Origin of the sequence: Blastomonas sp. AAP53 (assembly GCF_000331245.1) — a bacterium.
GTDB lineage: Bacteria > Pseudomonadota > Alphaproteobacteria > Sphingomonadales > Sphingomonadaceae > Blastomonas.
In genome coordinates this window covers 170,174-225,816 of the sequence record NZ_ANFZ01000018.1, presented here as the reverse complement: position 1 = coordinate 225,816, position 55,643 = coordinate 170,174, and the positions used below count along the sequence as shown (strand labels likewise).

The following is a 55,643-nucleotide window of genomic DNA, read 5'->3' as shown; positions in this document are numbered from 1 at the left end:
GCAAAGGCCGGTTCGGATCGCAATTCCGGCGTCATCGGGCGTCCGGGTGCGCTGGCGGGGGGATTTGGTGCTTGATCGTTCATGGTGGTTGCGCCTATCGGCGGTCACCAGACCGGGCAAGCCCCAATAGGTCAAGAAGGAATTGCTTTTCATGTCATGGACCGACGAGCGTATCGATCAGCTCAAAACCATGTGGGAAAAAGGCCTCACCGCCAGCCAGATCGCCGAAGAACTTGGCGGGGTCAGCCGTAACGCGGTGATCGGCAAGGCCCACCGCCTTGGCCTGAAGTCGCGCCCGTCTCCGGTGAAGCCCGGTGAAGCCAAGCCCAAGCCCGCCGCGAAAAAGGCCGAGGCGAGTCCCAAGCCCGCCAAGAAGGCGGAAGCCGTGGTCGAGGCAGAGGCCGAGGCCGACACACCCCCGTTCAAGCCGGATGCCCCGGCGGTCGCCAAGCCGGTTCGCGCGGCACCTGCGCCTGCACCGACTCCCGCGCCGCGCCCTGTCGAAGCTGCAGCGCCTAAGGACGAAGACGAAGACGACGGCGAAGAAAACGCCGAAGTCATCGCTGCGCCCAAGCCGCAGCCGCGCATCGTGTCTGTCGGTCCGGGCGGCTTCCTGCGCCAGGGCCCTGGCGACCAGCAGGCGCCAATTCCTCCCGCGCCGCCGCGCCGCCTGGTGCCTGCGCGCCCCAGCCCGGAAATCGCCGACAAGACAACCCTGCTTGATCTCACCGACCGCATCTGCCGCTGGCCGATGGGCCATCCCGGTGAGCCCGATTTCCACTTCTGCGGTCAGCAGGTGAACCCCGGCTTCCCGTATTGCGTCGAGCATTGCGGCCGGGCCTATCAGGCGCAGCTGCCCCGCGGCACGCGTCGCCCTCCCCCGCCGATGCCTTTCGGTGGCCCCAGGGTCCGATAAGCCCAAATCCCGTGCGATAATGGCGGATAAATCGGGCGCGCTGCTTGCGGGCGCGCGGCATTGCGCCCTATAGATTGCGGCATGGCTGAAGATCTTTTCGCGAAATCGCAATCTCCGGTGGAAACCTATGACGCCTCGGCGATCGAGGTGCTCGAGGGGCTCGAGCCGGTCCGCCGCCGGCCCGGCATGTACATCGGCGGCACCGATGAGCGCGCGCTGCACCATCTGGCGGCAGAAGTGCTCGACAACAGCATGGACGAGGCGGTCGCGGGCCACGCGACTCGGATCGAGGTAACGCTGCGGGCGGGCAACCACCTGTCGATCAGCGACAATGGTCGCGGCATCCCGGTCGACCCGCACCCCAAGTTCCCGGGCAAATCCGCGCTCGAGGTCATCCTCACCACCCTGCATTCGGGCGGCAAGTTCTCTGACAAGGCCTATGCCACCAGCGGCGGCCTGCACGGCGTGGGCGTCTCGGTCGTCAACGCGCTCTCCACCGAGCTGCTGGTCGAGGTGGCACGGAACAAGGAATTGTACGCGCAACGCTATTCGCGCGGTGCGCCGCTGGGACCGCTGGAAAAGGTGGGCGCTGCCCCCAATCGGCGTGGTACGACGATCAGCTTTGTCCCCGACGAGGAGATTTTCGGCGCAGGCGCAAAGTTCAAGCCCGCCCGGCTGTTCGCGCTCGCGCGGTCAAAGGCGTATCTCTACGCCGGGGTCGAAATCCGCTGGAAGTGCGACGCAGAGCTGTCCGACGACAAGGTGCCGCAGGAGGCAACCTTCCAGTTCCCCGGAGGCTTGGCCGATCACCTGCGCGAGCAGTTGGGCAGCCGCGAATGCGCGACGGCCGATTTCTTCGCCGGGCGGCAGGATTTTCCCGAGGGCAAGGGCCGCGTCGAATGGGCGGTGGCCTGGCCTTTGTGGAGCGACGGCAGCTACAGCTATTATTGCAACACCATCCCCACACCCGATGGCGGCACGCACGAGGCGGGGCTGCGCGCGGCGATCCTCAAGGGACTGCGCGGCTTTGGCGAGCTGATCGGCAACAAGAAGGCGGCGACGCTCACGGCGGAAGACGTGATGACCGGCAGCGAGCTGATGCTCTCGGTGTTCATCCGCGATCCGCAGTTCCAGAGCCAGACCAAGGATCGCCTCACCTCACCCGAGGCCGCGCGGCTGGTGGAACTCGCGGTGCGCGACCATGTCGACCATTTCCTCACCGGCAATATGGAGCGCGGCAAGGCGCTGCTGGGGCTGGTGCTCGAGCGGATGGACGAGCGCCTCAAGCGCAAGGCCGAGCGCGAGGTCAAGCGCAAGACCGCGACCAGCGCGCGCAAGCTGCGGCTGCCCGGCAAGCTGACCGATTGCAGCAACGACGGCACCGGAGTCGAAGGCGCGGAGACCGAGATCTTCATCGTCGAGGGCGACAGCGCAGGCGGTTCGGCCAAGCAGGCGCGCGACCGCAAGACGCAGGCGATCCTGCCGATTCGCGGCAAGATCCTGAACGTCGCCTCGGCCAACACCGCCAAGATCGGCGCGAATCAGGAAATCGCCGACCTGTCTCTCGCCCTGGGCTGCGGCACGGGCAAGCACTGCGACCCTGGCCAGCTGCGCTATGACCGCATCATCATCATGACCGACGCAGATGTCGACGGCGCGCATATCGCCACGTTGCTGATGACCTTCTTCTTCCAGGAGATGACCGAAATCGTGAAGGCGGGGCATCTGTACCTGGCGCAGCCGCCGCTCTACCGGCTCGTGGTCGGCGCCAAGAGCTGGTACGCGCGCGACGATGCGCACCGCGCCGAGCTGGAAGCGACGATCCTCAAGGGCAAGAAGGTCGAGGTCAGCCGGTTCAAGGGACTGGGCGAGATGAACCCCGGTCAGCTGCGTGAAACGACGATGAACCGCCAGAGCCGATCACTGCTCCGCGTGACGCTGCCGCCCAATTACGAGCAATATTCGGCGGTGAAGGAGCTGGTCGGCGAGCTGATGGGCAAGAACCCCGAGCACCGGTTCAACTTCATCCAGAACCACGCCGCGCAGGTCGACCGTGAAGCGATCGACGCCTGAGGCCGATGGCTCGAACGCGCGGCTAGCGCAACGTCCCTCGACTTCCCGGCAACGCCGGGAAGTCGAGGGACGTCCGCGCAGCATCTCGGCCAAACGGATGGTGACCTTGGCCACCGCCATTCTGGCCATGTCGTTTTGCCCGCTTCCGGTGTACGCGCAGGCGATGCCGCCCCCGCCCACCAACGCGCAAACCGCCTTTGATCAAGCCGCGGCCAATGTCCTCGCGCTGCTGCAGGGTCAGGCCAAGGGCGAAGATGTCTTCACCCCCGCTTTCCTCACCGCTGTTCCGCCCGACCAGCTGGCCACGGTGCTATCCTCGCTGAAGACGCAATTCGGAGAGGCGCAGACGGTCGAAGCCGTGCGCCCGATGGACGCGCGCTCCGCCAGCATCGACATCCGCTTCGACAAGGCGGTGGTGACCTTCACCATTGGCATGCTCGACGGCAGGCTCTCGGGTCTCTTCATCACCGGAACCCGGACCGAAGACGATAGCCTGGCGAAGATCACCGCAGATATCGCCGCGCTGCCGGGGCGTACCGGGCTGGTCGTGCAGAGACTGACCGAGGCCGGCACAGAGACGATCGCCAGCCGTCATGCCGACGACCGCTTCGCGATCGCATCGGTGTTCAAGCTCTATGTGCTCGCCGAGATCGACCGCGCAGTGCGCGCAGGCGAGCGCAAGTGGAGCGATGTGCTGCCGCTCACGCAGAAATCGCATCCGTCGGGGATCACGCAGGACTGGCCCGACAATGCCCCGATGACGCTGCAGACGCTGGCGACATTGATGATCTCGATCAGCGACAACAGCGCCACCGACACGCTGATTGCCGCGATCGGCCAGAAGAAACTCGCTGCGATCGTCCGCGCGAGCGGCCATGCGCAGCCACCAGACCTCACCCCCCTGCTCTCGACGCAAGCCGTGACGGGCCTCAAGATGCCCGCCAATGCGCCGTTGCGCGACCGCTTCCTCGCCGCCGATGATGCCGGGCAAGCGCGGTTACTGGAGCAGGCAGGCGAGACGCTGCGGCTCAAGAACCTAGACCTGTCAGTCTATACCGGCGGGCCGAACCAGATCGATACCGTCGAGTGGTTCGCCAGCCCCGCCGATATCGCGCGGCTGCTGACGATGCTGGAGCGCGATGCAGACCCGGTGACGCGCGCGATCCTCAAGATCAACCCCGGCATTCCCCCGGTCAGCGCCGGTCGCTGGGCGTATCTGGGGTACAAGGGCGGGTCAGAGCCCGGCATCATGGGGATGAGCTTCGTGGCGGAAGGCAAGCAGGGCGACCGCTACATCGTCAGCGCGCTGATCAACAACCCCGCCGCCGAGATCGACCAGCCCGGCTTCGTCACGCTGATGACGCGCCTGCTCGATCAGCTGGCTGGGCCTTCTGCGCCAGCCACTCGTCCCTGAGCAGCCCGAACAGCACGGTATCGCGCACGCCGATATGCGTTTCCCATTCGGCGCGCAGATGGCCTTCCTGTTGAAAGCCCATGGAGGTCAGCAGGCCGATCGACGCCGAGTTGTCCGGATCGGTATCGGCGAAGACGCGGCGCTGACCTTCGGTGATCAGCAACTGGTCGATGACCATGGTCACGGCTTCGCGCGCGATCCCTTGCCCCCAGGCTGAACGCGCGAGGATATAGCCGATCTCGCTCACATTGGCGCGCTTCTCGTGCGCGTTGACCCAGCCCAGCGCGACATCCTCGCCTGCGCGCGTGATCGCCCAGCTGCGCCATTCGCCCACCGCCGCCGGTTCCAGATAGGCCCGCGTCTCCTCCACCGATTGGTGCGGGCCCGATGACCACCAGGTCATGAGATCGGCATCGGACAGCACTTCGAACAGCGCCTCGGCGTCGCTCATGCGCACCTGACGCAGAACGAGTCGCTCGCTCGACAGAACGGGAAGTCCGCTCATGCCGCGGTCAGCGCCTCGACCAGCGCCTTGACCTTTTTCTGCCGCCATTGCGGGGTCGGCGCGACAACCCAATAGGCGCGCCGCGACACCTGTGCCTCGCCCACCGCCACCAGCCGGCCCTCGGTCAGGTCGCGTTCGGCGAGCATCCAGGGGACGGTGACGCTGCCGAAACCGGCGATCGCGGCATCAAGCCCCAGCCCGGCATCGGCGACCTGCATGACGGTTGAACTGGTGTCATCCCCTTCAACCTCGCCGCGCTGGCAACCCGGCCATTCGATCCGCCGGTCGCCGGCATAGCCAGGGGACGCGACGGTGACGAACTGCGCGGGGCCGATCTGCGCGCCTTCGAGGTCCGCCGGACCATCGGCGAGGCGGATTGCGCAATCGAGGTTTGCCTCGGTAAAGTCGATGTCGCTGTCGCCGGACACCAATGTGTAGCGGATTTCGGGATTGGCGGCGGCATAGCCGATCAGCCGGTGGTGCAGCCATTTGGCGGCAAAGTCGCGCGGCACCGCAATGGTCAGGCGAAAGCTCGACTGGCCTTGCTGCATCGCGCGCACGGCTTCCTCGAACTGCAGAAAGCCGCTGCGCAGCGCATCGAGCCCGGCGCCTGCCTCGTCGGTCAGCTCCAGCCCCTTGGGCGTGCGGCGGAACAGCACGACGCCCAGCATCTCCTCGAGCGCACGAATCTGCTGGCCGACGGCAGCAGGTGTCACCGCAAGCTCATCGGCTGCGCGGGTGAAGCTCAGGTGCCGGGCTGCGGCATCGAGCACGCGCAGGCCGTTGAGCGGAAGATGGGTACGCTTCATGGGACGAACGGATTAGTCGGCAACCGCAGGCGCCACCAGCGGAAAACGCGGAATCTCCACGGCGATCAACTGTCCGTCATCGCGCAGCATGCGGTACATGCCCTCCATCCGCCCGGTGGGGGTGTTGAGCGGGCAGCCCGAGACATAATCATGCGCCTTGCCCGGCTGGATCAGCGGCTGTTCGCCGACCACACCCTCGCCATCGACCTGATGCACGCCGCCGCGCCCGTCGGTGATGACCCAGTGCCGGGTGAGCAATTGCACCGGGCCGTCAGAGTGGTTCTCGATGCGGATATGATACGACCAGAACCAGCGGGCGCTGTCTGCACGCGAACGGTCTGGCAGAAAGCTCACCGCGACCCGCACGGTCACGCCATGGCTGGTTGCCGAATGGCCGAAGAACTTGTCCATGCTGTCTGAAAATCGGTCCATGCCGATAATATGCCTCTTAACGCTGGCAGGCGAAAGGGGGCGGGCGGGATTATTTGCCCCGCAGGCCCGCGCAGACTATTTGCCGCTTTCCTGCTTGAGATAGGAAATCACGTCAGCGCGGGCCTGCGCATTGGACAAGCGAAAGCCCATCTTGGCGCCCGGGACAAAGGCCTGCGGGTTGGTCAGCCACTTGTCCAGCCTGGGCGCATCCCAGGCGAACTTGGCGGCCTTGAGCCCCGGCGAATAGGCGAAATCCTTCACGCTACCGGCCTTGCGACCAAACACCCCGCGATGCGCCGGGCCGACGATATTGGCATCGAGCGAATGGCAACCCGAGCAGTTGGTCTGATAGACCTTCGCCCCGCGCGCGGCATCGCCCGCTGCCGGCGCGGTCTGTGCCTGCGCCTGGGTCACCGGGCTGGTCGTGACCAGCAGTGCCACCGCCAGCGAGGCAAGAGCAAGCATGAGGGAAAGCGACTTCAGGGATATCATCAACTGCAAGCTCCGCAGGCCATAAGGGAGCGCGGGATATGGGGACCGCCCAGCCCAGTTCCAAGCCGCAGGCGCCCGATCACTCCGCCGGTGCGGGCATTGCCTCGGGCTTGGTACGCCGTCCGGTCATCCAGCCGATGAGGCGCGGAACCGGGCCATGGCGGTCCATCCACGCGGCGTACGCGGCATAATCGGGGTCGGCCATCAGATGCCGCTCCTCGGTGCGCGCCCGCCAGTAATACACGGCCGACACGCACGCCAGCAACGCCGTGTTGCGCAACGCATCGCTCCACGACCCGCTGGTCACCAGGAACGGCATGGTGGCAAACCACCAATAGGCGTTCTTGGAAAGGTACGCCGGATGCTTGGTCCAGCGGTAGGGCCCATGGGTCAGGATGCCGCGATGGGTGAGGTTGGAAAAGCGGATGCCGAACGCGACCGTGGCCCAGGCGTAGATTGCCGTCAGCACGACCAGCCAGATGCCCCACACCGCCAGCAACGCCGTCTGCCCTTCGAACCAATAGGCCCAGTCGGCGGTGTTGACGTGATAGTTGAGCGGGCCGTTGTCGCCCATCATGATGAACGGCGGATAGCAGATCAGCGCCGCTGCCCAGCCGGCCATGAACGGATTGGCGGTGCGGATGTGCGAATCGAGCGGCTTTAAGGTCAGCACATAGCCGACGGTGGCGAACTGCACATCGACCAGGAACATCGCGATGATCAGCCAGTTGGCGATCCACACCGGGTTGGTTGCGATTTCCGCGACGTTTGCGTTGACGATATCGGCATAGCCACCGGGCACGATCGACAGCATGAAGGCGAGAAAAAAGCCCTTCACCGCCCAGGCACGAAGATGGTGATGGATCGCCTCGCGCTCCCAGCCGAGCTGGCCAGAGATCATCGCGCCGAAATGCCACGCACCGTCGTGCGGATCCTTCAGATAGCGGTCGATCCAGATCACGTAAGGGATCGAGAGGAAGAACAGGAAAGGCGATGCATAGATGAACACGTTCATCGAAAACTGGTAGTTGCCGGTCCAGTACCAGCGCGCCACCGCATAGATCGCGGCAATACCGGCCCAGGTCATCCACAGCCCGATCAGCTTGATCTGGCTGGTGTCGATGACGTCACGCACCGCGCGCGGATGCGCCCAGTCGATGCCGGTGCTGGGCCGCCGGTGAACCTTGTCGACAATGAGGGACCACAACACCATGGGAAGCCCGGTCGCCACGCAGCACACCAGCGCCGCATTGGGTCCGTTCCAGCCATATTGCCGCGCCAGCAGGATCCAGCCGAACAGGCCGACCAGCCCGATCAGGCCTGCGCCGTGGCTGACGGCACTGGGCGGGCACGGGTCGTGCGGTGAAGATATGGCCTGGGACATTGCGCGCCCCTCTTAACCCAGATTGGTAAGGATTGGGTGAAGGAAAGTCGCCCCCCATCACCCCGTGCATTCTGTCGCAAATTGCGGCGCGTTTCGCAAAGCTGCTCGACACGGGAACATGATCGTGGCCTAATCTCACCGCTGGCATGGGGTCCGAGCCTGAGAAAGGGGACGGACACCAGGGGGAGATGCCGGTACAGGGGTTGCAAAGGGTCGTATGATGGTTCTGGGGCGGTTGCGTTTGGCGCATTTCACATGGGCAGGGCTTGGCCTTGCAATGACAGGCCTTGGCAGCGTGGCTGCACACGCTCAGACGATCCACGGCACCTGGGAAAACCCCACCGGCGATGTACGCGTCGTCACCCATCCTTGCGGCGAGGAACTGTGCGGAAAGGTCAGCTGGGCCAGCGATCTGGCCAAGCGCGACGCCAGCGCCGGGGGCACGCCCAACCTGATCGGTACCAGCCTGCTGCGCAATTATCGCCTGACCAAGCCGGGCCACTGGCGCGGCAACGTATTCGTGCCCGATCTGGGCGACACATATTATTCGACGATCAAGCAGCTGGACGCAGACCGCATCAAGATCAGCGGCTGCATCCTGGGCGGGCTGCTGTGCAAGTCGCAGATATGGCGCAAGATCTGACGGTCAGTCGCGCGGACGCTCGCCGGCTGCGGTCTCGGCGGCAAATCCATGCATTTTCCAATGGTATTGCAGCGCGATGACCGCCCCCTTGGCAGGCTGCAGCAGCGCAATGGTCAACACCAGCGCGCCGACGATAGCGATCAACGCCAGCACCCCCATCGGAAGGAGTTCACGACTTCCCACCGCGATCAGCAGCGGGGCCAGCAGGTGGCCGCTGATGAAGATGGCGATATAGGCGGGGAAATCATCGGCCTGATGCAGCGTCCAGTCCTGCCCGCAGCCTGCGCATCGTTCCACCGGCTTAAGATAGCGCCGAAACAGCGGCTTGGTATCGCAACGCGGACAATGGTTGCGCATGCCGCGCAGCGCCAGCTGGGTGGCACTGATGGCAGCCCTGTCAGGCGCAATCGGGGTGTTGCGAGCGGAATCGGGCATGCGACATCTTTCATGAACGGGGGCATCAACGCCCCTTCACTCTAGATAGGCGCGCGCGGCGACAATGTCATAGCTTAGTCGCCGCATTGATTGTTCAGATCCGCACCCCATCATGAAGGATCAACGTTCAGGGGCGCAGCATGACCATCCTTATCCCGATTCTGGGCGACCAGCTCAGCGGCAACCTTTCCGCGCTCAATGGGGCAGACCGGGATGACACGGTCATCCTGATGATGGAGGTGGACGCCGAGACCACCTATGTCCGCCACCACAAGGCCAAGATCGCCTTCATCCTGTCTGCCATGCGCCACCATGCCGAGGCGCTGCGCGCGGCGGGCTGGACGGTCGATTATGTGAAGCTCGACGATCCCGATAATAGCGGATCCTTCACCGGAGAGGTTGCGCGCGCGATCGAGCGCCACGCACCAGACCGCATCGTCGCGACGCGCCCGGGCGAATGGCGCGTGCTCGCCGCAATGCAGGAATGGCCCGACCGATTCGACGTTCCGGTCGAGCTGCGCGAGGACAGCCGCTTTGTCTGCACCCATGCCGAGTTCGATGCCTGGGCCGAAGGGCGCAAGCAGCTGCGCATGGAGTTCTTCTATCGCGAGATGCGGCGCAAGACCGGGCTGCTGCTCGACGGGAATGGCAAGCCCGAGGGCGGCGAATGGAACTACGACAGCGAAAACCGCAAGCCGCCGCCGAACGAGCCGCTGCTGATCCCGCAACCGAAGCGCTTTGCACCCGATGCGATCACACAGCAGGTGCTGGATCTAGTCGCCGGGCGCTTCCGCAACCACCCCGGCAGTCTCGATCATTTCGTCTTCGCCACGACGCGCGACGATGCGCTGGCGCAGCAGACGCATTTCATCCAGCACGCGCTCGCCCGCTTCGGCGATTATCAGGATGCGATGCTGACCGGCCAGCCATTCCTGTGGCACTCGATCCTGTCACCCTATCTCAACTGTGGCCTGCTCGACCCGCTGGCGCTGTGCCAGGCCGTGGAAGAAGCGTACCGCAACGGCAAGGTGCCGCTCAACGCCACCGAAGGCTTCATCCGCCAGATCATCGGCTGGCGCGAATATGTGCGCGGCATCTACTGGCGCGAAGGGCCCGACTATGCCCAGCGCAATGCACTCAATGCCACGCGGCCCCTGCCCGGCTTCTATTATGACGGCCAGACAGACATGCACTGCATGCGCCAGGCGATCGGCCAGACGATGGACCATGCCTATGCGCACCATATCCAGCGGCTGATGATCACCGGCAATTTCGCGCTGGTCGCAGGGATAGATCCGCACGCGGTGCACCAATGGTATCTTGAGGTGTACGCCGACGCGTATGAATGGGTCGAATTGCCCAACACCCTCGGCATGAGCCAGTTTGCCGATGGCGGGCTGCTGGCCAGCAAGCCCTATGCCTCGAGCGGCAACTACATCAACACCATGTCGGATTACTGCAGCCATTGCCGCTATGACGTGAAGGCCAAGACGGGCGCAAAGGCCTGTCCGTTCAACCTGCTCTACTGGGATTTCCTCGATCGCAACGAGGACGTTCTGGGCAAGAACCAGCGGCTGTCGATGGTCTATCGCAACTGGGCCAAGCGCGCGGACAAGGACAAGCAGGCCATCCGGGCCGATGCGAAACGCTTCCTCGATTCGCTCACCAGATGAACGAGGTGATCGCGACGAAGAACGCGGTGAAGCTCAACAGGAACAGGCGGACATCCTCGTTGCGCTGCGCCCGCTTGCGCCGCGCCAGCACCTCGGGCTCGTCGACCGGCGTCACGTTGAGGATGCTGGGCGCAAGATTGGCCCTGAACCCATGGGGCTGAGAGGGTGTCCGCAAGAATTGAAGTCGCTGCATGTGTCCTGAGTTAACGCAATTTTAACCAATGCCTATGGCAATTGATGGTTAACGCTATCGCTGTGCCGAAAGCGGACACCGGTTCGCCGCAGGCGCTTTACGTAGACGTCAACCTGGCCGCGTAAAATGCGGTTGGATCGCGGGCCAAGCTGCGCTAGACCCTGACCCCATGAAGCATGACAGCATCCGCAAGGCCGAAACCATTCCCTTCACCTGGGACGATCCCTTTCTGCTCGACGAGCAGCTGACCGAAGAGGAGCGGCTGATCCAGGCGAGTGCGCGCGGCTTTGCGCAAGATGTGCTGCAACCGCGCGTGATCGACGCCTTCCGCGAGGAAATCGACGCGCCAGAGCTGTTCCCGATGATGGGCGATGCGGGCCTGTTGGGCGCGACATTGCCTGAGGATTTTGGCGGCGCGGAAGCGAGCTATGTTGCCTATGGCCTGATCGCGCGCGAAGTCGAGCGGGTGGACAGTGGCTATCGTTCGATGATGTCGGTGCAAAGCTCGCTCGTGATCCACCCGATCAACACCTATGGCAGCGAGGAACAGCGCCGCAAATACCTGCCCGGCCTGTGCGCAGGCACGCTGATCGGCTGCTTCGGCCTGACCGAACCCGATGCAGGCTCTGACCCCGCAGGCATGAAGACGCGCGCGAAGAAGATCGACGGCGGCTATGTCATCTCGGGCGCGAAGACATGGATATCGAACAGCCCGTTCGCCGATGTGTTCGTGATCTGGGCCAAGTCCGATGCGCATGGGGGCGCGATCCGCGGCTTCATCCTCGAAAAGGGAATGAAGGGGCTGAATGCCCCCAAGATCAAGGGCAAGCTGAGCCTGCGCGCGTCCACCACCGGCATGATCCAGATGGATGAGGTCGAGGTGGGCGAAGATGCGCTTCTGCCCAATGTCGACGGTCTCAAGGGGCCGTTCGGCTGTCTCAACCGTGCACGCTACGGCATTTCCTGGGGTGCGATGGGCGCGGCGGAATTCTGCTGGCATGCCGCGCGCCAATATGGCCTTGACCGGGTGCAGTTCGGCAAGCCGCTGGCTGCGACGCAATTGTTCCAGAAGAAGCTTGCCGACATGCAGACCGAGATCGCACTGGGGCTGCAGGCCAGCTTGCGCGTCGGACGGCTGATGGACGAAGGCCGGTTCGCGCCCGAGATGATCTCGATCGTCAAGCGCAACAACTGCGGCAAGGCGCTCGACATCGCCCGCGCTGCGCGCGACATGCATGGCGGCAACGGCATCAGCGAAGAATATCAGGTGATGCGTCACATGGTGAATCTGGAAACGGTAAACACCTATGAAGGTGCGCATGATGTTCATGCCCTCATCCTGGGTCGCGCGCAGACCGGAATTCAGGCGTTTTTCTGACTTTCTGACCAGTTTTTCCAAAAGTAACCGGTAGTTAACAGCCTTCACCTAGCGTCCTTACTCGACTACGGAGGGTCGCACGCACTGCTATGGACGGATATCGCAAGCATTTCGGGGACACCGGTGCCGACGCCTGGGACGACGCCGCCAATGGTGATCCCGCCTGCGCCGTCATTCCTCGCCCGAGCGCTGCGCGGATAGTGTCAAGCCTGGAGCGCGCCGGCATCGGGGTGTTCGAATGCGACCTGAAGACCGAACGGCTCGCATGGACGCGCAGCGTTTACGACATCTTCGGTGTCGTTCCCAAGGCTGACATTCACCGCGGTGAGATCGTGGAATTGTACGACGAGGAATCGCTGGAAGCGCTTGAACGCCTGCGCTCGCGAGCGATCGAGCGAGCATCCGGGTTTACCCTCGATGCGCGGATTACCCGGCCCGATGGCGCGGCGCGCTGGATCCAGATCGTGGCGCAGGTCGAATGCGAAGGCGACGCCCCCGTCCGGCTGTCCGGCACCAAGCAGGATATTACCCGCCAAAAGCTGGAGCGCGATCTGCTGCAGCAGTCGGCGGAGATCGACAGCCTGACGGGCCTCGCCAACCGGGCCGTGTTTCAGTCGCGTTTTCTTGATTCTGCGCGCACCGCTTTGGGCTTCCGTCCGCTGGGCGCACTCGTGCTGTTCGATGTCGACGGCTTCAAGCAGATCAACGATCGCTTCGGCCATGTCGCGGGCGATGCCTGTCTGGCGCAGTTCGGCCAGCGCATCCGCCAGGCCTTCCCTGATGCATTGATGGTCGCGCGGATCGGAGGCGATGAATTTGCGGTGCTGCTGCCCAGCCATCGCAACCTGCAACGCCTGGGACGCCGGGTCGAAGGCGCGGTCGCGCTGCTCAAAACGCCGATACTGTGGAATGGCTTACTGCTGGAAGCAGGCGCAAGCCATGGCATCGCGATGGCCGAAAATGCCATCTCCTATGATGCAGAAGCGATGTTCGTGCGCGCAGATCAGGCGCTGTATGCTGCCAAGCGCGCCCGCAAGCGACAGCCCGTGCGCTAGGTGCCAATCAGGTTAGGCGCGAAGACCCGCCAGCTCGTCGAGCCCGGCCATGATGTTGAGGTTCTGCACCGCAGCGCCGCTCGCTCCCTTGCCCAGATTGTCGAGCATCGCGATCAGCCGCACCTGCGACCCATCGGCGCTGGGCAGCACATGCAGCGACAGCCGATCGGTGGGAGCATCGCCCTCGCTCAGCAGCAACTCGCCCGGAGCAGAGCCCATCGGGGCAACACTGACCAAAGGTTCGCCCGCATAATGATCGGCCAGCGCCGCGTGCAGCGTTGATGCGTCGGCAAAGCCCATTTCCGGATCGAGAAACAACGGCACATCGACCAGCATGCCGCGAAACGCCCGCACAACGGCGGGCGCGAACAGCGGCGCGCGGCTGAGCCCGGCATGCACCTGCATCTCGGCCAGATGCTTGTGCTCCAGCCCCAAGGCATAGGCGCGGAAACCGATCTCGGGCGCATCGACCTGCATCCGCGCGATCAGATCCTTGCCGCCGCCCGAATAGCCGCTGACCGCATTGATGATGAAGCCATGGTCGGCAGGCAGCAGATTGTCTGCCACCAGGGGCGCAACCAGCGCCAGAAAGCCGGTGGGATAGCAGCCGGGGTTGCTCACCAGCCGCGCCTGCGCAATCGCTTCACGCTGGCCGGCGCGCAGCTCGGCAAAACCATAGGTCCAGCCATCGGCGACACGGTGCGCGCTCGATGCATCGATGAAGCGCGTGGGCGCGCCCTCGCCCAGCGCCACCGCCTCGCGCGAGGCGGCATCGGGCAGGCACAGGATCACGAAATCGGCGTTCTGGATGGCGGCGGCGCGCGCGGACACGCTCTTGCGGTCGGCATCGCTCAGTGTGATCAGGCGAAACTCGTCACGCCCGGCCATCCGCTCGGCGATTTCCAGGCCGGTTGTTCCGGCGGCTCCATCAATGAACAGGCTGGGCATCAACCAATCCTCTTGCGCGCCAATACGGGCTGCGGGGTGGTTTCGGGGAAGCGCGCGATCACATCGGCGAGCGGTTCTGCCACCACCTGCATCCAATGCGCGTTGGCGTGAATGAGCATTTCGGCATCCATCATGATTCCGACATGGCCGGGGAAGAACACCAGGTCGCCCCGCTCAAACGGCTCGTCGTCCGCCAGCGCGCGGCCGAGCGCGGCCATCTGCTGGTCACTGTCGCGCGGCGCATTGTGCCCTGCCAGCGCCAGCACAAGCTGCACCAGGCCCGAACAATCCAGCGCTTCACCGCCGCGGCCGCCCCACAGATAGGGCGCGCCAACCAGTTGCAGCGCGCGATCGACAGGGTCGCAACCCAATCCCTCCAGCGCGATGGCGTGGCGCACCGACATCCAGCCTTCGGCCAGCTGCCAGAACTTGCCGCATTCGCTTGTGCCCAGCACCGTCACTCTGGCGCCCATCGGATAGGCCGCCAGCATCGGCGTCTTGATCGAGGGTTCGGCGAACACCAGCGCGCGGCGGGCATGCACGACATGCGTTGGCGCGGGCGCATCGCCGGTCAGCGCATCCAGCGGCAGATAGCCGCAATAGCCGTCATGGCCGCCATAGCCCCAGGCCCAGTCCCCGGCGCTGTCGAGCAGCGCGAAGGCCTCGCCCGGCAGCAACTGGCTCACCGCCTCGGCATCGCTTGCGCCTGCATTGCGCAGCATGGCACCATCACCCAGCACGCGGTGGATCTGCGGTGCGACATAATGCGGCGCAAAGAAACGCCCAGCGAGCGCGATATCGGCCAGATCGCCGCGGATCGCGGTGACGCGCGGGTCATAATCGGCCGCGGGGCCGCTCAACACGAACTGCCGGATGGGCGCAGCAGGGCTGTCGGACGCGTCCGGCAGAACCGTTCCGGCATCGACCGGCGCCGCTTTCGCCGAAATGCGTGTCGAATGTGTCAAGAACCCCGGTCCCCTGCGCGATGCTGCGTCGTCAATGTCACTTGCGCCCGTGGCTGGCAGCGGGCTGGCGGGCCAGATAGACGAGTTGCGCGCATTTGTCCAAGCCCCGTCACGCGGGCCCCTGTCCCGCATCGCCATAGCGTCCGCGCAGATAATGCCAGCTGGCGCGCAGACCCATCGCCTCTCCGCCCTTGGGCTGGCCGGGACGCGGCGTCGGGCGCCACGCATAGGTATCGAAATGCGCCCAGGGCACGCCCTCGCCGACAAAGCGCTGCAGGAACAATGCCGCCGTGATCGCGCCCGCGAACGACCCACCGCTGTTGCCGATGTCGGCAATATCGCTGGTGTACATGTCCTCATAGCCCGCCCAGAGCGGCAACCGCCAGCTGGGGTCGCCCACTGCGCTGCCGCTGGCGACAAGGCCCTCGGCCAGCGGATCGCTATTGGCGAACAGCGCGGGCAGATCGGGGCCCACCGCCACCCGCGCCGCGCCGGTGAGCGTCGCGAAGTTGATCATCAGATCGGGTGCGCCTTCGCTGGCCCTGGTCAGGCAATCGCCCAGCACCAGCCGTCCCTCGGCATCGGTGTTGCCAATCTCGACGGTGATGCCCTTGCGGCTCTTCAACACATCCCCGGGGCGGAAGGCGTTGCCGGAAATCGCGTTTTCTACCGCACCGACCAGCATGTGCAGCCGCACCGGCAGCTTGCCGCGCATGATCAGCTGCGCCAGCGCCAGCGCATGCGCTGCGCCGCCCATGTCCTTCTTCATCAACAGCATGCCGGCGGCCGACTTGATGTCCAGCCCGCCGCTGTCGAAGCACACGCCCTTGCCGATGATCGCCACGCGGGGGTGGTCTTCGCGGCCCCAGTGCAGTTCGATCAGACGCGGGGCATGGCTGCGCGCCGCGGCGCGGCCGACCGCATGGATCATCGGATATTGTGTCGCCAGCGCATCGCCGCGCGTCACCTCCAGCACGGCATTGTGCGCCCGCGCCAGCTCCTCGGCAGCAGCCTCCAGCGCAGCAGGCCCCATGTCCTCGGCGGGCGTGTTGACCAGATCGCGGACCCAGGCGGTCGCCTCGGCCTCGGCCAGCGCATCCGACTGGCGCGCCGGATCGTTGGTCAGCAGCACACGCGGACCTTGGGGGGATTCTTCGGGCTTCTTGTAAGCGGTGAGCCGATGCTGGGCGAGCGCCCATCCGATCAGCGCCTGGCCGGGACGGACATCACCCGCAAGGCGATAATGGCCACCTGCCAGCACCTCGGGCACCTTGGCAAGGCACCAGGGGCGAAGATTGCGAACGTCGGCAACGCCCAGCACCACCGCCCAGTCATCGGCATGGTCACCCGGCACCACCACGAGCTCGTGCGGACGCGCGGTAAAGCGCATTGCGGCCAGATGATTGCGGATGCGCGGCGGCGCGGCGGCCAGCCAATCGGCAAGCCCAGCCTTGTCGATCACATGGATGGAGCGCGCGGATTGGCCAAGGTCCGGGTGGACGAGGTGTGACAAATCGATCATTGTCGGGGTCTTACAGCATTATGACACCAAACGGCGAGAGAGAATCATGGCGCTCGGGAAACCTGCACATCTGGCGCTGGCTGCGCTTCTGGGCCTTGCACTGCCGGCGGTGGCGGCATGCGGCGAAGACGCACCCCAGGCCACCAAGGCAGAGCCTGCAAGGCCCGCCAAGGCAGCTGCCAAGCCCGTTTCCTTCGAGCGCGAAACACCGCTGTTCAGCTTCAGCCATGGCTATCCAGCAGACGCTGCCGCGCTGCCGGAACTCGCAGCGATGCTGGATACCGAGCGCGCGCAAGCCATGGCGGAACTGAAAAAACAGACTGCAGAGGCGCAAAAGGACGCAGCCGCCAACGATTATCCCTATAATCCGCACATGATGGGGATCAATTGGACCACCACCGGCAACACCGAGCCGTTGCTGGCGCTGCTGGCCGAGATCAGCACGTTTTCCGGCGGTGCGCACGGCAACACCGGCTATGAAGCGCTGCTGTGGGACAAGGTGGCTTCGAAGCGGATGCCGATCGAGGGTTTGTTCGCCGATATGAAGGCCGCGCTGGGGTCGATGCGCGATCGCTATTGCGATGCGCTGAACGCCGAACGGCTTGCACGACGCGGCGAATATGCCGGCGAGTCCGACGACATGTTCAACGCCTGCCCGCCGTTCGACGAACTGGTCATCATCCCCTCTGCTGTGGGCAATGACGGTTTCGACCGGATGATGTTCATCGCCGCGCCCTATGTCGCCGGGCCCTATGTCGAAGGCGTGTACGAGATCAGTCTGCCCATCGATCAGGCAACGGCTGCGGGGATCAAGCCTGAATACCGCGGAGCGTTCAGCCCCGCCGAATAAAGCCTATTCCGCCGCGATGGCCGCCGGTGCGTCAGCCTGGGCGCTGGCGTGGCGGAATGCCAGAACGCCATCATCCACCGCCTCCTCGCGCAGCACCTTGCGGTCGAACAGATAATCCTGGTTGAGTCGCCACGGCATGCGATCCCCCTGTTTGGGCAGGATATGCAGCGCACGCTGCACATAGCCCGACGAGAAATCGAAGATATCCTCCTCGTTCACCGGGCCGTCGCTGCCAAGCGCAGGCACCGCGATCTCGGTACCGGTCGCGGCCATGTGATTGAGCGTGCGGCAGACGAAATCGGCGACGATATCGACCTTGAGCGTCCAAGAGGCATTCAGATAGCCGAAGACGATCGCCATGTTCGGCACATCGCTGAACATGCAGCCCTTGTAATAGAAGTGCTGGGTGAAATCGACCGGCTTGCCGTCCACAGTGAAATCGACCTTGCCCGCCATCGCGAGCTTGAGCCCCGTTGCGGTGATGACCACGTCCGCATCGAGGTGCCGGCCCGACTTGAGCTGGATGCCGGTGGGGGTGAAGCGGTCGACATGATCGGTGACGATATCCGCCTTGCCATCGCGCATCGCCTTGAACATGTCGCCATCGGGGACCAGACACAGCCGCTGTTCCCAGGGGCCGTAGGGCGGCTGGAAATCGGGCTCATGCATCTTGTTGCCCATGATCTTGCGGATGCGCTTGAGCAGATAGTCGCCGACCTTCTTGGGGTTCTCGCGTGCCCGCTTGAACGCGATCTGCTGCATCCGCACGTTCTTGAAGCGGATGAAGCGATAGGCCCATTCGTCGGGCATGATGGCGCGCAGGCTGTTCGCCAGCCAGTCCTTGGCCGGGCGGCTCCAGTACCAGGTGGGCGTCCGCTGCAGCATGGTGACGTGGCTGGCCTTGCCGGTCATGGACGGCACGATGGTCACGGCGGTCGCGCCCGAACCGATCACCACGACGCGCTTGCCGGTGTAATCGAAGCCCTTGGGCCAGAACTGCGGATGGATGATCTGGCCGCCAAAGCTGTCCCGGCCCTCGAAAGCCGGGTCATAGCCCTCGTCATAATCGTAATAGCCGGTGCCCATGAACAGATAGCCGCAGGTCATGTGCTGGACGCCCTGCCCTTCGACCTCTGCGGCGATCGTCCAGCGCGCCTCGCTGCTCGACCAGCTGGCAGACAGCACCTTGCAGCCCAGCCGGATGTGATCGTTCAGCCCGCGCTCGTCCTTGATGCGGCGCAGATAGCTCAGGATCGAAGGGCCGTCGGCAATCGCCTTCTGCTCGCGCCAGGGTTCGAATTCGAAGCCCAGAGTATGCATGTCGCTGTCCGAGCGGATGCCGGGATACTGGAACAGGTTCCACGTGCCGCCGATGTCGCTGCGGCGCTCCAGGATCGCAAAGGTCCGGTCGGGGCACTTTTCCTTCAGATGCACCGCCATGCCGATGCCGGAGATGCCCGCGCCGATGATCAGCACATCGACATGGGTGGCAGCTTTGAGGTCGGACGGCTTTTCATGCATCATGGCGTGGCTCTCCAGTCGCGGACCGCTTGGGCGCGGTTCTGTTCGCTTGCCTGCCCAACCTTGCTGACATCGTTGTGAATTGCAACTGGTATTGGACCGCAGCGGCCATATTTTGCGGTCAGGCGATCTGCCATTGCCCATCGACGCGGACCATCACGCCTCGCTCGCTGGCGTCGCGCAGGTCGGCAGGCAGCAGCTCGGCTGGCAGATCCTGATAGGCAACCGGCCGCAGGAAGCGGTCGATCGCCAGCGTACCGACCGAGGTCGTGCGGCCATCCGAGGTTGCCGGATACGGCCCGCCATGGTTGATCGCATGCGTCACCTCGACACCGGTCGGCCAGCCATTGGCCAGGATGCGCCCCACCCTGCGTTCGAGCACCGGCAAGAGTGCCCGCGCGTCTGCGAGATCGGCATCGTCCATGTGCAGCGTTGCGGTCAGCTGGCCTTCGAGCCCGCGCAGCACGGCCAGCAGCTCGCTGCGATACGCGCAGCGCACGACGATCGACGCGGCGCCGAACACCTCGTGCTGCAACGCGCTGCGCGCCAGCCAGTCCGCCGCCGTCGCGCTGAACAGCGCGGCGCGGCCCTCGTGCGGGCCTGTGGGGTGAACGCCGCGCGCAATGGTCTTCACCTCGGGCGTGGCAGCGAGCGCGGCGCTGCCCTTTTCATAGGCCGAATGGATCCCGGCGGTCAGCATCGTCTGCGGCGCCTGCGCCTCGACCAGCCGCCCGGCTTCGGCAAGGAACGCATCGAGCCCTGGCGAATCGATCGCCAGCACCAGACCCGGATTGGTGCAGAACTGGCCAGACCCCATCGTCAGCGAACCGACATAGCCCGCCGCCAGCGCCTCGCTGCGCGCCGCCAGAGCACCGGGCAGCAGGATCACCGGATTGATCGCCGACATTTCGGCATAGACCGGAATCGGCTGCGGACGATTGGCCGCGATCTTCATCAGCGCCTCGCCACCGCTGCGCGATCCGGTAAAGCCCACCGCCTGGATACGCGGGTCGGCGACCAGAGCCGCGCCGATCGCATTGCCGGTTCCGGTCACCAGGCTGAACACGCCTGCCGGCATGCCGGTGTCCGCCGCAGCCTTCGTGATCGCGCCCGCGACCAGCTCTGCGGTGCCGGGATGCGCGGGGTGGCCCTTGACGACCACCGGGCATCCGGCGGCCAGCGCCGATGCGGTGTCGCCGCCTGCGGTGGAAAAAGCGAGCGGGAAATTGGACGCGCCGAACACCGCCACCGGACCGAGCGGGATCATTCGCAGCCGCAGGTCGGGCTTGGGCGGAGTGCGCGCCGGAACGGCATGGTCGATGCGCAGCTTGAGCCACTGGCCATCGCGCACTTCGGCTGCGAACAGCCGCAACTGGCCGCAGGTGCGCCCGCGCTCGCCGGTGATGCGCGCCAATGGCAGCCCCGATTCGGCGCACGCCCGCGTCAGCAACGCATCGCCCAGCGCCTCTATCTCGGCAGCGATAGCATCAAGGAACGCCGCGCGCCGCTCCAGCGGCAGATCGGCACAGGCGATGGCGGCATCTTCAGCGGCGGCGCAGGCATCGGCGATGTCCTGTTCGGTCGCGCTGAAAAAGCCGATGTCGTCGATGCTCGCGCCCTTGGCCGGATCATAGGCCTGAAACCGCTCGCCCGATCCGCGCCGCGCACCCGCAATGAAAAACTCGCCCGTCAAAGTCATATGTGGTTCCAGTTGCTTCAGTCGGTGCCTGCGTCACCCGATCAGGGTCAGGCCGGGGTACCGCCATCATGCCGCGCAAGGCTGCGCGAACGGCTGTAGACGAAGTAGAACGCCAGCCCCGCCAAATTCCACAAGGCAAACCGCACCAGCGTCTGCGACGGCAGGCTGACCATCAGGTACAGGCAGCCCAGGATCGCGAGCGTGCCGACCAGATAGGGCTGCGGGCACTTGAATACGCGCTTGAGTTCGGGCGCGCGCTTGCGCAGCACCATCAGGCACCCGCCGACCGCGATAAATGCCAGAAGCGTGCCGGCGTTGGCGAGCTCGGCGATCTCGTCGAGGCGGAAGAAGCCCGCGACCGCGGCGACGAACACCCCGGTGATACCGGTCACCAGCACCGGCGCGCCGGTCTTGGGCGACACCCGCGAAAGCACCGGCGGCAGCAGGCCATCGCGTGCCATCACGAAGAAGATGCGGCTCTGGCCGTACATCATCACCAGGATCACTGAAGGCAGCGCAATCAGCGCGGCGAGCGCGACCAGATAGGACGCGGTCGGGTGACCCAGCGTGCGCAGCACCAGAGCGAGCGGCTCGGGCGAATTGCCGAGCGTCAGATACGACATCGCCCCGATCGCCGAGAGCGCCACCGCCATGTAGATCAATGTGCAGACCGCCATCGATCCGATGATTCCGATGGTGAGGTCGCGCCCCGGGTTGCGCGCCTCTTCCGCCGAGGTCGCCACCGCATCGAAGCCGTAAAAGGCGAAGAACACGATCGCCGCAGCCGCCATCACGCCGCGTGTCGCGCCATCCTGCACCGAGCTGCCGAAGCCATAGGGCATGAATGGGCTGAGGTTGTCCGCATCGAACGCCGGTGCCGCCAGCGCGATGAACGCGGTGAGCGCCGCCAGCTTGATGATCACGAGAATGATGTTGAGCGTGGCGCTTTCGCGGGTTCCCGCCATCAGCATGCCGGCAATCGCCAGCGAGACGATGACCGCTGGCAGGTTGATGATGCCCCCGGCATGCGGGCCGGCGAGCAGCATTTCGGGCAGGTCCACGCCTGCCGATTGCAGCCATCCCACCAGATAGCCCGACCAGCCGACCGCGACGGTTGAGCAGGCGAGCGAATATTCGAGGATGAGGCTCCACCCCACCACCCAGGCGAGCGTCTCGCCGACCACCGAATAGGTGTAGGTATAGGCAGAGCCCGCCGTGGGGATCATCGTCGCGAGTTCGGCATAGGCGAGCGCCGCGCACGCGCACACTGCGCCTGCGATGGCAAAGGCCAGGATCACCGCCGGGCCTGCGCGCTCTGCACCCACGCCGGTCAGCGTGTAGATTCCGGTGCCGACAATCGCGCCGACGCCCAGCGCGATCAGATGCGGCCAGGAGAGTGTCGGCTTCAGCCTGCTGCCGGCAGGCGCGTCCGATGCCTGAACGATCGGTTTGATTGGCCCCCAAATCCCCATGTGCGTCCCTTTTTATCGCTGGCGCAGATCAAATTGCGGCCATTCGTCCGGTGTGTCCCGACACCGGTAGCGCCCTAACAAGGACCGCGTCAAAATGTCTTGTGGTCTGTGGCCAGCTGAAGCCGAAGGTCATCGAGCGTTTCGCCGATATGGACCTCTGTCAGCGCGGCAACCCTGTGCTCGTCGCGCGCCAGCCAGGCATCGAGCAGTTCACGATGCTCGTCATTCGCACGCTCGTTGCGGCCCAGCGGCTCCAGATGCTTGCGGACATAGCGTTCGGACAGCACGTGCAGCCGCTCGAGCATCGTGAAAGTCACCGGCTGGTTGGCAGGCCGCAGCAACGCCAGATGGAATGCGCGATTGAAAGCACCTACGCCATCGCCCAACGGATCGGTCATCGTGTCGATCTGGTCTATGAACCCGGCGGCGCGGGCCTGATCGGCAGGGCTTGCAAGCCGCGCCGCCAGCGCCGTTGTCTCGGGCTCCAGCTTCAGCCGCAGCGCATAGACCTCTTCCGCCTCGGCGGCGTTGAGCGGACGGACGGTGAAGCCGCGATTGGCCTGCGAGACCAGCAAGCCTTCCTGCTCCAGCCGGGCGAGCGCCTCGCGCAGCGGGATTTTGCTGACCCCCAGTTCCGCCGCCAGCGCATCCTGACGGATCGGACGATCCGGCGCTACGACGCCGGTCAAAATCCGGTCGCGAACCACATCGACCAGCTGTTCGGCCAGATTGCGCACTACAAGACTCATCTGATCCTCATATCACACTGAAGCCTTCCCAGAAGGGGTCCTGGTTATCGATCCAGATCGTGTTGAACCCGGTGGCGATCGCCGACCCTTCGATCGACGGGATGATGGCCTTGTGCCCGTCCAGATCGACCAGGTCTTCCACCCGGCCGGTGAAGCGGCTGCCGATATAGCTTTCGTGGACAAAACTGTCGCCGACGTCGAGCCTGCCCTGGTGCGCCAGATGCGCCAGACGGGCCGAGGTGCCGGTGCCGCAGGGCGACCGGTCGATCGCGCGTTCGCCATAAAATACCGCATTGCGGCCATCGGCACCCGCCCCACGCGGACCATCGGCCCACAGCACATGCGTGACACCGCGAATTCGGTCGTCGAGCGGGTGAACCGGCTCCACGTGCTCGCACAGGATCGTGCGGATCTGGCGCGACAGCTCCACCAGCCGCGCCGCGCCCAGCGCATCCAGCCCGGGATAGCCCGGCTGCGGTTCGATGATCGCGTAGAAATTGCCCCCATAAGCGATATCGATGGTGAGCGGCCCCAGACCCGGCACGTCGATCATCACGCCCTGCGCCGCGACGAACGAGGGCACGTTGCGGATCCGCACCGAGGTCACCCGGTCGCCTTCGCGGACGTAATCGATGGCGATTTCGCCTGCTGGCACCTCGACCTTGAGATGGCCGGGGACCTGCGGATGGATCAGCCCGTGTTCCAGCCCGAAGGTGATCATGCCGATGGTGCCGTGGCCGCACATCGGCAGGCATCCCGATGTTTCGATGAACAGGATGCCGACATCGTTCTCCGGCCGCGTCGGCGGATAGAGGAACCCGCCCGACATCATGTCATGCCCGCGCGGCTCGAAGCACAGGCCGGTGCGGATCCAGTCGAACCGATCGAGAAAGTCCATCCGCCGTTCGGCCATCGACAGCCCGCGGAGCAATGGCGCGCCGCCGACCACCAGACGCACCGGATTGCCCGCGGTGTGGCCGTCGATGCAGAAGAAGGTGTGCCGCATGATGAAGATCGCCCGCCGTCAGTCTGCGAGCGGCCGGGTGGCGGCGCACTGTTCGACCCAGGCGGTCACCTGCGCGCGGCGCTCGCCGCTGAGCGGCATGCGCGGCATCCGCACCCGTTCCGACCCCCGACCCATGATCTGTTCGGCCAGCTTGATCGACTGGACAAGGTCATGCTCCGCATCGAGGTGGAGCAGCGGCATGAACCAGCGGTAGATACGCAGCGCCTCGGCGTAATCACCGCGCCGCTGCGCCGCCACCAAGGCGACCGATTCGCGTGGGAACGCGCTGGTGAGCCCCGATACCCAGCCGGACGCGCCCAGCATCAGGCCCTCCAGCGCGACATCATCCAGCCCCGCCATCAGCGTGAAGCGGTTGCCGAAGGTGTTGTACAGGTCGGTAAAGCGGCGCGGATCGGGCGCGCTTTCCTTGATCGCGACGATGTTGGGCACATCCTCGAGCCTTGCCAGCGTATCGAAATCGACATTGACGCGGTAGGCAGGCGGGTTGTTGTAGAGCATGATCGGCAGGCTGGTCGCCTCTGCAACCGTGCGGAAATGCGTGTACAGCTCTTCAACGGTGGGGACGTAAACCATGGCAGGCAGCAGCATCAGCGCATCGATGCCGATGGCTTCGGCCTGGCGGGCATATTCGACCGCGCGCCCTGTGGTGAATTCGGACACGCCCGCTACCAATGGAACGCGGTTGCCGACGGCCTCGACCGCCCCCTTGAGCACGGTGAGCTTCTCGTCCGCCTCCAGCGAATTGTTCTCGCCGCACGTGCCCAGAACGATCAGGCCGTCAACACCGTCGTCGACCAAGGCGGTCTGCACCTGCTGCGTGGCATCATGATCGATCGCCAGACTTTCGGTGAACTGGGTGGTGGCGGCGGGGTAGACACCCTGCCAGAGCGTCTTGGCGGTCTTGATGGTCACGCTGTAATCTCCGGTTGCGATCAAAATCGTATACAGTATATGATTACAGCCGCACAATGAAAAACGGAAAACACCTCGCCGGGACGACCGCACTGGTCGTGGGTGGAGGCCTGATTGGCCTTTGTGCTGCGACGCGCCTCCAACATATTGGCGCAGATGTGACATTGATTGAGCCCGAGGAAAAGCCGAAAGGTGCCTCGTGGGGCAATGCGGGTCACCTTGCGATCGAGCAGATCCAGCCGCTGGCGTCGCTCGCCACCATCCGTAGCGTCCCAGCCCGGCTGTTTCCGCGCGGCGCGCTGGCACTGCCGGCATCTCAGTTGAGGACATGGGCGCCCTTTGCCTTGCGGATGCTGCGCGCGAGCGCCCCTGCGCGTTTTGCTGCTGGCACTGCCGCGCTGGCGGCGCTGCTGGCCGAGGCGATGCCCGCCTGGCGCAGAGCGTGCGAAACGAGCGGGACAAATGATCTGCTGCGCGAGGACGGGCATTTCGTCGCCTGGGAAACCGCCGCCTCTGCAGCGCAGGGTCGCGCGCAATGGCTTGCCACCCCGATCGGCACGGCAACCGTGCGCGATGCCACCTCCGACGAGCTGGCCATGATTGCGCAGCTCGCACCCCAGACCAGCATAGCAGGCGCGATCCGCTTTGGCGGCTCCGGCCAGATCAGCAACCTCGACGCGCTCGCCGCCGCCTTGCGCGCGCTGCTCGTCGCGCGCGGCGGCACGATCCGCCAGGCGGCGGCCGATGGAATCGTGCGCACCGGCAATATCGCGCAGGTGCGGATCAATGGCGCGTTGTGCAATGCTGACCATATCATCCTGTGCGCCGGCGCCGCGTCTGCCGACCTGCTGCGCCCGATGGGAGAGCGTATTCCGCTGATCGCCGAGCGCGGTTACCACATCCAGTCAGCGGCGAGCGACTGGCCGCCCGACATGCCACCGGTCGCGTTCGAGGATCGCTCGATGATCGTCACGCGCTTTGCGGGCGGCCTGCGCGCGGCGAGTTTTGTCGAGTTTGCCGCGCGACAGGCCCCGCCCGACCCGGCGAAATGGGATCGCCTGCGCCAGCATGTCACGGCCTTGGGCCTACCGTTCGATCTGCCAGGCGAGCCCTGGATGGGCGCGCGCCCGACATTGCCCGATTACCTGCCCGCCATTGGCCGCAGCCGCCGCGCGGCCAATCTGATCTACGCCTTTGGCCATCAGCATCTGGGCTTGACGCTGGCCGCCGTGACCGGTGAGGCTGTGGCGTCAATCGCATCGGGCGACGCGCCCGCCGTCAACCTTGCGCCGTTCGACCCGGCCCGATTTGGAGATACGACATGACCGGCATTGGCGGATCAAGTGCGGCGCAGCAGCTGGCGGCGATCACCCCCTGGGAACAGACCGCGCCTGCCATCACGCTCGAAGAACGGCTGGCGCGGATCGAAAAGGCGCGCAAGCTCACGCGTGACAGCGGCGCGGATGCGCTGCTGATCGGAGCAGGAACGAGCCTGCGCTATTTTGCGGGCGTGCCCTGGGGCGGCAGCGAACGTCTGGTGGCGATGCTGATCCCGGTGACCGGCGATCCCCTGATCATCGCGCCGTATTTCGAACTCGGCTCGCTGGAGGCGGAGCTTCAGGTCAAGGCTGATTTCCGCCTGTGGCAGGAGGACGAATCGCCCACCGCATTGGTCGCCGATGCCTGCCGCGCCTGGAGCGCAACCACGCTGGCGATTGACCCGGCGCTGCCCTTCCTATTCGTCGACCGGATCGCCAAGAGTGCGCCCGGCCTCAATCTCGTGAGTGGTGCAGCAGCGGTGGACGGCTGCCGGATGGCCAAGTCGCCGGCCGAAATCGCGCTGATGCAGCAGGCCAAGTCGATGACATTGGAGATCCACCGCCGTGCCGCATTGACCTTGCGCGAAGGCATAAGGGCGAGCGAGGTCACGCGCTTCATCGACGAGGCGCACCGCGCCATCGGCGGCGCTGGCAGCACTTTCTGCATCGTCCAGTTCGGACGCGGCACCGCATTTCCGCACGGCCTGCCCGGCGACCCCGAGCTGCGCGAGGGCGACATGGTGCTGATCGATACCGGCACCACAGTGCAGGGCTATCATTCGGACATCACGCGCAGCTATGTCTTCGGGCAGCCCCATGACGAACAGCGCCGCATCTGGGATCTGGAAAAGGCCGCCCAAGCTGCCGCCTTCGCCGCCGCCCAGCCCGGTGCCCCTTGCGAAAGCGTGGATCAGGCCGCGCGCGATGTGCTGGAAGCCGCGGGGCTTGGCCCTGATTACACCCTGCCCGGCCTGCCCCACCGCACCGGGCACGGCATCGGCCTGTCGATCCACGAGCCCGCCTATCTGGTGCGCGGCGACACAACCCCGCTGGCCACCGGCATGTGCTTTTCCAACGAACCGATGATCGTCATCCCCGACCGCTTCGGCATCCGGCTGGAGGATCATTTTTACATGGCCGAAGATGGCCCGCGCTGGTTTACCGAGCCGCAGGTGGCGATCGACGCGCCGTTCGGGTGACGCGTACCCGGCCGAAACTGGAGCGCCACGCCGCCCCTCAGCCGGGATGCGGCGACGGTCCGCGTGCGGAAAAGTGCAGCGCAACAGCAAGGCACGCCGTTGCTACGGTCCCTGCGGCGCCTGCCGGGTAAAGCCAGTCCATGCCCATCGCCAGTGCTGCGGTGTTGACCAATGCGGCCGCCAATCCTGTCAGGATGGCCAGCCCCCCGGCAATCCTTGCCACCCCCGTGCTGCGCAGCAGAGCCTTGCCAACAAGAATCGCGGCAACGCCGAACAACAGCTTACCCGCAAAATACAGGAAGAATGCCCCCGCGACGATCGCCTCATAGGCCGGGGCCATGGCCTCTCCAGCGTCTGACAGCGGCGCAAACATGGCAAGGCCCATCCCGACCTGCAGAACGTTGAGCAGGCCGCCGACCGCGATCGCTGCCCATGCCATTGTCAGCGGACCTTTCTGAACCATGGCGGCAAGCGCCAGAACGCAGATCGCCAGAAATACCAGCGCCTCCAACGACCAGATAACCGTGCCCGGCAAGTCGATCTTGTAAGTGGATTTCACGATATAGGCGATCTGGGTGAGCACGATCACGGCGAGCAGTATCGCGATGATCAAGGCTGTTCTGTTTGCACTGTGCATGATCGATGCTCCCCGGTTGCAACGCCTGCCTGGGCCGCATTCCGGTGGTTCGGTCATACCCCCCTGAAACGTTACAGCCGTTCGTCGCGAATATGGCAAAACCGATCGGTCAGGCTTGCGCCTTCTCAAGTTGGCCATCTGCGCGCGGGGTGATAGTCGGGGGCGATGACCATCTCTGCCAATCCGCCTTCTCCCCTGCCGACGCGGCCGCCGCGCCGCTGGTATGCGCAGCTTTATGTGCAGGTGCTCGTCGCCATTGTCTTGGGCGTTACCCTTGGGCATTTCGCGCCGGAGACGGGCGCGACGATGAAGCCGCTGGGCGATGTGTTCATCAAGCTGGTGAAGATGGTGATCGCGCCGGTGATCTTCCTGACCATCGTCACCGGGATCGCCGGGATGCGCGATCTGGCGAGCGTCGGGCGCGTCGCGGGCAAGGCCTTTGCCTATTTCCTGACCTTCTCGACACTGGCGCTGATCCTGGGGCTGATCGTCGCCAATGTCGTCCGCCCCGGCGACGGGCTCAACATCGATCCGGCGACGCTCGATGCCAGCAAGGTCGGCGAGTTCACCGCCAAGGCGCAGGACAGCTCGATCACCGGCTTTCTCACCAGTATCGTGCCCGATACCTTCCTCGCCGCGCTGAGCAGCGGCAATCTGCTGCAGGTGCTGTTCGTCTCGATCCTGTTCGGCGTCGCGCTGGCGATGATCGGCGACAAGGGCAAAAAGCTGTTCGATCTGCTGGAGGATGCCTCGATTGCGTTCTTCAAGCTGGTCGGCATCGTGATGAAGGTCGCGCCCATCGGCGCTTTCGGCGCGATGGCGTTCACCATCGGCGAATATGGCATCGGCACGCTCGCCAATCTCGCGGCGCTGGTGGCGACCTTCTATGCGACATCGCTGCTGTTCGTGCTGCTGGTGCTGGGCCTGGTCGCACGCGCATGCGGGTTTTCGATCCTCAAGCTGATCGCCTATCTGCGCGCCGAACTGCTGCTGGTGCTGGGCACGTCATCCTCGGAGAGCGCGCTGCCATCGCTGATCGAGAAGATGGAGCGCGCCGGATGCCCCAAGACCGTGGTCGGCCTGGTCGTGCCCACAGGCTACAGCTTCAACCTCGATGGCACCAATATCTACATGACGCTGGCGGCCTTGTTCATCGCGCAGGCGTGCAATGTCGAACTGTCGCTGGGCGAACAGTTGCTTCTGCTTGGCGTGGCGATGATATCCTCCAAGGGGGCTGCAGGTGTCACCGGTGCAGGCTTCATCACGCTCGCCGCCACGCTCTCGATCGTGCCTTCGGTGCCGGTCGCGGGCATGGCGCTGATCCTGGGGATCGACCGCTTCATGTCCGAATGCCGCAGCCTCACCAACTTCATCGGCAATGCGGTGGCAACGGTGGTGGTCTCGAAATGGGAGGGCCGACTGGACAAGGAGCAGTTCGACCTTGCACTGGCCGATCGGCTGCCACGCGTCGAGGATCTGCCCGAGGACGCGGTCGACCCCTGAGCGGGATCGCCCGTCAGGCCTTCTCGTCGGCCAGCAGCGTGCCGGGCGACAGGCCGATACGCCGCATCTGGAGCAATACCGGGGGCCAGACGTGCTGGAGAAAGTCCTCGCGTTCCATCGACCGCAATTTATCGACCGCGCCGCTGGCGACATACATGCCGACCCCGCGCTGGACTTCGACCAGGCCCTGGTCCTGGAACATCTGATAGGCCTTGGCGACGGTCAGCGGATTGGCCTGTTGCTCGGCTGCAAACGCACGGACGGACGGAAGCATGTCACCCTCGGCATAAACGCCGTCAAGGATCGAGGCCGCGATAATGTCGCGCAGCTTGAGATACACGGGTTTGCTGTTGTCTGCCATCACTGCTTCACTGCCATAATACAGCGTGTCAGGTCAAGCGCATTTACCCGGTGTCACATGCCTGTCAGACGCCAGAGACAGCATCGCCCACGTTGATTCGCTGACCCTGAGTGATGATCACGACATCACCCAGCTTGACCTGCTCGAACAGCATCTTGGCAAAGGCGGTCGGCACGCCGATGCAGCCGCGGGTGCCATAGCCCCATTCGACATCGCTGCCATGGATGGCAACGCCATCGTTGGTCAGCCGCATCATGTAAGGCATCGGCGCGTCATAGAGGTTCGATACGTGATCGGCGTCCTTTTGCGTGATCGGGAACGCGCCCAGCGGCGTGGGCTTTTCGGGCGTGCCGTACAGGATGACCGCCACACCGATTTCATGACCGTCGCGGAAGACCGACAGCGTCTGCGCCTCGATGTCGACGGTGATCAGCAGCGGGCCATCAGCAGGCGCGCGGCTTTCATCCCAGTAGTAATTGCCATGGCCCAGCGGCCCGTCGATGGTCATCACGCTCTTGATCGCATAGCCGGCCTGCTCGGGCGTGGTGATCTGCGATGCAGCCGTGGTGAGCGCGGGCGCTGTCTCGCCAGTTGCCGCCATAGCCTGCGATCCGGGCAACGCCGCCTTGACCGCCGGCTGGATCGCCGCATCACCCGGCGCGCTGGTCAGCATGGCGGTGACGAGTAATCCGATGCCCGCCAGAATGCCGCCGCCGGTGATCTGCCTTGCACTGGGCCATTTCATGTTCGACGCGCTCCCGCTTTCATTCGCTTGTTCGCCGCAGCAACGCGACATTTACGAAACGCTAACCAATTGTGCGGCGAATCGCCAGCGCAGCCTTGGGCCCGTCCCCCTGCGGGACGGTGCCGGAGCAACGGGTTAACGCCGGTGGCAACCACGATGCGCCTGCGTTTCAGCCGGCACATATGACTTGCCTAACAGGGCACTTGCACCTATATGGCGATCCATCCCGACATGGTTGTTGAAGCTTGACGGGCTGGCGCCACTGGGGGCCGGCACCACACCGCTTTTGCTGCCATTTCATCTTGATGCCTAATCTGGAAGCCCGCCTTTGACTGATCTTGCCGCCGTGTCTGCCCTTGTCGAACCCGAAGCCAACGCGCTCGGCTTCGATCTGGTACGCGTGCACCTGTTCGGCGCGGGCGATGAGCGGACTCTGCAGATCATGGCCGAACGGCCCGACACCGGCCAGCTCAACATCGACGATTGCGCCAGCCTGTCGCGGCGCATTTCCGAAGTGTTCGACGCGCTGGAAGAGGCCGGCAAGGATCCGGTTCCCGGATCGTACCGCCTGGAAGTCAGCTCGCCCGGCATCGACCGTCCGCTGACCCGGCTGAAGGATTTCGGCAACTGGCTGGGGCAGGAAGCCCGGCTGGTGCTGCACGAGCCCGCACAGGGCCGCAAGCAGCTGACCGGCGATCTGCTGAGCCTGGAAGGTGACATGATCACCGTGCAGGACAAGAAGACCGGCGCGGTCACCGTGCCGCATTCGAACGTGATCAGCGCCAAGCTGATGCTGACCAACAAGCTGATTGCCGCCACCCGCCCGCTCGATACCAGCGGCGCGGATGACATCGAAGAATTTGACGAAACCCCCGAAATTGATGCTCTCGAAGAACAGGAAGACTGACCATGGCCAGCGCCATTTCCGCCAACAAGGCTGAACTTCTCGCCATCGCCAACTCGGTGGCGACCGAAAAGATGATCGACAAGTCCATCGTTCTCGAAGCGATGGAAGAGGCGATCCAGCGCGCTGCCCGTGCTCGCTACGGCGCAGAGAACGACATCCGCGCCAAGCTGGACGCGAACAGCGGCGATCTTCGCCTGTGGCGCGTCGTCGAGGTGGTCGAGACCGTCGAGGATTATTTCAAGCAGGTCGATGTCAAGGCCGCGCAGAAGCTGCAGGCTGGCGCCGTGGTCGGCGATTTCATCGTCGATCCGCTTCCCGCCGTGGACCTGGGCCGCATCGATGCGCAGGCCGCCAAGCAGGTGATCTTCCAGAAGGTCCGCGACGCCGAGCGCGAACGCCAGCACGAGGAGTTCAAGGACCGCGTGGGTGAGATCATCACCGGCGTCGTCAAGTCGGTCGAGTTCGGACATGTCATCGTCAACCTGGGCCGCGCCGAAGGCGTCATCCGGCGCGAACAGCAGATCCCGCGCGAAGTTGCCCGTGTCGGCGACCGCATCCGCGCGATCATCCTCAACGTCCGCCGCGAAAACCGCGGACCGCAGATCTTCCTCAGCCGCGCGCACCCCGATTTCATGCGCAAGCTGTTCGAACTCGAAGTGCCCGAAATCTACGACGGCATCATCCAGATCAAGGCCGCCGCGCGCGATCCGGGCAGCCGCGCCAAGATCGGCGTGATCAGCTATGACAGCTCGATCGATCCCGTCGGCGCCTGCGTCGGCATGAAGGGCAGCCGCGTGCAGGCCGTCGTGCAGGAAATGCAGGGCGAAAAGATCGACATCATTCCCTGGTCGGAAGACACCGCGACCTTCGTGGTCAACGCGCTGCAGCCCGCAACGGTCAGCCGCGTGGTGATCGACGAGGAAGAAAGCCGCATCGAAGTCGTCGTTCCCGACGATCAGCTATCGCTCGCCATCGGCCGTCGCGGCCAGAACGTGCGTCTGGCCAGCCAGCTCACCGGCTCTGCCATCGACATCATGACTGAGGCCGAATCGAGCGAGAAGCGCCAGAAGGAATTCACCGAGCGTTCCGAGCTGTTCCAGAACGAGCTCGACGTCGATGAAACGCTGTCGCAGCTGCTGGTTGCCGAAGGCTTCAGCGAGCTGGAAGAAGTGGCGTATGTGTCGCCCGACGAGCTTTCGAGCATCGAAGGCTTCGACGACGAACTGGCCGCCGAACTGCAGAACCGTGCGCAGGAAGCCCTGGATCGTCGCGAAGAGGCCTCGCGCGAGGAACGTCGCGGCCTGGGTGTCGACGATGCGCTGGCCGAACTGCCGCACCTCACCGAAGCCATGCTGGTGACGCTGGGCAAGGCGGGCATCAAGACGCTCGACGATCTGGCCGACCTCGCCACCGACGAGCTGATCGCCAAGAAGCGCGTCGAACAGCGTCGCCGCGACAATTCGGCACCGTCGAACAAGCGCCCCGAAGACAAGGGCGGCGTGCTGGCGACCTATGGCCTGAACGAAGAGCAGGGCAACGAGATCATCATGGCCGCCCGCGCGCACTGGTTCGAAGACGAAGACGCCGTCGAGTCCGGTGCCGAAACCGGGGAGGACGCGAATGCGGAAACCTCCCAATGACACGGTTGCTGATCTAGCAGCCGACGCGCCTACCCCCTCTGCCGACACCGCAGAAGGTCCCATTCGCCGCTGTATTCTCAGTGGCGAGCGGGATGAGCGCGCGCATCTGATCCGCCTGGCGATCAGCCCCGATGGCCTGGTCGCCCCCGATGTGCGCGCCAAGGCGCCCGGACGCGGCGCGTGGATCGGGGTCAATCGCGCCGGCCTTGAAGAGGCGATCGCCAAGGGCAAGCTCAAGGGCGCGCTGGCCCGCGCGTTCAAGACCGGCCCCATCACCATTCCCGACGATCTTCCGCAAGCCATCGAGGAAGCGCTGACCCGCGCGCTGCTCGATCGGCTGGGACTGGAGGCGCGATCGGGCACATTGCTGACCGGATCCGACCGGATCGCCGAGACCGCCAGGCGCGGCAAGGTCGAGATGCTTTTGCACGCCAGCGACGCTGCAGCGGACGGCAACGGCAAGCTGGACCAGGCCTGGCGCGTAGGCAGCGAAACCGAAGGCAGCGGCAATCGCGGCATTGTATTGCCTGTAGACCGCACCCGCCTGTCTGTGGCATTGGGGCGCGACAACGCGGTACATGTTGCGCTGACCGATCATCGCGCCGCCGCGCGCATTGACCAGTTTCTTGGCCGATTGCTGCATTTCAAAGGGGAGGGGGCTGAACCTGCCCCCGGAATGACGATCTAGCGCGCATTGGCGTGCGTGGATCGCCCCACGCGGACCGGTGATGTGCCAGCGCATCGCCCGACGTGACGTATTTATTGAGGATTGAGTCTGTTCGATGAGTGAAGATACCGAAAACAAGCCGACCCTGGGTCGCAAGCCTTTGGGGCTGAAGCGTTCTGTCGAGGCAGGCGAAGTCAAACAGACGTTCAGCCATGGCCGCACCAACAAGGTCGTGGTCGAAGTGAAGCGCCGCAAGCTCGTCGGCAAGCCGGGCGATGCGCCTGTCGCCGCCCCTGCTCCTGCGCCCGCCCCGGCACCTGCGCCCGCACCTGTTGCTGCAGCCGCTCCGCCGCCGCCACCGCCGGCACCTCGCCCGCAGCCGACCACGATGGCCAGCCGCCGCGAGCTGCAGGAACGACTGCTGCGCGAGGCGGAAGAAGCGCGTCTCAACTCGCTGGAAGACGCTCGTCGCCGCGAGACTGAGGAAAAGCAGCGCGCCGCCGAGGAAGCCCGTCGCCGTGCGGAAGAACAGCGCAAGGCTGCCGAAGCGCCGGCTCCTGTCGAAACCCCGGCTGAAGCAACAGCAGCAGAACCGGTTCAGGCCGCGCCCGCCCCTGCCGCGACCGAAGCCAGCGCAGAACCTGCCCCGGCAGCGACCGAGCAGGCCAAGCCCGCCGCCGAAGCGCCCCGCGCTGCTCCGCCGCCGCGTCGCTTTACGCCGGTGGCCCCTGCCCCGCGTCCGGAAATCAAGCCTAAGAAGACGACCGGTGCCAAGGTTGTCGACAACCGTCGCCAGTCGGGCAAGCTGACCGTCAGCAAGGCGCTGAACGAAGGCGATGGCGGTGCCCGTGCCCGCAGCCTCGCCGCGCTCAAGCGTGCGCGCGACAAGGAGCGTCGCCTGCACATGTCCGGCCAGAGCCGCGATGCACAGCCCAAGCAGGTGCGTGACGTTGTCGTGCCCGAAGTGATCACGATCCAGGAACTGGCCAATCGCATGGCCGAAAAGGGTTCCGATCTGGTCAAGTCGCTGTTCAAGCTGGGCATGATGGTCACCATCAACGAGGCGATCGATCAGGACACCGCAGAACTGCTGGTCGAGGAATTCGGCCACAAGATCACCCGCGTGTCGGATTCCGATGTGGAAATCGATCATGACGCCGATGTCGATGCCGATGAGACGCTGTCGCCGCGTGCGCCTGTCGTCACCATCATGGGCCATGTCGACCACGGCAAGACCAGCCTGCTCGATGCCCTGCGCGGCACCGATGTGGTTGCTGGCGAAGCCGGCGGCATCACCCAGCATATCGGCGCCTATCAGGTGCAGGTGGCATCGGGCGACAAGATCACCTTCCTCGACACGCCGGGCCACTCGGCCTTCTCGGAAATGCGTGCGCGCGGTGCCAATGTCACCGATATCGTCATCCTCGTGGTGGCGGCCGATGACGGCCTGATGCCGCAGACGATCGAGGCGATCAACCACACCAAGGCGGCCGGCGTGCCGATGATCGTGGCGATCAACAAGGTCGACAAGGATGGTGCCAACCCGCAGAAGATCCGCGAACGCCTGCTCGAGCACGAAGTCATCGTGGAAGCGATGTCGGGTGAAGTGCAGGACGTGGAAGTTTCCGCGCTCAAGAAGATCAACCTCGAAGGGCTGGTCGACAAGATCCTGCTGCAGGCCGAACTGCTCGAACTGAAGGCCAACCCCGATCGCGCGGCAGAAGCCGTGGTGATCGAGGCCAAGCTGGACAAGGGACGCGGCCCCGTGGCGACCGTCCTGGTGCAGCGCGGAACGCTCAAGAAGGGCGACATCTTCGTCGTCGGCGAACAGTCGGGCAAGGTCCGGGCGCTGATCAACGACAAGGGCAAGCAGGTCAATTCTGCAGGTCCCTCGGAGCCTGTCGAAGTTCTGGGCCTCACCGGCGTGCCGTCTGCGGGCGACAAGCTGACCGTGGTCGAAAACGAGCAGCGCGCGCGTGAAGTCGCCGATTACCGCCGCCAGAAGGCGCTCGAGAAGCGCACGACGATGGCACCGGCCAATATCGACACGATGTTCTCTTCGCTCGCCGCCAACCGCGCCAAGGAATATCCGGTGCTGGTCAAGGGCGATGTGCAGGGATCGGTCGAAGCGATCGTTACCGCGCTCAACAAGATCTCGACCGACGACATCAAGGCCCGCGTGCTGCACGCTGGCGTGGGTGCCATCACCGAGTCCGACGTGACCCTGGCCAAGGCGTCCAACGCACCGATCATCGGCTTCAATGTCCGCGCCAATGCGCAGGCACGGGCGCTGGCGACGCGCGATGGCGTTCGGTTCAAGTATTTCGACATCATCTATGACCTGCTCGACGATATTCGCGGCGAGATGGCCGGGGTTCTCGGCCCAGAGCGCATCGAAACCATCGTCGGCCGTGCGGAGATCAAGGAAATCTTCCCCGCGGGCAAGAAGGACAAGGCAGCCGGTCTGCTGGTCACCGACGGCATCATGCGCAAGGGGCTGTATGCCCGTATCACGCGCGACGATGTCATCGTCAGCAAGACGGTCATCGCCTCGCTGCGTCGCTTCAAGGACGATGTCGCCGAAGTGCGCACGGGTCTGGAATGCGGCGTCGTGCTGCAGGATACGAACGACATCAAGCCGGGCGATATCCTCGAGACGTTCGACGTCGAAATGCGCGACCGGACCCTGTAATTCGTGACCTCCGCCGCCTGCTGATCCCATGGATCGCAGGCGGCGGGGCGTCGTGAAAGGACATTATGGCCAAGCATAACGATACCAGCCCCGAAGGGCGTTCCGTGCGCGTACTGCGCGTGGGCGAACAGGTGCGCCACGTGCTCTCCGAGCTGCTGGCGCGGGGCGAGGTGCACGACAAGGTGCTGACCGCAACCACCATCTCGATCACCGAAGTGCGCATGTCCCCCGACCTGCGCCACGCAACCGTGTTCGTGAAACCCCTGCTGGGCAAGGACGAGGAGGTGGTGCTGAAGGCATTGCGCACCAACACCGCCTATTTCCAGAAGGAAGTCGCCGCGCGTATCCGCACCAAATATGCGGCCAAGCTCAAGTTTCTCGGCGATGACAGCTTCGACACCGGCAGCCATATCGACAAGCTGCTCAGCGCGCCCAAGGTGGCGCAGGATCTGGGCAAGGATACGGGCGAGGACGTGGCCGAAGATTGACGTCTTACCGGGTAAGACGTATTCTGTGCAGATGAACGACGTTACCCGCCTCTCGGCCAAAGGCCAGATCGTGATCCCGAAGGACGTTCGGGATCGGCTGGGTTGGGTTCAGGGACATGATCTGGAAGTCATCCCGATGGGCGACGGTGTGATGCTTCGCCCCGCCACTCGACCAAAAAAGAAAACGATCGAGGAAGCAACGAGAGAGCTGCGGCAGATGTACCAGCATGAAGGTCCGCCGATACCGATCGAAAAGCTAAGCTGGTCGCCCGATGTCGATGATCCCGACATGGACGTGGCTTTCTCTCGCTGACGCTGTGCGCGCCGTTGATACCAACATTCTGGCACGCTGGCTGCTCGGCGATGATCCTGTCCAGACGCCAGTCGCCTTGAAGGTGTTGAGCGAACCCGCGCATGTCTCGCTGACGGTACTGACGGAGCTCGGCTGGGTCTTGGAAAAGGCGTTGCGCATTCCAAGGCCCATCGTTGGCAGCATGCTCGAAAAGGTTATCGACCTGGAACATGCGCAGGTGGATAAACAGCCATCTGTGCGTTGGGCGATCGAGCGGTATCGCCAAGGTGCGGATTGGGCCGATATGATGCATCTCGTGGCCGCTGCGGGCGCAGCCCCGGTTTTTGCAACTTTCGACAAAAGCATTGCCCGCGATGCCGGGGAAAAAAGCCCTGTCCTGATCGACACTCTTCGAGAAGCTCCCTGATGGCCAAGCTCTATTTCTACTATGCCTCGATGAATGCGGGCAAATCCTCCACGCTTTTGCAGGCGGCGTTCAATTACGCGGAGCGCGGCATGCGCGCGATGCTGTGGACGGCGGCGCATGACGACCGTTTCGGCACCGGGCAGATCACCTCGCGGATCGGGCTGCAGGCGCCTGCGCACCTGTTCGAGGCGGAAACCGACATCTTCGCAGCCGTCGCGCTCGACCTTGCGTCCGCGCCGCTCGATTGCGTACTGGTCGATGAGGCCCAGTTCCTTACCAAGCCACAGGTCTTCCAGTGCGCGCGCATCTGTGACGAACTCAAGATCCCGGTGCTGTGCTATGGCCTGCGCACCGATTTCCAGGCCGAGCTCTTCCCCGGCAGCGCGCAGCTGCTGGCGATCGCCGATCACCTCGTTGAGCTGAAAGCGGTGTGCGAGTGCGGCGCCAAGGCGACGATGAACCTGCGCGTCGACGACAGCGGCCAGGCGGTGAAGACCGGCGCGCAGACCGAGATCGGCGGCAACGACCGCTACATCGCCTTGTGCCGCAAGCACTTCATGGCAAAAATGGCATGAATGCGCTGGAGACCCTTCTGGAAGATGGCGATGTTCGGCTCGAGCCTCTGGCCGCGCGCCATATCGAACCTCTGCGCGCAGCCTGCGCGCGCGATCATGACATCTGGCAGATCTATCCGGTCTCGATGCTGGGCGAGCATTTCGACCCGTCGATGGCGCAATACCGCGCCTATCCCGGCTGGGTGCGCTTTGCCGTGCTGCATCACGGCGAGGTGGTGGGCATGACCAGCTATATCAGCCCCGACCTGCCCAATCGCGCGCTCGAAATCGGCGGCACCTATATCGAGCCTTCGGTGCGCGGCCCCAATGGCATCAACCGCACCATGAAGCGGCTGATGATCGATCATGCCTTCGCCTGCGGGTTCGAGCGGATCGAGTTCCGCGTCGATTCCCGCAACCTGCGCAGCCGCGCTGCCGTGCTGAAGCTGGGCACGCAGCAGGAGGGCATCCTGCGCCGCAACCGCATCACCTGGACCGGTCATGTCCGCGATACCTATGTGTTCAGTCTTTTGAAGGACGAGTGGCCGAGCCCAAAGCCCTAGGCGGCGGCGCGTGCGCTGAGCAATCCCGCCAGGCTGTGTCCACGCCGGTCGGCATCGGGAGCCGGTAACTCCATCAGATCCATCATCGTCGGGTAGATATCGAGGATCGACACCGCTTGCGTATGCTTCACATGTGCGCCGGTCGCGATCCACAGCGATCCCGAAGGGCTGTGACAGCCGCTCTTCACGCCCTCCATTGCGTACAGCAGCGACCCGATGGTGATCGCCTCGCCAGTGGCGGTGTCGGTCATCGCGGTTTCGGCATCGATCTGCCAGCTGATCTGGCACCCGAAGTACAACGCATCCGCATCGCCATCGTCGCGGGTGGCGAACACCTGATAGCCATCGGCGAGCGTGAACGCTTTGAGCCGGGCCTTGGCCGCAGCGCGCGCCTTCTGGCTGTCGAAGCGCAGCATGTACTGGTGCGTCATCGTCGGGTCCGCCGACCGGCTGACGATGCCGCACCGCGCCAGAAACGCTTTGTGATCGCGCAGCCGCAGGAAGTGCTGGCCGCCCTGGTTCTCGTAGCGCGCGAACGGCTGCTGACTGAGCGCGGTCTGGAACACGATCATTGCATCGTGCTTTTCCGCCAGATCGATGAACCGCCCGACCATGGCATCCATCGCGACATAGCCGTCATAGATCGCGGATTTATAGCGCGCGGTCTCTTCCGCACCCGGTTTCACCGTGAACGAATCGGGATCCATGTGCCGCCAATAGCTGTGCTGCAGATGGGCGACCGAATTGGCGAAGAAGCTGGCAAAGCGCGGGCGGATGCGGCGGTAATAATGCGAGAACACGTCGTACTGCAGCGCATCGAGGATCGCGACGCGCGCATGGCTGCCGGCCTTGCCCAGCTTTTCGCCCGCCAGTTGCGAGGTGATGCGCAGCACCGTCGCCGCCGACAGCCCATGCGTCAGTGCAAAGCGCAGGAACGCGGCATAATCGGTGGCTGACAGCCTTTTCGCCGCATTGGAATATTCGCGGACATTGTGGCCGACAAAGCGGTTGTAGATATTGAGCTCGGGCGGAAAGGCATCGCCCTGCTCGCTCCACGGATCGCCGACATATAACGATCCCGGCCTGGCGAACGGCCGCGCATTCATGCTGGCGAAGTTCATCACCGCAGACCCTGCATCGCTGACCGTCTGCCAGATGTCGCGATGCGCAGCGCCGCGGCCGTCGGTCAGGCGAAACACCTTGTGCTGGTCATATGAAAGTCCGGTGTGGATCGAGTACCACTGGATCCAGGGCTCCAGCTCTTCGGGGCTGTGCGTGTCGGCCTGAGTCTCGAAGACATGGCTGCGCGCGTGCAGCCGCCGGAAGTTGGGCAGCGATCCGTCCGCCATCCAGCGATCGAGCAAGGGCGCGCACAGTTCGTTGAGTTCAAGCGACAGGATCGGGCGGTTGGTCATGGCACCGGGAGTTAACAAAGCCGCGTTGGCATTTGGTTAAGCAGGCCAAGGCTGCTAACGGCGCTGACGATGCACGGATGGATCATATTGGACAAGCCCTATGGGCTGGGCTCGACCGACGCGGTGACCGCGGTCAAACGCGCGTTTCGCGCCGGGGGGCATGGCAAGGTCAAGGTCGGCCATGGCGGCACGCTCGACCCGCTGGCGACCGGCGTGCTGCCGATTGCGCTGGGCGAGGCGACCAAGCTCACCGGCCAGATGCTCAACGGCGACAAGACCTATGACTTCACGATTGCCTTCGGGGTGCAGACCGACACGCTCGATGTCGAGGGCAAGCCGGTGGCGCACAGCGATGTGCGACCGACGCTGGACCAGATCGAGGCGGTGCTGCCGCGCTTCACCGGGCCGATCGAACAGGTGCCGCCGGCCTTCTCGGCGCTGAAGGTGGACGGCAAGCGCGCGTACGATCTCGCGCGCGCGGGCGAAGACGTGGAGCTGGCGAGCCGGGCGGTGACGGTGCACAGGCTCACCATCCACGCACCTTCCCCGCTCCCCCGCGAAGGCGGGGGCCCATCTCCGGACGGTGCACCCGACGCAGACGCTCAGGTGATGGGCCCCTGCCTGCGCAAGGGACCCGGCGATGGAGCGATCGAAGAGATCACCCTCACCGCCTTGGTCTCCAAGGGCACCTATATCCGCTCCCTCGCCCGCGACATCGCGCAGGCCTTGGATACCGTCGGCCATGTCACCATGTTGCGCAGGACGCAGGCCGGGCCGTTCGGCCTTGCGCAGGCGATTTCGCTGGACATGTTGGCCAAAATCGGCCAAGGCGCGGCCGCAGAAGACATAATCTTGCCATTCGAGGCAGGGCTGGACGACATCCCGGCTCTAGACCTCACTCCCGATCAGGCAAGGCGGCTCCAGATGGGGCAGGTCGTGACCGGGATTGCCGCACACGATGGGCGATATTGGGGGCGTGGGAGTGATGGCACTCCACTCGCACTCGTTTCGCTTTCGGACCATGAGCTCCGGGTCGTGCGTGGCTTCAACTTTGGATAGATGTTCGAGGACAAAAGACACATGACGATTACCGCAGAACGCAAAGAAGAAGTCATCAAGGAACATGCGCGCGAAGCCGGCGATACCGGTTCGCCCGAGGTACAGGTCGCGATCCTGACCGAGCGCATCAACAACCTGACCGACCACTTCAAGGCGCACCACAAGGACAACCACTCGCGTCGCGGCCTGCTGATGATGGTCAACAAGCGGCGCTCGCTGCTGGACTATCTGAAGAAGAAGGACGCCGCCCGCTACAGCGACCTGATCGCCAAGCTGGGTCTTCGCAAGTAAGAATTCTCGAACGGCCCCCCAGCGGGGCCGTTCGTTTATCCGCGCCCCTGAAATTTGCCGGGCGCGGCACTCACGGACCTTCCCCGCAATGAGGCGGATGAAGGCCAGCCGGGGCAGCAGAACAGCCCCGAACCGCGCCAGACCGGTCAGTCTGGCACCAGAAGAGGCCCCGGTCCGCAATAGGGCGCATCGGGTTCGATAAGGAAAATCCATGTTTGACGTAAAGACTGTAGAAATCGAGTTGGGCGGAAAGACCCTCAAGCTCGAAACGGGCCGTATTGCCCGTCAGGCCGATGGCGCTGTGCTCGCCACCTATGGCGAAACCGTGGTGCTGTGCGCCGTGACCGCCGCCAAATCGGTGAAGGAAGGCCAGGATTTCTTCCCGCTGACCGTTCACTATCAGGAAAAATTCTCCGCAGCAGGCCGCATCCCCGGCGGCTTCTTCAAGCGTGAGCGCGGCGCGACCGAAAAGGAAACGCTGACCAGCCGCCTGATCGACCGCCCCGTCCGTCCGCTGTTCCCCGAAGGTTTCTACAACGAAATCAACGTGATCGCACAGGTCCTGTCGTTTGACGGCGAATCGGAGCCCGATATGGTGGCGATGATCGCAGCATCGGCTGCGCTGACGCTCTCGGGCGTGCCCTTCATGGGCCCGATCGGTGCAGTCCGCGTCGGTTATGCCGAAGGCGAATATCAGCTCAACCCGTCGATGGAGCAGGTCAAGGCCGGCGAGCTCGATCTCGTTGTCGCCGCCACGCACGACGCCGTGATGATGGTCGAATCGGAAGCCAAGGAGCTTTCCGAAGAGGTCATGCTGGGCGCGGTCGAATTCGCTCATGAAGCGTGCCGCGACATCGTCGGTGCGATCATCAAGCTGGCCGAGCAGGCTGCCAAGGAGCCTTGGGAAATGGCCGCTCAGGCTGATCTCTCGGCTGCCAAGCAGAAGCTGCGCGACCTCATCGGTGACGACATTGCCGCAGCCTACAAGCTGACCGACAAGTCGGCCCGCTCGAACGCGCTCAACGAAGCTCGCGCCAAGGCCAAGGCAGCATTTGCCGACGCCACACCGCAGGACCAGATGGCCGCCAACAAGCTGATGAAGAAGCTGGAAGCGGAAATCGTGCGCGGTGCCATCCTCAAGGACGGCAGCCGCATCGATGGCCGTACCACCACGCAGATCCGTCCGATCGAAGCGATGGTCGGCTTCCTGCCCCGCACCCATGGTTCGGCGCTGTTCACCCGCGGTGAAACGCAGTCGATCTGCACCACCACGCTGGGCACCAAGGACAGCGAGCAGATGATCGACGGCCTGACCGGCCTGTCGTACGAGAGCTTCATGCTGCACTATAACTTCCCGCCCTATTCGGTCGGTGAAGTCGGTCGCTTCGGCGCGCCGGGTCGTCGTGAAGTCGGCCATGGCAAGCTCGCATGGCGTGCGCTGCACCCCGTGCTGCCCACCAAGGACGAGTTCCCCTACACGATCCGCGTTCTGTCCGACATTACCGAATCCAACGGCTCTTCGTCGATGGCCACGGTGTGCGGCGGTTCGCTCTCGATGATGGACGCAGGCGTTCCGCTCAAGCGTCCGGTATCGGGGATCGCGATGGGCCTGATCCTCGAAGGCACCGAATTTGCCGTTCTGTCCGACATCCTGGGTGATGAAGATCACCTCGGCGACATGGACTTCAAGGTGGCTGGCACGTCCGAAGGCATCACCACGATGCAGATGGACATCAAGATCGCCGGCATCACCCGCGAGATCATGGCGCAGGCGCTGGCGCAGGCCAAGGAAGGCCGTGCGCACATCCTGGGCGAAATGGCCAAGGCGCTCGACAGCACCCGCACCGAGCTTTCGGCGCATGCTCCGCGCATCGAGACCATCCAGATCGACAAGTCGAAGATCCGGGAAGTCATCGGCACCGGCGGCAAAGTGATCCGCGAGATCGTCGCTGAAACCGGCGCCAAGGTCGACATCGACGACGAAGGCCTGATCAAGATCAGCTCGTCCGACGTCAACCAGATCGAAGCCGCCAAGAAGTGGATCCTGGGCATTGTGGAAGAGGCCGAAGTCGGCAAGGTCTACAATGGCAAGGTCGTGAACATGGTCGATTTCGGCGCGTTCGTGAACTTCATGGGCGGCAAGGACGGCCTGGTCCACGTTTCGGAAATCCGCAATGAGCGGGTCGAGAAGGTGACCGACGTCCTGACCGAAGGCCAGGAAGTGAAGGTCAAGGTTCTCGAGATCGATCCGCGCGGCAAGGTCCGCCTGTCGATGCGCGTCGTCGATCAGGAAACCGGTGAAGAGCTGGAAGACACCCGCCCCGCCCGCGAACCGCGCGAGCGCGGTGAACGTGGCGACCGTGGTGATCGCGGCGACCGTCGCCCCCGTCGTGACGGCGATGGTGGACGTGGTCGCGGTGGTGACCGTTCGGGCGGCGGTGATCGCGGTGGCGAGCGTACCGGCGGTGGCCGTGGCCGCGGCCGTGCAGAAAGCGGCGAAGGCGGCAACACCGGCGGCGACGCTGGCCTGCCCGACTTCATCACCGGCGACAACTGAGACTAGCAGTTCGCTGCTAGCGTCGCGGGCTTGCCCGTGATGCTGAAAGACCGGCTGGAAGCATCGCGCTTCCGGCCGGTTTTTTGTTTGGGTGCGGGCCAGATTGACGCGACCTGTTAAACGACCTATTATTGGGTCATGATCCACGATATTTTGGCTGACCGCAGCATCAGCATCAGTGATTTGAAGAAGAACCCCAGCGCAGCGATCGAGGCGGCCAATGGCTTTCCGCTTGCCGTGCTTAACCGCAATACGCCCGCCGCCTATCTGGTCCCCGCCAAGGCCTGGGCCGCATTGATGGAGCGGCTGGAAGACATGGAGCTGGCCGAGATCGTCCGCCAGCGGCTGAGCGAGGATCAAGAACGCATCAAGGTGCGCATTGAAGATCTATGAGCTTGAGTTTCTGGGCGCTGCCTCGCGCGAATGGGCCAAACTCGCGCCGACAATAAAGAGCCAGTTCAAGAAGAAGCTGGCCGAGCGCCTGGGCAATCCGCACGTACCTTCAGCGCGTCTGCATGGGATGCCCCACTGCTACAAGATCAAGCTGCGCAAGGCTGGCTATCGTCTGGTGTATCAGGTGGAAGACGAGCGCATCACAATTGTCGTGATCGCTGTGGGGCGGCGGGACCGCAATCTGGTCTATGAGGCTGCGAGCAAAAGATTACCGTAGCGCGTTTTGAACTGGATTGGCGTTGCTACCAGGATTTGGTACAAAACCCGCATGAGCAGGAACACGTCAATCGTGCTGGGCGCGCCGTTTCAGGAATTTGCCAGGAGCAAGGTGGAATCCGGTGAGTTCGGTTCGACCAGCGAGGTCGTACGTGAAGCCATGCGGCGGTTCATGGCGGAGGACCTGAAGCTTCAGGCGCTCCGGGCTGCGATCCAGGAGGGCATCGATAGCGGGCCTGCTGAACCTTTCGATTGGGATGAGTTCATGGATCGGCATTTTGGCGATGTCGCATAAGGTTCTTTTGCGTCCCGCTGCCGGACGCGACCTTGATGCGATAGCTGTCTATACCAAGAAGCAATGGGGAGCACGGCAGGCGCGACTTTATGTCGCTGCGCTTCGTGCCGATATTGAGACGCTCGCGGATTTTCCAATGCGGCACGAGCTGCTTCACATCGATGGCTCGCATTTTCGCAAGCTATCAAGCGGTCACCATTTGGTCTTCTATGTCGTCGAAGCTTACACAGTGTCCGTTGTCCGCATCCTGCACGAACGCATGAACATCAACCGCCATCTCTAGACCTGGGCGTCCAATGCACATCGGGGCGGGATCATGCCTCATCAGCATCATCCCGCCCCGAATGTGAACCCATCGCCCGAAGGCAAATCTATCCGATCAATACACCCGCTTCTTGGGCTTGATGTAGTCGATCTCGTCGCTCAGCGTGTATTCGTGCACCGGGCGGAAATCGAGGGTGACCTTGCCGCCCTTGCCGCCCCAGCCTTCGAACCAGCTGACGGTGTGCTTCATGAAGTTGGCATCGTCGCGCTCGGGATAATCCTCGTGCATGTGCGCGCCGCGGCTTTCCTTGCGGCTGTGCGCGCTTTCGATGGTGCACACGGCCTGGCTGAGCAGGTTGTCGAGTTCGAGCGTCTCGATGAGGTCGGTGTTCCAGATCAGCGAGCGATCCGAGACATGGACATCCTCCATCCGCTTGTTGACGTTCTGCATCAGTGCAGTGCCTTCGGACAGCAGCTGCGTGTCGCGGAACACGGCTGCATGCTTCTGCATCGTCTTCTGCATCTCCATGCGGATCTGCGCGGTGGGCGAACCGCCCTTGGCGTTGCGGAAGTGGTCGAGACGCGCCAGCGACATGTCCGCCGAGTCCTTCGGCAGTGCCTTGTGCGCGCTGCCCGGCTTGATCGTGTCGCGAAGGTGATGGCCGGTCGCACGGCCGAACACCACGAGGTCGATCAGCGAGTTCGAGCCCAGGCGGTTGGCACCGTGCACCGACACGCAGGCAGCTTCGCCTACGGCATAGAGGCCGGGGACCACGGTATCGGGATCGCCATCCTTGATGGTGACGACCTGGCCGTGATAATTGCAGGGAATGCCGCCCATGTTGTAGTGCACCGTCGGCACCACCGGCAGCGGCTGGCGGGTCAGGTCGACATTGGCAAAGATCTTGCCGGTCTCGGTGATCCCGGGCAGACGCTCGGCCAGCACCTTCTCGTCGATATGGTCAAGGTGCAGGTAGATATGGTCGTTTTCCTTGCCGACGCCGCGACCTTCGCGGATTTCAGCCGCCATCGAGCGGCTGACGACGTCGCGGCTGGCCAGATCCTTGGCGGACGGCGCATAGCGCTCCATGAAGCGCTCGCCTTCGGAGTTGGTGAGGTAACCGCCCTCGCCGCGCGCGCCCTCGGTGATGAGCACGCCTGCGCCGTAGATGCCGGTCGGGTGAAACTGAACGAACTCCATGTCCTGCAGCGGCAGGCCGGCGCGCAGCACCATCGCGCCGCCATCACCGGTGCAGGTGTGCGCCGAGGTGGCGGAGAAATAGCAGCGACCCGAACCGCCGGTGGCCAGCACCACGGCATGGCTGCGGAAACGGTGGATCGACCCATCTTCCATGCACAAGGCGATCACGCCCCGGCACACGCCGTCTTCCATGATCAGGTCGATGGCGAAATATTCGATGAAGAAGTCCGAATCGTACTTCAGCGACTGCTGGTACAACGCGTGCAGCATGGCGTGACCGGTGCGGTCGGCAGCGGCACAGGTGCGCTGCACCGGCGGGCCTTCGCCCATGTTCTGCATGTGGCCGCCGAACGGACGCTGGTAGATGGTGCCATTGTCGTTGCGGCTGAACGGCACGCCTGCGTGCTCCAGCTCGTAAACGGCGGCAGGTGCTTCGCGCACCATGTATTCGATCGCGTCCTGGTCGCCCAGCCAGTCCGATCCCTTGACGGTATCGTACATGTGCCACGACCAGTGATCGGGCGAATTATTGCCCAGGCTTGCCGCGATGCCGCCCTGCGCTGCCACCGTGTGGCTGCGGGTGGGGAACACCTTGGTGATGCAAGCAGTTTTCAGCCCCGCTTCTGCGCTGCCCATGGTGGCGCGCAGACCCGATCCGCCTGCCCCGACGACAACCGTGTCGTATACGTGGTCGATGATCTTGTAGGCTTCAGACATCAGCTTGCGGCTCCGGCAAAGGCAATGCGTGCGACAGAAAAGATGCCGAGGGCGGCCCCGGCGATGGCATAGAAATTGAGCAGCAGGATCACGCCGAACTTCATTCCGTGATCATGCACATAGTCTTCGGCCAGCACCTGCAGCCCCAGGCGCAGGTGATAGAAGACAGTGATCAGCAGAAGGATCATCGCGGTGGCCGACAAGGGCGACGAAAGCCATGCGGTCACCGTCGCATGATCGAGGGCCGGCAAGCTGATCAGGGATGCGATGAACCACAGCATCAAGATGAGATTGCTGACGGCGGTGACCCGCGCCATCACCCAGTGATGCGTCCCGGTTTTCGCCGATCCCAGCCCGCGAACCTTGCCAATTCTCGTGCCACTACCCATGGTCGTCTCCCCGCGCAGGCGAATACGCCCTGCGCTTACGTAAATAGGTCAAAACGTCAGACGAAAAAGATGATCGCCCACAAAATTGCGGTCAGCAGCACGCCCAGCACCGGCAGCAAGGCCGCCCAGCGGTTGTTGCGATCGACCTCATAGCCCGCGCCGATATCCAGCACGAAGTGCCGAAGGCCGGAGAGCATGTGCTGGAAGAATGCCCAGGACAGGCCGATCATCAGCAGATAGCCGATCGGACTCGTCGCTAGACCGACAAACCAGGCGTAGTTTTCCGGGCCGCTGGCGAGCGCCATCAGCCAGCCAACGAGCAGAATGCCGCCCAGTATGGCCATGCCATCGCCGGTTGCGCGATGCAGGATGGAGACGAGCATCGCCGGCCCCCAGCGCCAGATGGAAAGGTGCGGCGACAGCGGCCTGCCCGATGGTTTTGCCATGGTATCCCCCGGTAATGCGGTCATGTTGACAGTCGAAATTGCGTCCGGCGCCTGTTTAGCCGATTGCCGTCGTGATGCAATTGTTGATTATGCTCGCGCGCTTGCGCGGCGGGCGTTGTCGCCGGGGCTGCAGATCGTCGCACGCAGGCCGTCGCGGCGATAACGCCGCGTTAACCATGTGCGCATATGCCGATGGCTCGACTACCCCAGGTTCCCACGAGGTCAGCATGGCAGAGCAGAGCAACGATCCCAATGGCACGGCCGCTTTCAAGGCGCTCTACCAGTCCGTGGCGCACGAGCTGTCGATCGCCAGACGGCTGGCGGCTTTCGACGCCGCCGGTGATCTTCCCCGGCATGCGCACCAGGCCATGGAATTGCTGAGGGACGAGGAGGATGCCATCGCCGAGGTCTTCTGGGACCATTATGCGACCGTTGCCGATCTGGCCAGCAAGACCAAGGACGTTGCCAGCTTCAGGCAACGCCACATTGAGGCGAGCCGCAGATACACCAGGGAAAAGCTGAGCAATCTGGCCGGTCAGGGCTGGGTGGAAATGGCCTTTGCGCATGCCCTGCAGGCCCGCAAGCTCGGCATTCCGATGTGGCAGCTCCTGGCTGCGCAAGCCCACACGCATGATTTTGCCATCCGCAAGATGGCCGAGAAGCTCAAGGACAATTCCGACCAATACCATACACTGGCTCGCGCCACGGCGCAGGTGATGGTGATCGAGGCGGAGATCATGTCGTTTGCAATCAATACCATCACTCAGAAAGAGGCGCTGGAGATCCGCATCGCCCAGACGGCCAGCTTCAAGCAAACGGTGGAAGGCGATCTGCAACAGGCATCGCATCTGGGCACCGGCCTGCAATGCCAGGTCGTTGCCGCCTCAGAGGCTGCCCGGCAGATGCTGGGCCGATCATCAGAGGTTGCAGCCGCTGCTGAACAGTCGGCCATCGCCATGCGCGAGGCAGCGCAAACTGCCGCAGGCCTGATCCGCGCGATCGAGGATGCGCGCAGCGAGGTCGAGGTTGCCACCGATATTGCCGAACGCGCCTCGCGCGAGGCAGGCCATGCCGTGGACAGCACGCAAACCCTCTCGACCCATGCCGAGTCGATCGAATCCATTCTCAGCCTGATCCGCGATATCGCGGGACAGACCAATCTGCTCGCGCTCAATGCCACGATCGAGGCCGCCCGTGCCGGCGATGCCGGCCGCGGCTTTGCGGTGGTGGCACAGGAGGTGAAGAGCCTGGCCAACCAGACCGCCCGCGCCACCGATGACATCGCACACAAGATCACCGCGATCCAGCAGGCGACGCGCGATACCGTGGCATCCAACGATTCGGTGCGCGCCACCGTCAGCGAGGTGCAGGTCAGCGCCGACCGCATCCGCGAGGCGATGGAGATCCAGGCGCAGACCGTCACCATCATCACCGCTGCGGTTGATGAGACCGCGCTGGCTGCCGATTCGATGTCGAACACCATCGGCACGATCCGCATGGACACCGAAGGCCTTGCCAGCGAGATGGACAAGGTCGGGGCCGGCTTCAGCCGGATGCAGGACCATCTGGCCGAGCTTCGCAACCGGTCGGAACGCTTCGCCGACGAAACCGGCCTCGCCAGGAGCGCCTGACGCGCGACCAATCGCAGATCGTGCATTGCCCGGCAGTGGACCCGGCAGTGGACCGCGCCGTGCGCGCACGATATGGTCCTGGCCATGATCAGCGTCGAACAGAACATTCTCGTCACCGGCTCCAGCCGTGGCATCGGTCGCGCCATCGCCGACGTGCTCCATGAAGCAGGCCACCGCGTTGTCGGCCACGCCAGCCGCGATTTCCCCGATGACAGCCCCGACAGCCCCGAATGGGATCTTGTCGGCGCAGATTTCAGCGATTTTCGCGGGCCTGGCAGCCTGTGGAACGAAGCACTCGACCTGCTCGACGGCCGGATCGATGTGCTGATCAATAATGCAGGCATTTTCGTGCCCAACCCCATCGAGCGCGGCGATGCCGAATGGCTGGCCGGATGGGACGAGACGATGACGATCAACCTCACCGCCAGCGCGCAGCTTTGCAGGCTCGCGGTGCAGCATTTCATCGACACCGGCAACGAAGGGCGGATCGTCAACATCGCCAGTCGTGCCGCCTATCGCGGCGACAGCCCCGCGCACTGGCATTATGCCGCGTCGAAGGGCGGCATGGTTGCGATGACCAAGTCGATCGCCCGCGCCTACGCCGCGCAGGGCATCTATGCCTTCGCCATCTGCCCCGGCTTCACCATGACCGGCATGGCGGACGACTATCTCTCCAGCCGCGGCGGAGACAAATTGCTCGCCGATATCCCGCTCGGCCGCGTCGCCATGCCCGACGAGGTCGCCACCATGGCCGCCTTCTGCGCCATCGACGCGCCGCCATCGATGACCGGCGCGGTGCTTGACGTGAATGGCGCGAGTTACGTGCGATAGCAGGGGCCATCGGCAGCCTGGCCATGGCAAGGTTGGCATTTTCCGCCCTTTTCCACTACACGATGCGGTGACGGCTGACGCTCAGCCATTAGGAAGAACAACGTTGGACAACTGGAAAGTCACCATCCCCTGCACGCTGGCAGAAGCGCAGGCAGTTACCGAAGCCGATGATCTGGACGATACGGCCTTTGGCAGCCCCAGCCTGGTGGCGAGCGAGGTCGACGCTTATGCCGATCCGCAAGAGCCAGGCAGCTGGGCCCTTCACGGCTATTTCACGCAGAAGCCCGAAGCGCGCTGGATCCGGCGGCTGCGCGACCTGGTGCCCAGCGCCGATGGCATGAAGCTGAAGCCCGAGCGGCTGCCCGATGCCGACTGGGTGACGATGAGCCAGTCCGGGCTCGAGCCGATCCGCGCGGGACGTTTCTGTGTCCACACGCCCGAAATGCCCGCCTCGACCGAGGCCGGCGTCCGCAACTTCTGCATCCCGGCCAGCCTCGCCTTCGGTACCGGTCATCACAACACGACGCGCGGGTGCCTGATGATGCTCGATTCGATGAAGCGGCGCGGGCACATGGTGCGCAGCCATATCGATATTGGCACCGGCACCGGCTTGCTCGCCTTTGCCGCGATGCACCTGTGGCCGCGTGCCTATGCAACCGCCAGCGATATCGACCCGGTGTGCGGGCCCGCCGTGGCCGACAATGCCGCAGGCAATGACGTGGAACTGGGCCAGCGCCAGGGCACATTGGCGATGTTCATCGCCGAGGGTCTGGACGACGCCGATCTGCAGCGCCGCGCGCCTTATGATCTGGTGATTGCCAATATCCTGGCAGGGCCGTTGATCGATCTGGCGCTCGATGTCGCAGCCGTGACGCTGCCGCAGGGTCAGGCCGTGCTGTCCGGCCTGCTCGGCACACAGGCAGACGCGGTCGCGCGCGCCTATCGTGCCCAGGGGTTCCGTCTCGCCGAACGGCTGGACCTGGGCGACTGGACGGTGCTGCGCCTGCGCAAGCGCGGGACACGATGGTCGAAAGCGGGATAAGCGCCTGATGCGGCTGGCCCGCATCGTTCTGGGCTGGCTGTTTCTGCTTGCAGGGCTGGCCTTTGCCGCGGGGGAAGCGGGCGGACTTGCTGGCACCAACCCCGGCTGGCGCGAACCCGATGACGGCATCACGATCTATGTCGAAACCAACGGCTTTCACACCGGCTTCATCCTGCCCGCGCAGGCCGAGGGCATCGACTGGCACGCGCTGTTTCCGCCCACCGACGTCAGCGACCCGCGCCATCACGCCACCAGAGCCACCGATCATGTCGCGATCAGCTGGGGCGAGCGCGATTTCTATCTCGGCACGCCGCGCTGGCAGGATCTTGACCCTTTGACGATGGCGCGCGCGGCGATCGGCAGCGATGCGACGCTGATCCACGTCTACCACATGACCAGACCCGCCGAGGGACGCTACGCCCGGCGGTTGGTGATCAGCCACGCCGCCTATCGTACGCTGGCCACGCGGCTGATGCAAAGCGTCGCCGTGCCCGACACAGGCCCGCTGACCCCGATCCCCGGCTATGGCGGCGATGACGTGTTCTATGCCGGGCGCGGTCGCTATTCGCTGGTCAACAGCTGCAATGTGTGGACCGGCGACCATCTGCGCGCCATCGGGGTGCGCATCGGCGCGTGGACCCCGGCGGAGCATCATGTCATGCGCTGGTTTCCTGAAGGGCCGCCTCAAGATACAGCCGCTCGGCGCGCGGCGGATTGAGCGACAGCGCGGCGCAATAACTCGCCTGCGCTCCAACTAAATCGCCGGTCGCCGCCAGCAGGTGCGCGCGCGCGGCGTGCCATGGCCGATAGGTCGTGAGCGCCGCCGCATCGAGCACGTCAAGCGCAGCCAGCGCGGCATCTGCTCCGGCCACCCGCCCAAGCGCGATCGCGCGATTGATCGCCACGACGGCCCCGGGCCGCATCGCCAGCAGCACATCATAGAGCCTCAGGATCGCGTCCCAGTCGGTCCAGCCTTCGGCGCGGCGGCGGGCGTGCGTGAGATGGATCGCCGCCATGACCTGGTAGGGACCGCTGCAACCCAAATTGGCCGCGCGCTGCATCAAGCGTGTTGCCGAGGCGATCAAGGCGCCATTCCAGTGCGTGGCGTCCTGCTCGCTCAGCGGCACCATGCACCCGGTTGCATCGACCCGGGCAGCGCGGCGCGATTCGGCCAGTTGCACCAACGCCGCCAGGCCCAGAACTTCAGGATCGTCGGGCAAGAGCTCTGCCAGCATCATGGCCAGCCGCAGTACCTCCGGCCCCAGATCGGCGGTCGGTTCGCTGGCAGCGGCGTCCTGGTAGGCCAGCGCATAGCCGATCTCGAGCGTTGCCAGCACGGCTGACAGCCGTTCGCCCCACAGATGGGGCGGCGGAGTTTCGAACGGGACGCGCGCCTCGCGGATCTTGGCCCTGGCGCGGGTCAGCCGCTGGTACATCGCGGGCACTGCCATCAGGAAGGCAGCCGCGATCCGCTCGGTCGGCACGCCGCAGACAATCCGCAGTGTCAGCGCGGCGCGGGTATCCGGCGCGATCGCGGGGTGGCAGCAGATGAAGATCAGCCGCAGCCGCTCGTCATGGATTTGCTCGTCGAAAAGCGACGTGACAGCCATGTCCTGCGCATCCATCCCAGGCGCGCCCTGCTCGACGATCCGCGCCAGTCGCCCGTCTCGCCGCAGCCGGTCGATGACCCGCCGCCGCGCTGCGACATGCAGCCAGCCCGCCATGTTGCCGGGCAATGGCGCGTGCGCAAACTGGCGCAGCGCCAATTCGGCAGCATCGGCAAAGCCGTCTTCGGCCAGGTCTAGGTCGCGGAATCGGGCTGCGAGCGCGGCGACCACGGCGGGCCGTGCAGCAATGATGGCTGCGCCCGGCCCGCCTTCGGCGCTCATGCGTCGGCGTCGTCCATCGGCCAGACCGGACGCACCTCGACCGCGCCCTTGCCGGGAATGGCGATGCGTTTGGCCCACGACAGCGCCTCGTCGAGATCGGCGACGTCGATGATGTAGAAGCCGCCCAGCTCCTCATGGCTTTCAGAAAACGCCCCGTCGTGCACCTGGTGTGTGCCATGGTCCCAGCGGATAGTGGTGGCGGTCGCGGCAGGCTTCAGCCGCTCGCCCGAAAAGCGCACCCCGGCGGCCACCAGAGCCTCGGCCAGCGCCATATGCTTGGCGAGCGTGTCGGCCAGTATCGCCTCGCCGTTGGGGCCGGCATAGACGCTTTCGTCCTCATGGATCGTCAGCATGTACTGCATCATCGTGTCTCCTCGGGTCGAACGCCGCACCAACCGGGCGTTCCATCCCCATGACGAACGGGCAGAGGCGGATTCGACACGCCTAGTCTTTTTCGTTACCCTGAACTTGTTTCAGGGTCCATGTTCCGATGCTCGAGAACCTAGCCTGGACGCACCATGGATGCTGAAGCAAGTTCAGCAAGACGGATTGAGACCCGATCATGGCATCATGCAGAAGCCATGATTTCCGCCCATTCGGCCTCATCGACCACGCGCACACCCAATTCCGCCGCCTTCTTGAGCTTCGATCCCGCACCGGGGCCTGCGACCAGCAGATCGGTCTTGGCGGAGATCGATCCTGCGGCCTTTGCGCCCAGCCGTTCGGCCTGCGCCTTCGCCTCATCGCGGCTCATCGTCTCGAGCTTGCCGGTGAACACGATGGTCTTGCCGCTCCACTCGGTCTCGCGCGCGGTGGAGACGAAGGGGGCGGGGCGGACTTCGGCGATCAGGTCATCGAACAGTTCGGCATTGTGCGGCTCGTGGAAGAAATCGCCCAGCGCCTCGGCGACCGCAGGGCCGATGCCGTCGATGCTGGTGACCTCGGCCACGGCCTCGACCTCACCTGATGCCAGCCGGTGACCGATAGCTCCCACCGCCTCGGCGCTGCCGAACGCCTTGACCAGATCCTTCGCGGTCACCGATCCGACATGGCGTATACCGAGCGCGAACAGGAAGCGCCCCGGGTCTGCCCCGCGCCGCGCCTCGATGCTGGCGAGCAGGTTGTCGACCGACTTTTCCTGCCAGCCTTCGCGCGCGAGGATCGCACTGCGGTGCTTCTTCAGCCGGAAGATGTCGCCGGGTCGGTCGATCAGCCCGGCGTCGAGAAACTCGGCGATCGTGCGTTCGCCCAGGCCATCGATATCGAGCGCGGCGCGGCTGACGAAGTGACGCAGCCTCTCGAGCTTCTGCGCGGCGCAGATCAGCCCGCCGGTGCAGCGCACATCGACCTCGCCCTCTTCGGCGACCGCCTCGCTGGCGCAGACCGGGCAATGATCGGGGAAGGCATAGGGCTCGCGAACTTCGTCGCGTGTCAGGTTCTCGACCACCTGCGGGATGACATCGCCCGCGCGCTGGACGACGACGCGGTCGCCGGGGCGCACGCCCAGCCGCGCGATCTCGTCGCGGTTGTGCAGCGTGACGTTCGAGACGACGACGCCGCCGACGGTTACCGGGGTCAACCGCCCGACCGGGGTCAGCTTGCCGGTGCGCCCGACCTGGATATCGATCGCCTGCAAGGTCGTCTCGGCGCGCTCGGCGGGGAACTTGTGCGCCAGCGCCCAGCGCGGCGCCTTGGCGACAAAGCCCAGCCGCGCCTGCCAGTCGAGCCGGTCGACCTTGTAGACCACACCGTCGATATCATAAGGCAGATCGGCGCGGATGCGTTCGATCTCGCGGTAATGTGCGAGCAGGTCGTCGAGGCTTTCGATACGCCGGAGCAACGGCGAGATGGGCACCCCCATCGCGGCAATCACCTGCATCACCACG

The 55,643-nt window shown here is 64.4% G+C and carries 58 protein-coding genes (2 of these 58 running past the window's edge); 31 read left to right on the top strand and 27 right to left on the bottom strand.

All coding sequences use genetic code 11. The features are described from left to right. Window positions 1-35 carry the 5' portion of an ABC transporter permease gene (locus D618_RS0114985; RefSeq protein WP_017672353.1) on the bottom strand. 796 nt of this gene lie to the left of the window's left edge, so only the first 35 of its 831 coding nucleotides appear in the window; its start codon is at window positions 33-35; its stop codon lies beyond the left edge, outside the window. Between the two features lie 116 nt (window positions 36-151). Between D618_RS0114985 and D618_RS0114980 the strand changes: the two genes are divergently transcribed. From D618_RS0114980 to D618_RS18610, 3 genes are all read left to right on the top strand, one after another. Then, a complete protein-coding gene (locus D618_RS0114980) occupies window positions 152-916 on the top strand; it encodes a GcrA family cell cycle regulator (RefSeq protein WP_017672352.1) in 765 nt (254 codons plus the stop codon). A gap of 81 nt (window positions 917-997) precedes the next feature. Beyond that, window positions 998-2,989 carry a DNA topoisomerase IV subunit B gene (parE, locus tag D618_RS0114975; RefSeq protein ID WP_017672351.1) on the top strand — a complete coding sequence of 664 codons (1,992 nt, stop codon included), beginning with the start codon at window positions 998-1,000 and terminating at the stop codon, window positions 2,987-2,989. 106 nt (window positions 2,990-3,095) lie between these two features. Beyond that, window positions 3,096-4,403 (top strand): serine hydrolase, encoded by a 1,308-nt coding sequence (locus D618_RS18610; protein ID WP_193746727.1) that lies wholly within the window; start codon window positions 3,096-3,098, stop codon window positions 4,401-4,403. Here D618_RS18610 and D618_RS0114965 read toward each other — a convergent pair. The 5 genes from D618_RS0114965 to D618_RS0114945 all read right to left on the bottom strand — a co-directional run bounded on the left by D618_RS0114965 (window position 4,339) and on the right by D618_RS0114945 (window position 8,025). Beyond that, complete coding sequence (locus tag D618_RS0114965) at window positions 4,339-4,908, bottom strand: GNAT family protein (RefSeq protein ID WP_040370841.1); 570 nt, start codon at window positions 4,906-4,908, stop codon at window positions 4,339-4,341. The genes D618_RS18610 and D618_RS0114965 overlap by 65 nt on opposite strands. Next, window positions 4,905-5,717, bottom strand: coding sequence for a LysR family transcriptional regulator (locus tag D618_RS0114960; protein WP_017672348.1), 813 nt, complete (start codon window positions 5,715-5,717; stop codon window positions 4,905-4,907). Before D618_RS0114960 ends, D618_RS0114965 begins: the two co-directional genes overlap by 4 nt. Window positions 5,718-5,729: 12 nt before the next feature. Continuing rightward, complete coding sequence (apaG, locus tag D618_RS0114955) at window positions 5,730-6,128, bottom strand: Co2+/Mg2+ efflux protein ApaG (protein WP_026091728.1); 399 nt, start codon at window positions 6,126-6,128, stop codon at window positions 5,730-5,732. A gap of 96 nt (window positions 6,129-6,224) precedes the next feature. Continuing rightward, on the bottom strand, window positions 6,225-6,614 hold the full coding sequence (locus tag D618_RS0114950) for a c-type cytochrome (RefSeq protein WP_017672346.1): 390 nt from the start codon (window positions 6,612-6,614) through the stop codon (window positions 6,225-6,227). 106 nt (window positions 6,615-6,720) lie between these two features. Further along, window positions 6,721-8,025, bottom strand: a complete 1,305-nt coding sequence (locus D618_RS0114945; protein ID WP_017672345.1) for an isoprenylcysteine carboxylmethyltransferase family protein — start codon at window positions 8,023-8,025, stop codon at window positions 6,721-6,723. 295 nt (window positions 8,026-8,320) lie between these two features. Between D618_RS0114945 and D618_RS0114940 the strand changes: the two genes are divergently transcribed. Beyond that, window positions 8,321-8,668, top strand: a complete 348-nt coding sequence (locus D618_RS0114940; RefSeq protein WP_238550691.1) for a DUF2147 domain-containing protein — start codon at window positions 8,321-8,323, stop codon at window positions 8,666-8,668. Window positions 8,669-8,671: 3 nt separating this feature from the next. On the opposite strand, the gene D618_RS18605 is transcribed toward D618_RS0114940, so the two are convergent. After that, window positions 8,672-9,103, bottom strand: a complete 432-nt coding sequence (locus tag D618_RS18605) for a DUF983 domain-containing protein (RefSeq protein WP_017672343.1) — start codon at window positions 9,101-9,103, stop codon at window positions 8,672-8,674. Window positions 9,104-9,243: 140 nt separating this feature from the next. On the opposite strand from D618_RS18605, the gene D618_RS0114930 reads away from it, so the two are divergent. Then, complete coding sequence (locus tag D618_RS0114930) at window positions 9,244-10,776, top strand: cryptochrome/photolyase family protein (protein WP_017672342.1); 1,533 nt, start codon at window positions 9,244-9,246, stop codon at window positions 10,774-10,776. Here the strand turns inward: D618_RS0114930 and D618_RS19760 are convergent. After that, window positions 10,766-10,951, bottom strand: coding sequence for a hypothetical protein (locus D618_RS19760; RefSeq protein ID WP_152414760.1), 186 nt, complete (start codon window positions 10,949-10,951; stop codon window positions 10,766-10,768). The genes D618_RS0114930 and D618_RS19760 overlap by 11 nt on opposite strands. 187 nt (window positions 10,952-11,138) lie before the next feature. Here D618_RS19760 and D618_RS0114920 point away from each other — a divergent pair, with 187 nt between their 5' ends. Both D618_RS0114920 and D618_RS18600 read left to right on the top strand, forming a co-directional pair. Then, window positions 11,139-12,347, top strand: coding sequence for an acyl-CoA dehydrogenase (locus D618_RS0114920; RefSeq protein ID WP_017672340.1), 1,209 nt, complete (start codon window positions 11,139-11,141; stop codon window positions 12,345-12,347). Window positions 12,348-12,436: 89 nt separating this feature from the next. Then, on the top strand, window positions 12,437-13,402 hold the full coding sequence (locus tag D618_RS18600; RefSeq protein ID WP_017672339.1) for a sensor domain-containing diguanylate cyclase: 966 nt from the start codon (window positions 12,437-12,439) through the stop codon (window positions 13,400-13,402). Between the two features lie 12 nt (window positions 13,403-13,414). Here the strand turns inward: D618_RS18600 and argC are convergent, their stop codons facing one another. The 3 genes from argC to D618_RS0114900 form a co-directional block, all read right to left on the bottom strand. Next, entirely contained in the window at window positions 13,415-14,353 is a 939-nt protein-coding gene (gene argC / locus D618_RS0114910) for an N-acetyl-gamma-glutamyl-phosphate reductase (RefSeq protein ID WP_152414759.1), read from the bottom strand. Continuing rightward, complete coding sequence (locus tag D618_RS0114905) at window positions 14,350-15,315, bottom strand: NlpC/P60 family protein (protein ID WP_017672337.1); 966 nt, start codon at window positions 15,313-15,315, stop codon at window positions 14,350-14,352. The genes argC and D618_RS0114905 overlap by 4 nt, the downstream gene beginning before the upstream one ends. Window positions 15,316-15,424: 109 nt before the next feature. Continuing rightward, window positions 15,425-16,837 (bottom strand): leucyl aminopeptidase family protein, encoded by a 1,413-nt coding sequence (locus D618_RS0114900; protein ID WP_017672336.1) that lies wholly within the window; start codon window positions 16,835-16,837, stop codon window positions 15,425-15,427. A gap of 46 nt (window positions 16,838-16,883) precedes the next feature. On the opposite strand from D618_RS0114900, the gene D618_RS18595 reads away from it, so the two are divergent. Beyond that, entirely contained in the window at window positions 16,884-17,687 is an 804-nt protein-coding gene (locus D618_RS18595; RefSeq protein WP_017672335.1) for a DUF4163 domain-containing protein, read from the top strand. Between the two features lie 3 nt (window positions 17,688-17,690). Here D618_RS18595 and D618_RS0114890 read toward each other — a convergent pair whose 3' ends face one another. The 6 genes from D618_RS0114890 to D618_RS0114865 form a co-directional block, all read right to left on the bottom strand. Next, window positions 17,691-19,211 carry an NAD(P)/FAD-dependent oxidoreductase gene (locus D618_RS0114890; RefSeq protein ID WP_017672334.1) on the bottom strand — a complete coding sequence of 507 codons (1,521 nt, stop codon included), beginning with the start codon at window positions 19,209-19,211 and terminating at the stop codon, window positions 17,691-17,693. A 118-nt stretch (window positions 19,212-19,329) separates the two neighbouring features. After that, window positions 19,330-20,907: an aldehyde dehydrogenase (NADP(+)) gene (locus tag D618_RS0114885; RefSeq protein WP_040370839.1), complete on the bottom strand. Its 1,578-nt coding sequence runs from the start codon at window positions 20,905-20,907 to the stop codon at window positions 19,330-19,332. Between the two features lie 47 nt (window positions 20,908-20,954). Further along, a complete protein-coding gene (locus D618_RS0114880; protein ID WP_017672332.1) occupies window positions 20,955-22,379 on the bottom strand; it encodes an amino acid permease in 1,425 nt (474 codons plus the stop codon). Window positions 22,380-22,468: 89 nt separating this feature from the next. Continuing rightward, complete coding sequence (locus tag D618_RS0114875; RefSeq protein ID WP_026091724.1) at window positions 22,469-23,128, bottom strand: GntR family transcriptional regulator; 660 nt, start codon at window positions 23,126-23,128, stop codon at window positions 22,469-22,471. A 7-nt stretch (window positions 23,129-23,135) separates the two neighbouring features. Beyond that, complete coding sequence (locus tag D618_RS0114870) at window positions 23,136-24,134, bottom strand: 4-hydroxyproline epimerase (protein ID WP_017672330.1); 999 nt, start codon at window positions 24,132-24,134, stop codon at window positions 23,136-23,138. An 18-nt stretch (window positions 24,135-24,152) separates the two neighbouring features. After that, a complete protein-coding gene (locus D618_RS0114865) occupies window positions 24,153-25,061 on the bottom strand; it encodes a dihydrodipicolinate synthase family protein (RefSeq protein ID WP_026091723.1) in 909 nt (302 codons plus the stop codon). 62 nt (window positions 25,062-25,123) lie between these two features. Between D618_RS0114865 and D618_RS0114860 the strand changes: the two genes are divergently transcribed. Continuing rightward, window positions 25,124-26,392: an FAD-binding oxidoreductase gene (locus D618_RS0114860; protein ID WP_017672328.1), complete on the top strand. Its 1,269-nt coding sequence runs from the start codon at window positions 25,124-25,126 to the stop codon at window positions 26,390-26,392. After that, window positions 26,389-27,585: a Xaa-Pro peptidase family protein gene (locus tag D618_RS0114855; protein ID WP_017672327.1), complete on the top strand. Its 1,197-nt coding sequence runs from the start codon at window positions 26,389-26,391 to the stop codon at window positions 27,583-27,585. The genes D618_RS0114860 and D618_RS0114855 overlap by 4 nt, the downstream gene beginning before the upstream one ends. 37 nt (window positions 27,586-27,622) lie before the next feature. Here D618_RS0114855 and D618_RS0114850 read toward each other — a convergent pair whose 3' ends face one another. Then, window positions 27,623-28,222 carry a hypothetical protein gene (locus D618_RS0114850; RefSeq protein ID WP_026091722.1) on the bottom strand — a complete coding sequence of 200 codons (600 nt, stop codon included), beginning with the start codon at window positions 28,220-28,222 and terminating at the stop codon, window positions 27,623-27,625. A gap of 165 nt (window positions 28,223-28,387) precedes the next feature. Between D618_RS0114850 and D618_RS0114845 the strand changes: the two genes are divergently transcribed. Next, a complete protein-coding gene (locus tag D618_RS0114845) occupies window positions 28,388-29,725 on the top strand; it encodes a dicarboxylate/amino acid:cation symporter (RefSeq protein ID WP_017672325.1) in 1,338 nt (445 codons plus the stop codon). A 13-nt stretch (window positions 29,726-29,738) separates the two neighbouring features. Here D618_RS0114845 and D618_RS0114840 read toward each other — a convergent pair whose 3' ends face one another. Both D618_RS0114840 and D618_RS0114835 read right to left on the bottom strand, forming a co-directional pair. After that, window positions 29,739-30,086, bottom strand: a complete 348-nt coding sequence (locus tag D618_RS0114840; protein WP_017672324.1) for a GntR family transcriptional regulator — start codon at window positions 30,084-30,086, stop codon at window positions 29,739-29,741. 64 nt (window positions 30,087-30,150) lie between these two features. Continuing rightward, window positions 30,151-30,831, bottom strand: a complete 681-nt coding sequence (locus D618_RS0114835; protein WP_017672323.1) for a L,D-transpeptidase family protein — start codon at window positions 30,829-30,831, stop codon at window positions 30,151-30,153. A 328-nt stretch (window positions 30,832-31,159) separates the two neighbouring features. Here D618_RS0114835 and rimP point away from each other — a divergent pair, with 328 nt between their 5' ends. From rimP to D618_RS0114790, 9 genes are all read left to right on the top strand, one after another. Beyond that, window positions 31,160-31,738: a ribosome maturation protein RimP gene (rimP, locus tag D618_RS0114830; RefSeq protein ID WP_017672322.1), complete on the top strand. Its 579-nt coding sequence runs from the start codon at window positions 31,160-31,162 to the stop codon at window positions 31,736-31,738. Window positions 31,739-31,740: 2 nt separating this feature from the next. Then, window positions 31,741-33,378: a transcription termination factor NusA gene (gene nusA, locus D618_RS0114825; protein WP_017672321.1), complete on the top strand. Its 1,638-nt coding sequence runs from the start codon at window positions 31,741-31,743 to the stop codon at window positions 33,376-33,378. After that, window positions 33,359-34,066: a DUF448 domain-containing protein gene (locus D618_RS0114820; RefSeq protein WP_017672320.1), complete on the top strand. Its 708-nt coding sequence runs from the start codon at window positions 33,359-33,361 to the stop codon at window positions 34,064-34,066. The genes nusA and D618_RS0114820 overlap by 20 nt, the downstream gene beginning before the upstream one ends. Window positions 34,067-34,160: 94 nt before the next feature. After that, window positions 34,161-36,737, top strand: a complete 2,577-nt coding sequence (gene infB / locus D618_RS0114815; protein WP_017672319.1) for a translation initiation factor IF-2 — start codon at window positions 34,161-34,163, stop codon at window positions 36,735-36,737. 65 nt (window positions 36,738-36,802) lie between these two features. Beyond that, the gene (rbfA, locus tag D618_RS0114810) at window positions 36,803-37,225 is read left to right on the top strand and encodes a 30S ribosome-binding factor RbfA (RefSeq protein ID WP_017672318.1); all 423 of its coding nucleotides are present in this window, start codon (window positions 36,803-36,805) and stop codon (window positions 37,223-37,225) included. Between the two features lie 31 nt (window positions 37,226-37,256). Further along, window positions 37,257-37,538: an AbrB/MazE/SpoVT family DNA-binding domain-containing protein gene (locus D618_RS0114805; RefSeq protein WP_017672317.1), complete on the top strand. Its 282-nt coding sequence runs from the start codon at window positions 37,257-37,259 to the stop codon at window positions 37,536-37,538. Then, complete coding sequence (locus D618_RS0114800) at window positions 37,498-37,944, top strand: type II toxin-antitoxin system VapC family toxin (protein WP_081590541.1); 447 nt, start codon at window positions 37,498-37,500, stop codon at window positions 37,942-37,944. Before D618_RS0114805 ends, D618_RS0114800 begins: the two co-directional genes overlap by 41 nt. After that, window positions 37,944-38,519 carry a thymidine kinase gene (locus D618_RS0114795; protein WP_017672315.1) on the top strand — a complete coding sequence of 192 codons (576 nt, stop codon included), beginning with the start codon at window positions 37,944-37,946 and terminating at the stop codon, window positions 38,517-38,519. The genes D618_RS0114800 and D618_RS0114795 overlap by 1 nt, the downstream gene beginning before the upstream one ends. Then, on the top strand, window positions 38,516-39,061 hold the full coding sequence (locus D618_RS0114790; protein WP_017672314.1) for a GNAT family protein: 546 nt from the start codon (window positions 38,516-38,518) through the stop codon (window positions 39,059-39,061). The genes D618_RS0114795 and D618_RS0114790 overlap by 4 nt, the downstream gene beginning before the upstream one ends. On the opposite strand, the gene D618_RS0114785 is transcribed toward D618_RS0114790, so the two are convergent. Further along, entirely contained in the window at window positions 39,058-40,476 is a 1,419-nt protein-coding gene (locus tag D618_RS0114785; protein WP_017672313.1) for a hypothetical protein, read from the bottom strand. The genes D618_RS0114790 and D618_RS0114785 overlap by 4 nt on opposite strands. Before the next feature lie 69 nt (window positions 40,477-40,545). On the opposite strand from D618_RS0114785, the gene truB reads away from it, so the two are divergent. The 7 genes from truB (at window position 40,546) to D618_RS0114750 (ending at window position 45,630) form a co-directional block, all read left to right on the top strand. After that, window positions 40,546-41,535: a tRNA pseudouridine(55) synthase TruB gene (gene truB / locus D618_RS0114780; protein WP_017672312.1), complete on the top strand. Its 990-nt coding sequence runs from the start codon at window positions 40,546-40,548 to the stop codon at window positions 41,533-41,535. A 21-nt stretch (window positions 41,536-41,556) separates the two neighbouring features. Then, window positions 41,557-41,826, top strand: a complete 270-nt coding sequence (gene rpsO, locus D618_RS0114775; protein ID WP_026091721.1) for a 30S ribosomal protein S15 — start codon at window positions 41,557-41,559, stop codon at window positions 41,824-41,826. Window positions 41,827-42,037: 211 nt separating this feature from the next. Beyond that, window positions 42,038-44,383: a polyribonucleotide nucleotidyltransferase gene (gene pnp / locus D618_RS0114770; protein WP_026091720.1), complete on the top strand. Its 2,346-nt coding sequence runs from the start codon at window positions 42,038-42,040 to the stop codon at window positions 44,381-44,383. A gap of 138 nt (window positions 44,384-44,521) precedes the next feature. After that, window positions 44,522-44,776, top strand: a complete 255-nt coding sequence (locus D618_RS0114765) for a type II toxin-antitoxin system prevent-host-death family antitoxin (protein ID WP_017672309.1) — start codon at window positions 44,522-44,524, stop codon at window positions 44,774-44,776. After that, entirely contained in the window at window positions 44,763-45,053 is a 291-nt protein-coding gene (locus tag D618_RS0114760) for a type II toxin-antitoxin system RelE/ParE family toxin (protein ID WP_017672308.1), read from the top strand. Before D618_RS0114765 ends, D618_RS0114760 begins: the two co-directional genes overlap by 14 nt. Window positions 45,054-45,059: 6 nt before the next feature. After that, a complete protein-coding gene (locus D618_RS0114755; protein ID WP_238550690.1) occupies window positions 45,060-45,347 on the top strand; it encodes a type II toxin-antitoxin system ParD family antitoxin in 288 nt (95 codons plus the stop codon). Then, on the top strand, window positions 45,310-45,630 hold the full coding sequence (locus tag D618_RS0114750) for a type II toxin-antitoxin system RelE/ParE family toxin (protein WP_081590540.1): 321 nt from the start codon (window positions 45,310-45,312) through the stop codon (window positions 45,628-45,630). Before D618_RS0114755 ends, D618_RS0114750 begins: the two co-directional genes overlap by 38 nt. A 96-nt stretch (window positions 45,631-45,726) precedes the next feature. On the opposite strand, the gene sdhA is transcribed toward D618_RS0114750, so the two are convergent. The 3 genes from sdhA to sdhC are packed head-to-tail and all read right to left on the bottom strand — an operon-like array spanning window position 45,727 to window position 48,364. Beyond that, window positions 45,727-47,529 carry a succinate dehydrogenase flavoprotein subunit gene (gene sdhA / locus D618_RS0114745; RefSeq protein WP_017672305.1) on the bottom strand — a complete coding sequence of 601 codons (1,803 nt, stop codon included), beginning with the start codon at window positions 47,527-47,529 and terminating at the stop codon, window positions 45,727-45,729. Further along, window positions 47,529-47,918, bottom strand: a complete 390-nt coding sequence (gene sdhD, locus D618_RS0114740; protein ID WP_026091719.1) for a succinate dehydrogenase, hydrophobic membrane anchor protein — start codon at window positions 47,916-47,918, stop codon at window positions 47,529-47,531. Before sdhD ends, sdhA begins: the two co-directional genes overlap by 1 nt. Before the next feature lie 56 nt (window positions 47,919-47,974). After that, on the bottom strand, window positions 47,975-48,364 hold the full coding sequence (gene sdhC, locus D618_RS0114735) for a succinate dehydrogenase, cytochrome b556 subunit (protein ID WP_017672303.1): 390 nt from the start codon (window positions 48,362-48,364) through the stop codon (window positions 47,975-47,977). A 227-nt stretch (window positions 48,365-48,591) separates the two neighbouring features. On the opposite strand from sdhC, the gene D618_RS0114730 reads away from it, so the two are divergent. The 4 genes from D618_RS0114730 (at window position 48,592) to D618_RS0114715 (ending at window position 52,586) form a co-directional block, all read left to right on the top strand. Beyond that, the gene (locus D618_RS0114730; protein ID WP_017672302.1) at window positions 48,592-49,995 is read left to right on the top strand and encodes a methyl-accepting chemotaxis protein; all 1,404 of its coding nucleotides are present in this window, start codon (window positions 48,592-48,594) and stop codon (window positions 49,993-49,995) included. 72 nt (window positions 49,996-50,067) lie between these two features. Then, window positions 50,068-50,826, top strand: coding sequence for an SDR family oxidoreductase (locus D618_RS0114725; protein WP_238550689.1), 759 nt, complete (start codon window positions 50,068-50,070; stop codon window positions 50,824-50,826). Between the two features lie 103 nt (window positions 50,827-50,929). Beyond that, entirely contained in the window at window positions 50,930-51,868 is a 939-nt protein-coding gene (locus tag D618_RS18590) for a 50S ribosomal protein L11 methyltransferase (protein WP_017672300.1), read from the top strand. Between the two features lie 7 nt (window positions 51,869-51,875). Further along, complete coding sequence (locus tag D618_RS0114715; RefSeq protein ID WP_017672299.1) at window positions 51,876-52,586, top strand: TIGR02117 family protein; 711 nt, start codon at window positions 51,876-51,878, stop codon at window positions 52,584-52,586. Here D618_RS0114715 and D618_RS0114710 read toward each other — a convergent pair. The 3 genes from D618_RS0114710 to ligA all read right to left on the bottom strand — a co-directional run. Continuing rightward, window positions 52,525-53,757 (bottom strand): DUF6596 domain-containing protein, encoded by a 1,233-nt coding sequence (locus D618_RS0114710; protein WP_017672298.1) that lies wholly within the window; start codon window positions 53,755-53,757, stop codon window positions 52,525-52,527. The two genes, D618_RS0114715 and D618_RS0114710, sit on opposite strands and share 62 nt — an antisense overlap. Then, on the bottom strand, window positions 53,754-54,122 hold the full coding sequence (locus tag D618_RS0114705) for a YciI family protein (RefSeq protein WP_017672297.1): 369 nt from the start codon (window positions 54,120-54,122) through the stop codon (window positions 53,754-53,756). Before D618_RS0114705 ends, D618_RS0114710 begins: the two co-directional genes overlap by 4 nt. A gap of 203 nt (window positions 54,123-54,325) precedes the next feature. Continuing rightward, a protein-coding gene (gene ligA / locus D618_RS0114700; protein WP_017672296.1) for an NAD-dependent DNA ligase LigA crosses the window boundary here: on the bottom strand, window positions 54,326-55,643 show its 3' portion. 806 nt of this gene lie beyond the right edge of the window; 1,318 of the gene's 2,124 nt are visible here — the last part of the coding sequence; its start codon lies beyond the right edge, outside the window; its stop codon occupies window positions 54,326-54,328.

Bases quoted from the DNA above. Each gene is read 5' to 3' on its own strand.
- D618_RS0114980 (WP_017672352.1), top strand. From the start codon at position 152: ATGTCATGGACCGACGAGCGTATCGATCAGCTCAAAACCATGTGGGAA.
- parE (WP_017672351.1), top strand. From the start codon at position 998: ATGGCTGAAGATCTTTTCGCGAAATCGCAATCTCCGGTGGAAACCTAT.
- D618_RS0114965 (WP_040370841.1), bottom strand. From the start codon at position 4,908: ATGAGCGGACTTCCCGTTCTGTCGAGCGAGCGACTCGTTCTGCGTCAG.
- D618_RS0114960 (WP_017672348.1), bottom strand. From the start codon at position 5,717: ATGAAGCGTACCCATCTTCCGCTCAACGGCCTGCGCGTGCTCGATGCC.
- apaG (WP_026091728.1), bottom strand. From the start codon at position 6,128: ATGGACAAGTTCTTCGGCCATTCGGCAACCAGCCATGGCGTGACCGTG.
- D618_RS0114950 (WP_017672346.1), bottom strand. From the start codon at position 6,614: ATGCTTGCTCTTGCCTCGCTGGCGGTGGCACTGCTGGTCACGACCAGC.
- D618_RS0114945 (WP_017672345.1), bottom strand. From the start codon at position 8,025: ATGTCCCAGGCCATATCTTCACCGCACGACCCGTGCCCGCCCAGTGCC.
- D618_RS18605 (WP_017672343.1), bottom strand. From the start codon at position 9,103: ATGCCCGATTCCGCTCGCAACACCCCGATTGCGCCTGACAGGGCTGCC.
- D618_RS0114930 (WP_017672342.1), top strand. From the start codon at position 9,244: ATGACCATCCTTATCCCGATTCTGGGCGACCAGCTCAGCGGCAACCTT.
- D618_RS0114920 (WP_017672340.1), top strand. From the start codon at position 11,139: ATGAAGCATGACAGCATCCGCAAGGCCGAAACCATTCCCTTCACCTGG.
- D618_RS18600 (WP_017672339.1), top strand. From the start codon at position 12,437: ATGGACGGATATCGCAAGCATTTCGGGGACACCGGTGCCGACGCCTGG.
- D618_RS0114900 (WP_017672336.1), bottom strand. From the start codon at position 16,837: ATGATCGATTTGTCACACCTCGTCCACCCGGACCTTGGCCAATCCGCG.
- D618_RS18595 (WP_017672335.1), top strand. From the start codon at position 16,884: ATGGCGCTCGGGAAACCTGCACATCTGGCGCTGGCTGCGCTTCTGGGC.
- D618_RS0114890 (WP_017672334.1), bottom strand. From the start codon at position 19,211: ATGATGCATGAAAAGCCGTCCGACCTCAAAGCTGCCACCCATGTCGAT.
- D618_RS0114885 (WP_040370839.1), bottom strand. From the start codon at position 20,907: ATGACTTTGACGGGCGAGTTTTTCATTGCGGGTGCGCGGCGCGGATCG.
- D618_RS0114880 (WP_017672332.1), bottom strand. From the start codon at position 22,379: ATGGGGATTTGGGGGCCAATCAAACCGATCGTTCAGGCATCGGACGCG.
- D618_RS0114875 (WP_026091724.1), bottom strand. From the start codon at position 23,128: ATGAGTCTTGTAGTGCGCAATCTGGCCGAACAGCTGGTCGATGTGGTT.
- D618_RS0114870 (WP_017672330.1), bottom strand. From the start codon at position 24,134: ATGCGGCACACCTTCTTCTGCATCGACGGCCACACCGCGGGCAATCCG.
- D618_RS0114860 (WP_017672328.1), top strand. From the start codon at position 25,124: ATGAAAAACGGAAAACACCTCGCCGGGACGACCGCACTGGTCGTGGGT.
- D618_RS0114855 (WP_017672327.1), top strand. From the start codon at position 26,389: ATGACCGGCATTGGCGGATCAAGTGCGGCGCAGCAGCTGGCGGCGATC.
- D618_RS0114850 (WP_026091722.1), bottom strand. From the start codon at position 28,222: ATGCACAGTGCAAACAGAACAGCCTTGATCATCGCGATACTGCTCGCC.
- D618_RS0114845 (WP_017672325.1), top strand. From the start codon at position 28,388: ATGACCATCTCTGCCAATCCGCCTTCTCCCCTGCCGACGCGGCCGCCG.
- D618_RS0114840 (WP_017672324.1), bottom strand. From the start codon at position 30,086: ATGGCAGACAACAGCAAACCCGTGTATCTCAAGCTGCGCGACATTATC.
- D618_RS0114835 (WP_017672323.1), bottom strand. From the start codon at position 30,831: ATGAAATGGCCCAGTGCAAGGCAGATCACCGGCGGCGGCATTCTGGCG.
- nusA (WP_017672321.1), top strand. From the start codon at position 31,741: ATGGCCAGCGCCATTTCCGCCAACAAGGCTGAACTTCTCGCCATCGCC.
- D618_RS0114820 (WP_017672320.1), top strand. From the start codon at position 33,359: ATGCGGAAACCTCCCAATGACACGGTTGCTGATCTAGCAGCCGACGCG.
- infB (WP_017672319.1), top strand. From the start codon at position 34,161: ATGAGTGAAGATACCGAAAACAAGCCGACCCTGGGTCGCAAGCCTTTG.
- rbfA (WP_017672318.1), top strand. From the start codon at position 36,803: ATGGCCAAGCATAACGATACCAGCCCCGAAGGGCGTTCCGTGCGCGTA.
- D618_RS0114805 (WP_017672317.1), top strand. From the start codon at position 37,257: ATGAACGACGTTACCCGCCTCTCGGCCAAAGGCCAGATCGTGATCCCG.
- D618_RS0114800 (WP_081590541.1), top strand. From the start codon at position 37,498: ATGTCGATGATCCCGACATGGACGTGGCTTTCTCTCGCTGACGCTGTG.
- D618_RS0114795 (WP_017672315.1), top strand. From the start codon at position 37,944: ATGGCCAAGCTCTATTTCTACTATGCCTCGATGAATGCGGGCAAATCC.
- D618_RS0114790 (WP_017672314.1), top strand. From the start codon at position 38,516: ATGAATGCGCTGGAGACCCTTCTGGAAGATGGCGATGTTCGGCTCGAG.
- D618_RS0114785 (WP_017672313.1), bottom strand. From the start codon at position 40,476: ATGACCAACCGCCCGATCCTGTCGCTTGAACTCAACGAACTGTGCGCG.
- truB (WP_017672312.1), top strand. From the start codon at position 40,546: ATGCACGGATGGATCATATTGGACAAGCCCTATGGGCTGGGCTCGACC.
- rpsO (WP_026091721.1), top strand. From the start codon at position 41,557: ATGACGATTACCGCAGAACGCAAAGAAGAAGTCATCAAGGAACATGCG.
- pnp (WP_026091720.1), top strand. From the start codon at position 42,038: ATGTTTGACGTAAAGACTGTAGAAATCGAGTTGGGCGGAAAGACCCTC.
- D618_RS0114765 (WP_017672309.1), top strand. From the start codon at position 44,522: ATGATCCACGATATTTTGGCTGACCGCAGCATCAGCATCAGTGATTTG.
- D618_RS0114750 (WP_081590540.1), top strand. From the start codon at position 45,310: ATGAGTTCATGGATCGGCATTTTGGCGATGTCGCATAAGGTTCTTTTG.
- sdhA (WP_017672305.1), bottom strand. From the start codon at position 47,529: ATGTCTGAAGCCTACAAGATCATCGACCACGTATACGACACGGTTGTC.
- sdhD (WP_026091719.1), bottom strand. From the start codon at position 47,918: ATGGGTAGTGGCACGAGAATTGGCAAGGTTCGCGGGCTGGGATCGGCG.
- sdhC (WP_017672303.1), bottom strand. From the start codon at position 48,364: ATGGCAAAACCATCGGGCAGGCCGCTGTCGCCGCACCTTTCCATCTGG.
- D618_RS0114730 (WP_017672302.1), top strand. From the start codon at position 48,592: ATGGCAGAGCAGAGCAACGATCCCAATGGCACGGCCGCTTTCAAGGCG.
- D618_RS0114725 (WP_238550689.1), top strand. From the start codon at position 50,068: ATGGTCCTGGCCATGATCAGCGTCGAACAGAACATTCTCGTCACCGGC.
- D618_RS0114715 (WP_017672299.1), top strand. From the start codon at position 51,876: ATGCGGCTGGCCCGCATCGTTCTGGGCTGGCTGTTTCTGCTTGCAGGG.
- D618_RS0114710 (WP_017672298.1), bottom strand. From the start codon at position 53,757: ATGAGCGCCGAAGGCGGGCCGGGCGCAGCCATCATTGCTGCACGGCCC.
- D618_RS0114705 (WP_017672297.1), bottom strand. From the start codon at position 54,122: ATGATGCAGTACATGCTGACGATCCATGAGGACGAAAGCGTCTATGCC.